The sequence below is a fragment of the Arcanobacterium ihumii genome, from assembly GCF_900604515.1.
Lineage (GTDB): Bacteria > Actinomycetota > Actinomycetes > Actinomycetales > Actinomycetaceae > Arcanobacterium_A > Arcanobacterium_A ihumii.
The window spans coordinates 922,467-980,137 of sequence record NZ_UWOS01000001.1 but is presented as its reverse complement, the minus strand read 5'-3'; the positions used below and the strand labels follow the sequence as shown (position 1 = coordinate 980,137).

The following is a 57,671-nucleotide window of genomic DNA, read 5'->3' as shown; positions in this document are numbered from 1 at the left end:
TGTTAGTACGACGACGTGGCTTCGGTACCGTCGTCGCACCTAAAGCAAGGCATCGACTCCAACCACCATCGTCGCTTTTTAACGATATCCGTCGCGCGGGCGCAGTATCGGGCACGAAGATTTTAACCTACCGCCCCTGCCAGGCGGACGAAGATGTTGCGAAGAAACTCGGGTGTTCATTAAATGCCGATGTACTTGAGTTGAAGAGATTACGCCTCAAAGACGGCGTTCCTGTGGCCATTCTCTACAACTGGCTCCCGTTGCCAATAGCACCGAACCGTGACCAGCTTCTTACGGTTGGGCTGTATCAACACCTCGAACAGCTCGGGGTTACGATTGCCTCTACTCAGCAAACCGTGGGAGCGGAGCGACCACTTCGACCGGTTGCCCGCCTGCTGGGGATTACAACGAAGGATCCGATCCTTACAATTGAGCGCACAGCTTTCGACGGCAAAGGGGAAATTATCGAGTGGGGTCACCACGCTTACCGTGGCGATTTGTATCGCTATGAGTCAACCGTATTTTCCGAACTACCTGCTCAATAGTAGCCTTACTGAAGATGTAAACCCTACTTGGTTGGTATTACCGATACTCATGGCTACTTTCCATTGCCCTTGATTAGCACTGTCTGCTTCAATTTACGGTAGTAGCAAAATCTAAGGTACAAATGCGCTATTTTTGAGGCAGGGAAGTAGGCTTAAGATATGGCTCTTGCAGATATTGCGCGTTCACTAGAGGAAAACATCAACCGTAGAGGAATCGTCAAACGCCGGCGATCTGGATGGTTGCCACAAATCGTACCTTTTAGCGGTTATGGATCAACAACCGCAGTAAAGATCCTTGCTCGTGCCATGATGGCAGATCCTTCCCTCGGGCAACCTCCGTTTGACCTCGACTTTCTGCGAGGGCGGTCATATAAGAGTCCTGCAATCAACGCAGTTCGTGACATCGCCGAACTCGCTTTGGAAACCGGAGTTGAAGCTCAACGTGGGTGGCGCCAATTCTTTACCACCCAAGTGGGCTTCTTACCGGTCACGGTAGTTATAGGAGATCGTCGTATAAAAACGCGTACAGATCGAAACGGTTACGTTGACCTCCTCGTTGAAAACCACGGACTTACCCCTGGATGGCATGAAGTGGAACTGATTCCTGCTGCGGGGAAAGCAGTGAAAGCACCCGTCATGATTGTTTCCCCGAACGCTACCCAAGGTCTAGTTTCCGATATCGACGACACCATCATGGTCACGTGGCTTCCACGAGTTGCACTTGCCGCCTGGAATTCCTTCGTCGTTCATACCAACTCCCGCAAAACCGTCGTGGGAATGTCCGATTTCTATCGAAATATTTTGGAAGACCACCCTGATGCACCGGTGTTCTATCTGTCTACCGGAGCATGGAATACCTATTCAACGCTACAGCGCTTCCTAGACACTTTCCGCTTCCCCATCGGTCCTCTACTCATGACCGACTGGGGGCCAACACCAACCGGTCTGTTTAGGTCGGGTCAAGAACACAAAAAGACTCAACTCCGTAATTTGCTGATCATGTTCCCTAATATCGAATGGATTTTAGTTGGCGACGACGGTCAGCACGATCCGCTCATTTACGACGAGCTTGCCCGTGAACACCCCTCACGAGTCAACTTTATTGCATTGCGCGAGCTAAATCCCGTTGAACAGGTTCTTTCACACGGAACGCTAGATCCCGCAGAGAGTATCCGTGAGGATTCCGATATCGAACGTCACGGCGTTCCGGTGATACGCGGACGCGATGGTCATGAGTTACTTTTGAAGTTCAAGCATCTCTTCTCAAAGAGGCAATAATAAATCTCTAGAAAACTTTAACGGCACCGCTGGAACTTCCACACAGGTATAGAGGTGAGAATTTCAGAGATCACTCCTCTGTGCAAATCTTAGGAGTTTGCATAAATATGTGAGTGTGGGGTGAGTTGTAAGCAACTCACCCCACACCGGCACTAACTACCGAATTCTTCAGCTTGAAGACGGTATTACGGTTGCAAATTAGTTAAGTGGTTCAACCTTAATTTCAGGTTCCACCTCTGTTCCTGACTGCTTATCTTTGAAATCCGCCGTCTTTTCCTTAACCTTCTCTGAAGCGAAATGAACTGCACTCTTCGCTTTTTCAGTAGCTACATCAGTGGCCTGCTGGAAAGTCTGTGACGCCGTTTCGCGAGCTTTTTCACGACCAGACTGCACTGTACCAGAGTTCCAAAGCTTCGACGCTTGCAACTTAATCTGTTCATACCGTTCGCGACCAGCACGTGCACCAAGCACATATCCAATACCAGCAACGGTTACTGTCCTGAGAAATCCCATATTCACTCCTTTAACGGTTATCTCTATAGTAGTAACCTTCACCGAATATTTCGCTTACTGTTGCGCTAAGCGAACAAGAATCCCACGATGATCTGAACCACCAACTTCAACAGTTATGGCTTCCACACCATGATAGGTTTTTCCATCGTGGAGTACACGGTCAATTGGCGCACTTAAAAACGCTGGTAAAGATGCTGGCCACGTACCTTGGGCACCGGCGTCGGCCTCTAAAGCAGCATCGGTACAATGAATACCAAGTGCCTTTTGATGATCGACTGTGGAGTTAAAATCTCCTGCCAAAATAAAGTTCTGCTCAGACTGGCACAAGCCGTAAACGCCCGCGATCTCCTGGCGCCATACCTCCATAAACCGAGGGACCGGTGCAATCGGGTGAGTTGCGATGATCTTCGGACCATGTCCCGATGCCGGAACAGCAGCCACAACCGAGAGCTTATCTGCGCCTGGAATTTGAATGGGAGATTTGGAATATTTCCCAAGGGATTCCGAAATTAACAGAATCGTGGAACTAAATTCACTGTTCCACTTAGGAGTTCCGGTGGTGAATATCTGAAATTTCAACCCCTGTCGCTTCAGCAACTCCTTGAGTTGCTCACCGCGTTTCGACGACGTTTCAGGAAGCGTGACGACGTCTACTCCATTATCGACAATCACCTTCGCAAGTTGTTCGGGGCTGGTAGCGCCACCAAGAGTGTTGTAGGAGAGTATAGTAACGGTGCCGTTTCCCTGTTGGGTTTCGGTGATGCCTGGGTCTTGAGAGAGTTCCGTTTGGTCACCGAGTCCACGCTGGTAGATCGTTCCGGCATGTATAAAACCGATCACGATCAAGACTACGGCGCACAACCTAGTAAACCAAAACCTCCTCAAAAAACCTCGGAAAACCGCAGTTAAGATCAACAAAACAACGCCGAGCAGGACTAAACCAACAGCCAAAAGGGGACGAATTCCAAGAATTTGTGCGAAAGGCTGGGTTAGCATGAGGTCTTGACCATAGGGGAAAAGATCGGGTTTCAGGGTCAGAAGGGCAATCCCCACAAACACCAGCGAAATAATTCCTAGAATAATACCCATACTTCTCCATAACAACGATGCCTAGTAACTCATACTATCGAGTAACCCATCCTACTAACTTTTTCTTGGAAGACCCTTGAAGATGAGCTGGCTTCCACCCTCGATGAACATCGATGTGGCATGTACTATCAAAACCGAATTATTCGCTGGTTACGCGATCCCCTAAAAGCTAGATCATGATGATAGAGATCTTGAATAAAGGGGCCATCTACTAAAACGTCACACAGTTCTAACAGCTCACGTTTATCTTCGGTGTCCTGAAGGAGCTGTTCGTGGGTATACCCCGACCACACCCACATCGTTTTCGTATCTCCAAACTCTTGACGCACACGTCGAGCCAACGGCAACAAAATTGGCGTATTAAGGAATGGCTCCCCACCCAGCAATGACAGTCCTGCAACATATGGTTGAGCTAGGTCAGCCATAATCTGCGCTTCGAGTTCTTCGGTATACGGCTTTCCATACCTGAAACTCTGAGCAGCTTTGTTGTAACAACCAGGGCATTTAAACGGGCAACCGGACACATAGAGCGAACAACGTACACCTTCGCCGTCGACGAAGTTAAACGCCTTATAATCGGCGATATAGCCTTGCGAAAGGGAAGCTGCATCCCATTCGCAAGGCGCCGGTTGCACTACCCCATTCTCATCTTTATATGACATTGGTGTAGATCGTTCTTTCGCACATTAGCTGAGGTGAAAGCAGAAATCGTTGCACGGCTTTACTTAAGAGGTCCATCCATGTGTTTGACGCGAGATGAAATCTCTACATGGCGACCGTGCACCATCGGGCGCTTTTGTGGATTACCGAGATAACCACAAGTGCGCTTAACAACGTCGCAGGTAGCAGGATCTTCATTGCCACAGTCAGGGCACTTGAAACCTTCAGCTGTTGGATGGAATTCACCTTGGAAACCACACTCATAGCAGTGATCGATAGGAGTGTTTGTTCCTAGATATGCGACGCGTGTGTACGCATAATCCCAAACTGCTTCAAGCGCCGAAAGGTTATGCGTGAGCTTCGGATATTCACAGTAGTGAATGAACCCACCCTTGGTGTACTGCGCGTAGTCCTTCTCGAAGTCAATCTTTTCGAACGGCGTCACTTTCTTACGAACGTCGTAATGGAAAGAGTTCGTGTAGTAATCCTTGTCAGTAATATCTGAGATCTTGCCAAACTTTGCCTGGTCAAGACGGCAGAAACGATCCGTCAAGGATTCCGACGGTGTTGAATAGACGGAGAACCAGTATGGATATTCGAGCTTCCACTCATTTGCGTAATCATTGAGCTTACGTACGACGTCGAGCGTGAATTCCTTCGCCTCTGGATTAGTTTCCCATTCTGGACCATAGAAACATGTAGCTGCTTCGTATAGACCGATATAGCCGATAGATACGGTTGCACGGTGATTCTGGAAGAACTCCGACACACTGGTTTCTTCGTCACCAACACGCTTACCGAACGCACCATGCTTGTATAGGATTGGGGCGTTTGCCGGCGTCGCATCCTCACAACGGTTAATACGGAACAAAAGAGCCTGTTTCACAACGTCCATACGCTCGTCAAAAATTTGCCAGAAACGTTCTTTTTCGCCGTGGGCTTCAATCGCAATTCGAGGAATGTTTATAGTGACGACGCCGAGGTTATTACGTCCAGCGTTTACGGCTTCGCCTGTTTCAGGATCAACCCACTTTGGTAAGAACGATCGGCAACCCATCGGAGCTTTGTAGTCACCTTCAAGCTCGGTGATCTTATCGTAAGACAGTACGTCGGGATACATGCGCTTAGTTGAGCACTCAAGCGCAAGTTGTTTGATGTCGTAGTTTGGATCGGCTTTATCAAGATTAACGCCACGGCGAAGACCAAAAACTAACTTCGGGAAAATTGCGGTGTGCTGATCCTTTCCTATTCCCTTGATACGAACTTGAAGGATGGCACGCTGAATCTCTCGCTCAAACTCACTGGTTCCTAATCCAAAACCTAAAGTAACGAACGGGGTTTGGCCATTCGAAGAATAGAGAGTGTTAATTTCGTATTCGAGTGACTGCATGGCATCGTAAATATCTTTACGAGTCTTAGTCCAGGCGTAATCTTGACGGAGCTCAGGTGCCACCCACTGCTCGGCATCACTCATATGCTTAGCAAAATTCATCTCCGCATATGGAGCAAGAACTTCATCGGTGCGATCAACCGATGCACCTCCATACTGGGAAGATGCAACATTCGCGATAATTTGAGCGATCTGCGCGGTTGCGGTGTTGATCGAGCGTGGCGACTCTACCCGAGCATTGCCAATCTGGAAACCGTCTTTTAGCATACCCTTAATATCAATGAGGCAACAGTTAGTCATCGGCTGGAAAGGATTGTAATCCAGATCATGGAAGTGGATTTCACCCTTGATGTGGGCGTTTGCAACTGCGCGAGGAAGCATTGAGCGCAGAGCATAGGCCTTCGCCACCGACCCGGCAGTGAGGTCACGCTGGGTGTTAAATACGGTTGAATCCTTATTCGCGTTTTCGTTGACGACCGTTTTATCGCGCTTGAGGAGCTTGCCAACCGAGTGGGTCACATCCATGTTCTCTTCTCGAGCAATGTCACGATCGTGACGGTACTCGATATATGCGCGAGCGACATCGGGGTACTTGGACGACATAAGGAAGTTCTCGATCGTCGTCTGAATCGTAGCAATATCAAGTTCGCCTGCAGGTAGAGCGGTGATCACTCCACGAACGGCTTCCATCACAAATGGGTGATCGTCGATGCCATGATTGTTCAAAGCTAAATAGACCGCACGGTAGATCTTAGAAGGGTCAAACCGTACTTTTCGTCCGTCTCGCTTAACCACCATAGTATTGGTGGAGGCGATCGAATCTACCAACATATTGTGCTTCCTCTCTTTGTGTACCACTAGATGTAGAGTTTAGAACGTACATCGATCACAAAGCCAGATCCAACACGCCACAAAATCAAGGTTAGAATTTTTCCAATTTTGGACGTACTGGAGAAATAGAAATACATAGTCCTAAAGTCCCAATCTGCACGTGACGTAAAGATCAAATTCGGCACTAACTACCGACACTCGTTCTATGTTTTTCTTTTCGATGGAAAAGTTTGCGGTTGACTAAACAATTTTTCCGTTACGGTCCAAGAGCCTAGCTTAGAAACAAGAATTATCAGGTTGAGCACAGCAACTTTCCACCTGGGACACTACGTCAAACAATGGCTGAGCTCCACCCGGAATAATAGAATAGTGAACCCACTTCCCGATTTTTTCCCGACGAACAAGACCCGCTTCCACTAACTTTTTAGCATGATGAGAAAAAGTTGGTTGGCTAATTCCAAACGTTTCCGGGATACGGCAAGTGCACACCGTCGAGCAACATTCACTTGCTAGATGAGAAAAAATCCGTAACCGAACCGGATCCGCGAGCGCCTTGGCGATCAAAACAGCGCGCGAAACGTCGTCGTCCGAAACACTCATTTCCGAACCTTTGAAACCAGACCCTTAACCTTCTTCATGAGCTGTAGAGCCTTGTAGAAGGCTGTATTGACAGGAACATCACGGTCCGGCGCAACATCAACAACACGATCAATGAATTTGGTTTTAAATTCATTGAGACCGAGGAGTGAAGGCGCGAAGTCACTTCCAATACCCATAAGGTCATAATCAACCAAGCCACATTTTTGCAGGTCAAGAATCTCATGGAAAACCAAAACTTCAGAAACATGGTTTCGCATAACTTCCGTAGCCATGGCGGCATAGTACCGAGTTGCGCGCATGTCGTTAATCGTAACAATCGACCACGACACTACCACGCCGTCAATTCGTGCAGCATACAGGCGGCAATGATTAGGTCCAAGCATCCGCAACATCTGCTCAAAGTCCTTCTGAGGTGCTGGAACGAAGTGGTCACGACGGCCGGTATCCTGCATAACCGGGTAATATTCGTCGAAAGATTGGGACGCTTGCTCTGTTTCATCAGCGCAGATAGCAGGACATTCACGCAAAGCCTTACGAACATCACGGCGACCACGCTTCTTCATTCGAGAGAAAACATCATCTTCTCCCCCAGCGAGATCAATAACCACAGTAGCATCGTATGGACGAGTAGAAAGCACTGGCTGGGTAAGCGAAGATTTGTGTTCGACGGCCATACGCATAAAGACCGCCTTGGGGAATTCCTTCTTAACGAAATCTTTCACAGCGTTCAACACTTCTTTTTCATGCTGTTCGGTACAATCTACAACCCACACCGGAGCATGGGATGCCCGCAAGAAGTGGTAGCCATGGGTTTCATAATCCATGAAGCTAACTAACGCAAGGAGATTGGAACCGTCTTTGATGACGAGATTCTTCCACGCTTCCCTACCAGGAACCGTTGCTTGGTACTTCGCCCAGATCTCAGTCTGTTCGAGCGGGAGACTCACCTGGTGAGCTTTTGCCTCGTTCTCAAACGTTGAAAAATCGACTGCGGAAACAGTAAGCACTGGGAATTCCTCTCGCGGTAGTCCTTGGGGATCCTATCTTCCCATATCCTACCTTCTTCGACTCACCAAAACAGACCAGAAGAACGTAGTGCGCAAGCGCGCCAAGATATAGAATCGCTCATTTCAAAGCCATATAGATAACTGGTGTGATCTTGCATGTTAGTGGACATATATCCAGAAGACGGCGAAAAGACACCAAAAACCAAAGCACTCCCCGTATATTCTGACAAAAATCCCAAAACTCGTTGAATAGGACTTTAGGCTCAACTAGACTCGGCTTATCCAGGACTTCATAGACTGCATAACCAACGGAGGTCAGTATGGCAGTTCACGACAACCATCCAGTCATTGTTGAGCCGAAAAAACCACACCGCGACCGAACACACTGGCTCTACATCATGGTGATTATCGCTGTAATCGCTGGTATCGTCGTTGGTCTAGCAGCACCGTCGTTCGCGGTGAGTATTGAGTGGGTAGGCAAAACCTTTGTAAGCCTTATTAAGATGATGATCTCCCCGGTCATCTTCTGCACGATCGTGCTCGGTATTGGATCGATTCGATCTGCCGCGTCCGTTGGAAAGACGGGGCTTCTTGCCCTGATCTATTTCATCGTCATGTCCACATTCGCTCTTGCGATTGGCCTGTTAGTTGGAAACCTCATTCATCCGGGAGATGGTTTAAACATTCAGCCAGGTGCCGGAGCCGAATACGCTCAAAAAGCCGAAGGCGCTGGAGGGATCGTCAGTTTTATTCAAAGTATCGTTCCTGAAACTCTCTTCAGCTCATTAACTTCAGGATCAGTGCTCCAAACACTCTTCATCTCCTTACTTGTTGGATTTGCTATCCAACGTCTTGGCAAACAAGGCGAACCGATCCTTCGGGCAATCGGCCTAATTCAAAAGCTTGTTTTCAGAATCCTCGTTATGGTTTTGTGGATTGCCCCGGTTGGTGCATTCGGAGCAATTGCCGCCGTCGTAGGAAAAACCGGCGCTAAATCACTTACCCAGCTCGGCTTGGTGATGGTTGCATTCTATGTAACCTGTTTCCTATTTATTGTGCTTATCCTTGGTGGTGTTCTATTTGCCGTTACTCGAATCAACGTCTTCCTCCTTATGAAGTACTTGGCTCGCGAATACCTCCTAATCGTGGCAACGTCGTCGTCGGAATCGGCGCTTCCAAATCTCATGGCGAAAATGGAGCACGCGGGTGTTGCTAAGCCCACCGTCGGAATCGTGGTTCCAACCGGATATTCGTTTAACCTGGACGGAACAGCTATCTATCTGACGATGTCCGCAGTATTTATTTCACATGCCATGGGTAAGCCGATGTCGATGACTGAACAGGTAGGCATGCTCGTATTTATGATCATCGCATCAAAGGGCGCAGCGGGCGTTACCGGTGCTGGTCTTGCTACTCTAGCCGGAGGTTTGCAGGCGTATCGTCCCGATATGATTGACGGAGTTGGAGTAATCGTTGGTATCGACCGCTTTATGTCCGAAGCGCGCGCCTTGACTAATTTCTCTGGAAACGCAGTGGCCACTCTCGTTATCGGAAAATGGACTCACGCCCTTGATGTTAACCGTACACAACGCGTACTTCATGGTAATGACCCATTCGATTACTCCACGATTGGCGTCGATGAACACGATACCAACTACGATCTTCGCCACCCGCCTAAACCTCTCAACCCAGCAGACGGGATGCTCCCAACACCACAGCCTATCTTGCAGGACGAAGTCAAGAACCACGCAGCATACTAATAGGCGTGCGGGATAGTAGTAATGCGTGTTCTATTAGAAACATGTATTTTACAAAGGTAAAGGGGTTGGGCAGACTCGACTAAAATCACCACCCCTTTACCTAGCCGCTTCAACAAGATCCATTGGAATCTCTCCAATATCTCGCTGCCGGCATTGACGTGGCAGAATAAGAGACGTGGGGGAAAACCAAGGTAAAGACATACGGCATAAAAGCAATCAAGGTAATAAACGGCGGCATCGCAAGGGTGGTAGTAATGCTACGCACCCAACCCATAGTGCCAGGCGCCCAACCCGCCTCACCAACGCTGGTCCCAATTACAGCACCGAACAACGTGCTGAGCGCCTAGCAGCTGTGCCTACCATTACCTACCCTGCCGAACTCCCCGTCTCGGCACGCCGCGAAGACATCGCCGAAGCGATTAAAAACAATCAGGTTGTAATTGTTGCTGGAGAAACCGGTTCAGGAAAAACCACCCAGCTCCCGAAGATTTGCCTCGAACTCGGCCGTGGAATCGATGCCATGATCGGTCACACCCAGCCTCGGCGAATTGCTGCACGCTCCGTTGCGGAACGAATTTGTAGCGAGCTTGGAGTTGAGCTTGGAGGTGCAATCGGTTTCCAGGTACGCTTCACCGAAGAGGTTTCATCAACCACCTTGGTCAAGCTCATGACTGATGGCATCTTGCTGGCCGAAATTCAAGCCGACCCTGAGCTACGCAGGTATGACACGATCATCATCGACGAAGCCCACGAACGCTCCCTAAATATTGATTTCTTGCTTGGTTACCTCGCACGATTGCTACCCCGCCGCCCAGATTTGAAACTGATCATCACCTCGGCGACGATCGATTCACAACGATTCGCCGAACATTTTGGCGCTCACATGTACGATGTTGCTGCTCACGCACACAATCAGGGCGACACTACACAAAAGCACGACGCCGCCACTCACGTACACAAGGTGGCACCGATTGTAGAGGTGTCGGGGCGAACCTATCCGGTTGAAATTCGCTATCGTCCACTCGACTACTCACCTGATTCCCACAACTTGAGCACTGAGGTAAACAATACCTCCAGCGAAATCGAAACCGACGCTGATCCACGCGACCAAATCACTGCGATCGTCGATGCCGCTCAGGAGCTTTTCAATGAAGGACCAGGTGACATCCTTGTTTTCCTCTCAGGCGAAGGAGAAATCCACGAAACACAAAAGGCGTTCCGCGATGAGCTAGGTACTCGTTATATCGAGCCGGGAGGCACGTCAAATATTCCGGGAGCAGTAGAGGTATTGCCACTGTTTGCCCGCCTTTCTTCTGGTGAGCAGCATCGAGTCTTTGCTGCTCACAGACATCGCCGAATTATTCTTGCCACCAATATTGCTGAAACTTCGATTACGGTTCCAGGTATTCACTATGTAATTGACCCTGGCACTGCGCGTATCTCACGATACTCGAACAAAACCAAGGTCCAGCGTCTCCCGATTGAACCGATTTCTCAAGCCTCGGCGAACCAGCGGTCAGGTCGATCTGGACGTATCGCGAACGGTGTTGCAATTCGGTTGTATTCCGAAGAGGATTTCGCATCTCGCCCGGAGTTCACCGAACCCGAAATACAACGGACTTCGCTCGCCGCCGTCATCCTTCAGATGACCTCGCTCGGCTTGGGAGATATCAGCCGTTTCCCTTTTATTGACCCACCAGATATGCGCGCCGTTCGATCTGGCTTGCAACTCCTTGAAGAGATCGGTGCAGTCGATATAAGCATCGCGGGTAGGCAACCACGGCTCACGAAAATTGGCCGTCAGCTCGCACGACTCCCCATCGATCCACGACTCGGTCGTATCTTATTAGCCGGCTCAGATAATGGCTGTACCGCAGAAATCCTAGTGCTCGTGGCGGCGATGTCAGTTCAAGACGTGCGCGAACGCCCGGTGGAGTTTAAAGCCCAATCAGACCAGCTCCATGCCCGTTTCGCCGATCCTCAGTCAGATTTCCTCGCTTATCTCAATTTGTGGCGCTACCTACGCACTCAACAACGCGAGCTCTCAGGGTCTGCTTTCCGGAAGATGTGCCGCGCAGAATACCTCAATTGGTTGCGCTTCCGTGAATGGCAAGACGTCGTTTCTCAGCTTCGGCAACTGGCAAAGCCACTCGGCCTCACTCTACGTCCAATTACGATTCCCACTACTCAGCAGCTTAATGAAACAGCCAACGACGGTGGCGATACTTCCCATAACCAAGACGTAGCCCGCGCAGTCAAAGCTGTAGCAGCAACGGCAGACGTACCCGCCGCGGACGCTATTCATCGGTCAATGATAGTCGGTCTGCTTTCCAACTTAGGAAACTGGGACGAAAGAAAACGCGACTATGCCGGTGCTCGTGGAACTCATTTCGTGATTTGGCCTGGTTCTGGCCTTCATAAACGCACGCCCGCGTGGGTAATGGCGGCAGAATTGGTTGAAACTTCGCGACTATTTGCGCGCACTGTTGCCCAAATCGATCCCGCGTGGATTGAACACGTAGCCAAGCACCTGGTTAAGAAGCAGTATTCAGAGCCCTTTTGGTCCACGCGCCAAGGTGCGGCAATGGTTCACGAAAAAGTTACGCTTTATGGACTGACGATCGTTGCTGATAGACAGGTTTTGCTTGCAAAGATCGGCACACCTGATGCTCACGAACTCGCCCGTGAACTCTTCATTCGTCATGGTTTGGTGGAGAACCAGTGGCGTAGTCACCATGCATTCGTCAAGAACAACCGGCAAGAGATGGAAGCAGCCCACGAAGTCGAGGCTCGTACGCGCCAGCATGGTTTAGTTGCCGACGACGCCGCTCTCTTTACCTTTTTCGACGAACGCGTCCCCGATTCGATCGTGTCCGGACGGCACTTCGATACCTGGTGGAAGAAAGCTCAACATGACGCCCCTGAACTGCTGAATTTTACGCAGGATTTCTTACTTGGCGGTACCACAGCCAACGAGGGCGACTTCCCTGAAGAATGGATTCAGGGCGATATCACCTTACCAATCACCTATAGCTTCAGCCCTGGCGCCCATTCGGACGGATTAACCATCGACGTTCCTGTTACGCTACTTCCCCAGCTCAGTGATGAGGGCTTTGACTGGCTTGTACCAGGAATGCTTGAAGAACTCACAGTGGCCACTATCCGGGCACTACCGAAACGAATTCGTAGAAACCTCGTTCCCGCACCTGACGTGGCACGAAGTATTAACACCCTCTTGCCTACATGGGATACGGTTACGCACGGACAAGCTGGTGCTCCAAGTTTCGAGAAAGCCTTCACCGAGGCTGTGCGCACGTTACGAGGTTTTGATATTGACGACGCCGCATGGGATGAAGTCACTTTACCAGCACATTTAACGATTACCTTTAGGATTCGATCAGAGCGCGGTGCTGTACTTGACGAAGGCACCTCACTCACTGCTTTGCAACGTTCCCTAGCTCCTGCAACTCGCAATGCAGTTGAGAACGTTGTGAAGGGAGCTGTTGCGCGCGCATTAGACGAAGCCCGTGATTCTATTTTGGCTGATCAGCAGGTGAAAGATCGGCAGGCAAAGCACGATGCAGCGAAGCGCTCTGAAAAGGAACGTGTAGTTGCAGAAACTAAGTCTCGTGCCGAATTTCTTACTGACTCGGTTGACGATCTACACGGATGGCCCCAACTAAAAGGTGGTGAGCTTCCCGCCGTCGTCGAAACTCAGGGGCCACACGCTATGGTTGTGCGTGGCTATCCAGCATTCATCGCCGATTCAGGCTCGGTGGCTTTGCGTGTACTGGCAGAGCCGGCGGAGCAAGTTCGCGATCACCGAAAAGGAATCATCCAGCTTATTTACAGTGAAACCGCTCTTCCAGAAGCTCGGATCGCCACACGCTGGAACGGAACCGAGTCCCTGACCTTAGCGGGGTCGCCATACAAAAACACCGCAGCATTGGTGGCAGACCTCCAGATCACAGCAGTTCGGAATCTTGCCGATAAATGGGCAAAGCAAAAGAAAACTCCACTTGGGCGGATTCGTAAGCAGGAACAATACTTGGAACTACGCGATTTCGTACGAGGTAAGATCGAAGATGAAACCTATCGCATTGCTCAGATTGTGGTGCGAGTTTTGGCTGCCTGGGGCGAAGTTGAAGCACATATCCGAGCTCAGAATTCGATTGCGTTAATCAACACGGTCCACGATATTCGTGAACAGGTAAATTCACTTATTTACAACGGTTTTGTGTTCGCAACACCCGAAGCCTATCTCACAGATCTACCGCGTTTCTTACAAGCAGCAAGTTACCGCATCACCAAGGCAACGTCTAACCTGGCTGCCGACGATGCCCTCGCGTGGCAGATTGCTGACATCGAGGAACTTGTGGTGAAAGAACAAACAGAATTTGCCCAAGAAGCTTACGACGCCGCTCGCGCAGCTACTTTGGTTCAGGCGCGCTGGTTAGTGGAAGAATTAAGGGTCTCGCTGTTTGCCCAGCAGCTGGGCACCCGGGTAAAAGTATCTCCGCAACGCATTAAGAAGTTGCTTGCCGAGTAATACCAGCCAACATTCAGCATATAGCGCTAGTGATCAGCATCCCGAGCCTAATGACGAATCTTTACCAGTATTTCTTGTGCAACAACGCGCGCATCTCTACGAGCACCCACGGTTGAGGCACTCGATCCATATCCGATTAGGAATACATTTGGATTTTGCCGAGCATGTACGCCTTCCATCGCGATACCACCGTACTCCGATCGGAGTCCAAGCGGGGCAAGATGGCGCAGTTCAGGGCGGAAACCGGTTGCCCAGATTATTGCATCCAATCGGCGGTGCTTATCACCCCACCACGCCCCATGTGCATCGAGCCGGTCAAATAATTTGTGCCGTTTTAAGGCTCCTCGAGCACGCATAGCTTTCACCATAGCGTTTTCAGGCAAACCTGTTTCAGCTACAACTGGTAACGGAAGAAGTCCCTTTTTAACACGTGCCCGCACTCTTTGCTCAACAGCGCGTCCAGCTTCAGGACTTAACTCGTTGGATGACGAAAAGTTTTCGTCCCTCCAGCGTGGAGAGGTTCGAGTTACCCAAACTGTTTTCTTAGCTTCCTGAAATACTTCGTTTAAGTGAGATAGCGCTGAGATGCCACCACCAACGATCATTACGCGTTTACCCCAAAAGTGATCAGCTCCGGGATACGTCTGCGTGTGGAACTGTTGGCCTCGGAAAGTATCCACTCCGGGGTACCAGGGTAAAAACGGCCGCGTCCATGTTCCTGTGCAATTCACGATGTAACGCGCATTCCATATACCCGACGTCGTCTTAACTGTGAATAAATCTTCGGTTTTGTTGTGAGTGACGGAAAATACAGTCACCATATGCAAAATAGGAAGATCAAACTCTGCTTCATAATCTGCAAAATACTGGGATATAAACTTTGATGAAGGCATATTTGGATCGACTTTTCCGACCGGGAATTGTGGAAGGTCAGCAATTTGATTCACGGATCCCATCGTTAGTGTTGGCCACCTGTGTTGCCATGCTCCGCCTGGTCCCGACTCAGCATCGAGCACGATGAATGTGCCACAGTTCCGATCGTGATTGCCAGCGTACCCAATAAAACCACGTTTTTTGAGCTCATAGGCAACGCATAATCCTGCCTGACCAGAGCCAATAATAAGTACATCTACATTGTGCGAGGGCGTTTTATCAACTGAAGTATCATGCAAGATTTCAGTATTTTCCATGCCTTTACCGTACCGCACTGCGCGTCTTTAACCACACCTATTGAGCAGAAAAGAACTTCGCCTAATAAATGTCTAAAATTAGTAAGGTGCAAACAGCAGAAATCGAAATTTTAGCCCGCAATCTCATGGATTCCCACGGGCTAACTACGTGGAAACTTGCATTTGACCATGCTAAACGTCGCGCAGGTATGGCTGTTTATAGCACCCAGACTATTTCCCTTTCACGCGTTTTACTGCCGCTTTACAGCGAACCTCAGGTGCGCGACGTCATTCTTCACGAAATCGCCCACGCACTAGTTGGCCCTAATCACCACCATGACGCCGAATGGGCACTTACCTGCGAAAAGATTGGTGGCACTCCGCGAGCACGTCTCCACCACGAACTTACTGCCGATCCGCTTTGGATTGGAACCTGCCCGGCCGGCCATATCGTTAATCGCTATCGTCGCCCGTCACGACCAGTATCTTGCGCTTCATGTTCGACTCGTTTTTCACCCACACACGCTTTTTCGTGGAAGAATCAGAAAACTGGGGAGGTGTTGCAGATTCATGGTAAAAAATTCCGATCATTTGGCGGAAAATGAGCCAAGGGCACATTTATCCAGAGCGGCCCGGAGCTCAACGGGAGCAACTCAGCATTCAACCGCAGCCTCCAGGCAACAAGTCCGCACCGCTTACACGATGCTCATTCCTTCGTTTATCGGAGTTGGAATCTTCCTAATCGTCCCACTCTTTTTAGTCGTTGCACTTTCCTTCACTAAGTGGAACCTAGTTACTACCCCAGAATGGGTTGGGCTAAGTAACTACACTCAACTTATTTCAGATTCATCTTTCTGGAATTCAATCCTCGTCACAGGTATCTTTTCTCTGATGGCGATACCGCCCTCGATCGTCGTCGCACTCCTGATCGCGCTAGGACTAAACCGGCGACTACCTGGATCTCGCATCCTTCAACTCTGCTTTGTACTTCCATGGATCGCTGCACCTCTTTCACTTGGAATCGTATGGTCATGGCTTCTTCAGCCACGCGGTGGCTTACTCAACGCCTTGCTAGGAACCAACATCGCTTGGATGAGCGATGAACGCACAGCTCTTCCCATGGTAGCTTTCGTCTACGTCTGGCAAAACGTCGGATACATTTCCTTGTTTTTCCTAGCAGCCCTGCAAACTGTTCCAACGTCTCTTTACGAAGCAGCCACCCTTGACGGCGCTGGTCCAGCGCGTAGGCTGTTTTCCATCACCTTACCGCTTATCCGCCCAACCACTTTCTTCGTCTCGATTACCTCGCTCATTGCTTCCTTCCAGATCTACGATCTGGTCTATGGGCTCACCGGAGGAAATCCCGGCTACCCTGGTGGAACAACTGATGTCATCACCGCACGCATTTTCTCGAGTGCCTTCAGCTCTCCACAGATCGGAAAAGCTGCGACTATGGCTGTGTTGCTAACTGTGGTGATCATCGTCGTAACCGTTATTCAGCAACGTTACTTCCGAGACCGCATCACCTATGAACTCGGAGAAGGATAGGAAATGGCTACGTCCAATAAAACCAAGATCTTCTCCGTAATCCTTACGTATCTACTCCTTGCAGGCGGAGCGCTCCTAACCCTAGCACCTTTCGTTTTTTCAATTCTGACCTCATTGAAATCTGAGGAAGAGCTTGTAACTAATGGAGGGCTGGCGCTACCAACCGCACCCACTTTAGATAATTTCACCGCGCTTTTCACAGACCACGCCTTCATCGTGCCACTTGCTATCACCGGTCAAGTAGTTTTAGTGATGGTGGTCTGCCAGATGTTTTCCTCAATTCTGGCTGCATTCGCGTTTTCGCGGTTAACGTTCCCTGGGCGCAACATTATTTTTTGGGCATATATTGCCACCCTGATGATTCCAGCCGTGGTGACGATGATTCCGCTCTTTGGAGCAATGAGTGCATTGGGATTAAGGAATACTTTTGCCGGACTTGTGGTTCCTTTTATGTTCGGATCACCGTACGCAATTTTCCTACTTCGTGAGAATTTCCGTGCTATCCCACAAGAAATCCTCGATGCCGCAATCTTGGATGGGGCCGGATATTGGCGTCAACTGTGGAGCATCGTTATCCCCAATAGCCGCCCGATCCTCGCCACATTGTTCCTTATCACCGTGGTCTCACAGTGGAACAACTTCATGTGGCCAAAAATCATTGCCCCAGCGCCTGCTTGGAACGTGCTTACAGTGGCGACGGCGTCGCTCCAAACTCAATACACCGCTAATTGGACGCTGGTTATGGCTGCAACCACCCTATGTGTGCTTCCACTACTTGTGCTTTTCTTGATTTTCAATAAGCAGATTATTCGTTCGATAGGTATTTCTGGCCTGAAGTAGCTCGTGTGCGGGCTCGGTTTTAGCACCGGCTTAGTTTCAGTGCCGGTTTAGGTTCGCTGCCGACGACGGCGCGGTAGGGTTCGCGTCACGTTCCAGGGAGCCGTGGCTTTGCTCTAGATAGAATATGGCTACGACCAAAACCCTACAAATTTATTAGAGGTTCTTGTGAAACGATCATTAATCAAGGTTTTCGCTCTATGCGCCGCTGCCACCGTTGGCCTAGCGGCTTGTTCACCAGCAGACAGCGGAAAGAAGAGCTCCGGCGACGGCGCTAAAGCTACCGTCACATTCAGGCTGTGGGACAACACCGCTGCTCCTGCTTACGAAAAATCTTTCGCGGAGTTTAAGAAGCAAAATAAGGATATTGACGTCAAGGTCGAAGTCGTTCCGTGGGACTCTTACTGGAAACAACTTCCTTTGGACGTTTCAGCTGGTCAAGCTCCAGATATTTACTGGGTAAATTCCTCGAACTTCGCCTTGTACGCAGACGCTGGGAACATTATGGATATCTCCAAAGAACTTGGAGATAAACATGATCGTTGGCAAGAATCAGTGGTTGACCTCTACACCCGCAATGGAAAGCTATGGGGTGTTCCACAGCTCTGGGATTCGATCGCTTTGTTCTACAACAAGGACTTGGTCAAAGAAGCTAGCGTAGATCCGACTAAATTGACGTGGATGCCTCAGGCGGGTACCGGTGATACCTTGCTTGCAGCTACAAAGAGTCTTACGAAGGATACACAAGGGCGTGATGCAAACGACCCACACTTCGACGCTAATTCCACGAAAGTCTTTGGTTTCAATGCACAAGCAGACCTTCAGGCGATCTGGTTGGATTTCCTTGCGCAAAACGGCGGAAAACTCCAGGATGACGACGATAAACTCAGCATAGCTACCCCACAGGGAGAAGCCGCATTTAGCTACGTCGTAGACATGATCAACAAGCATCACGTTGCCCCTCCGGCGTCGGAGACGAACACCAAGGGAGATGTTACCCGCGACATGTTTGTACGCGGTGAACTTGCTCTTTACCAGTCTGGTCCATACAGCCTCAAAAACATTGCCGAAGCTGCAAAGATCAACTGGGGCTTAGCTCCAATGGTTGCTGGTCCAGAAGGCCGCGTAGGCGTTGTGCATGGCGTTGCAGCGGTTGGAAATGAAAAATCCAAGAACCGAGACGCAACCATAAAGGTCCTTTCCTGGCTCGGTAGCGCGGATGGTCAGCGTGCACTTGGAACTGAGGGTGTTGCTTTCCCTGCTGTTAAGGATGTACAGAAGGAATTCGTCACCTACTGGGATAAGAAGGGCGTAGATGTTTCTACGTTTATCGATGCCGCCTCTGGAAAGACCACCCCTGCACCGCGCGGAGTAGGAATTAACGTTGCATTTGACGCTTTCGTGCCAGCACTCTTAGATGTTTTCAATAGCTCGATTCCTGTAGGCGAAGGTCTTAAGAAAGCACAAGATGCTGGAAATGCTGCGATGAAGTAAGTTTCTAGGGTTACATCTATTGGGGGGGTATTGGTTCGTTTGGTAGTTATCTACTCGAACCAATACCCCCCCAATAAGTTTATGTGCATTAATTTCAATAGTTTGTAACGCTCATTAAAAACTCCAAGTTGGCAAGTGATTGAAATTTTCAATCAGGCGCCTCATGCCTTTGGTCGGACAACGATTACAACGGCGGATTTGCATACAACGAAGACCATGATTCGCCCGTCTATTCGGGAATGAATAACCGAGCATCATCAATCTCCACTAATGGAAGGCAATGTAACACCACATTATTTTTTGACTACACATACGCACCTTCTGGATCCTATATCAGGCTTTATAGCTCCTCATTTCCAAAGTTAGGAAATTCCCGGGATCCAAATCTTAGCAACGGTGCTGGTGGCAGTGCGTACGCTTATGAAAACTGGGACAACCGCATTAGTCGAGTAACCTACGCGGGGTGTTAACTAGACATAGTCATTTTAATGTGAGGATGACGCAATGAGAACAGATACAAATCGAACAACAAGAGTTAAAAGGTTATTTTCTTTATGATTGCCGTCATCCTTACATTAAATGTGGGAGCCTGTAGTTTCGGGAGTCAACATAATCAATCGGCGGAATCTGGTCTTAATCTAAAAGCTGATATCAATAAAGCGAATATAGCTGTAACACTCCCTAGCGATCGCTATATCCATATTCAAATGTTAAGTAGCGAAGAAATAACTCTCCAATCAGCAGATTCTGCAGTTTTTGTAGAATCTGTAAGGAACGAACTACATATCCCGATGATAGCCGTCCCAACCTGGAGACTTGGCGACGGTAAACCGTATACGTTTACTGAGTTTGGTCCATGGAACGTAAAAATTGCAGAAAAATACGGCTTCTCCAACCCTTCTCTTTTTAATGAAGCAATACCTGAAACCAGAATTAAAATTCCAGCAGGAGAAATAGACCCACTTGATTACAACAGTCAGTTCAGCGAACAACAGCAACAAATCGCAAAAGATCAATGCGCCAATGGAGATTCATTAAATCGTTTCAACACTCGCAAGCTAGCTCCTTTCGGCCCTTGGATCAAGGAGCTGAATAACACTCGCAACAAGTTACTTAAAGATGAGCGAGCACAAAAAGTAATTAGCGAATTAGATCAATGTTTCACTCGCAAAGGTCTGAAGATGAATTCAGAAATTCCCGGTTATGTTGAGGGAGTTGACACTTTTGACATTACTCCAGAAAATACTGCTATAGCGGTCAAAGTAGCGCAGTGCCAAGGAGAACTCAACACACCCTAACCTCTTCAAACCAGTCAAATAGAAGCCGTGGCTAACTCGAAATGCACCCCAGAAATTACAGCGAAAATGGAAACATATTCCTTTCCGGCAGAATTTATTGAAGCAAAAGGAAAAGTGAATCTCGCGATACTCAGACCGTAGTTATTTCCGCCACCGAAGGTGGTCAAGCAGTGGTGACTTCAGTAAAAAGAACGTTGGCGAAGTAAACTGGCCGCCGTATTTTGGATGGAAGGCGCACTTACTGATGCTCTTGGCGGCCTGATCGGAAGAGCTTTCTCTGCGTGCATTATGGTGGGTGCTACAGCTACTAGTGACTGGAGCCTATCTGAGTTTTGGCTGGATTGCACTCGGACCTGTTTTAGGAGCAGCAGTTGGAATCATTACCTCCGCCTATCCGGCAGTTCGTGCATCAGCAATTTATCCGGCAATCGCTGTGCGGTCTGACTAGCTTTCAGAGCTACTATTCAAACCACAGCTTTTGTTCTCAGGCAATGCACACTAGGCATTTGGCTAAACCAAGATAATCCCTTTACAGGAGTGGGCGGGAAACTGTTTGGATACAGTTTCCCGCCCACTTAGTTGGCTAATATTTAGATCAACCTAAATACTTACCCAAAAAGCACACTTAGTAGATACCGTCTGCTGGCTTACCGGCATCTGTAGTAGCAACCTCCTTCGACGTCATACGAACGTCGTTGTAGGTTGAAGTGTCACCCTCAACTCGCTTGATCTGCGAAACTTCGATGGTATTAGTGAGTCGACCCAACTTGGTGTTGCCATCGCCGAAGTTGAAGTTTGCAATAAGCTGCTCTTCGCCTGGCTCGATTGGGTTGGATAGCGTCACAAGGAAGCTGCGGGTGGACGTCTTACGGTCAAACCCAAGATCTTCGGTGTATGCGCCATTAAAGTATCCAGGGGTAATGAGACGATCCACACCCTTCGGACCGTCCGCCGTCTTCACCTTCACTAGGTACTGAACGGTTGGGTATTCACCGTAGTATTGTTCCGTTCCTACATTCTTTACACGCAAAGCAACGAGACCAGCGTAGCCTGGAACCTTACCTGCCGCGGAGGTGAGCCGCACAGAAAGGTCTTGAGCCTGCGGCTCAGCTGGTGCCGAACCCTTTTCGATGGTTACGTTTGGCTCAACTACCTGCTGGTATTCGGCTGACTTTGCTTCAACACCAATGTTTGACGTTTCGCTGAAAGCACCTGATGCAAGATCATAGAGCTTTACACGAACTTCGTTCTTAACTGGAGCAGTAGAAACCCACGGTAATGCGTCAGACCATGTTCCATTTGCCTTGCAGAATTGCTGCGTTCCGGTCATAGTGATTGAACGGAATCCATAGGTAGCTTCTCCAGTGTGATTTGCAGGAACCTTGTACGGTCCAATTTGCTGACCAACCTGCCAAGACAGTGAGTAAGAGATATTGAAACCTAGATTCTGTGCCAAGCTGTAGGAAATGCCAAGGCTTCCTTTTCCGTTCTTTCCAGACACATCACCACCGAGGTTTACACCAGCGGTTTCGGTGCGGTCACCTTTGACCGTAATCGAAATTGATTGTGTCTTTGAAAGGTTTTGGGTGAGTGGGATTTCTCCATTTGTACGGTTGGTGGTGGAGATAGTACCCACCGGCATGAAGTTATCGTTTACCTTGTACACAATGGTGCGGTAATCCTCTCCAGAATTACATACCGGACGTGGATTCAAGATGTTCGCTTTGAGGTGGTCTGAACCGCGCTGAGTGTGAACGAGTGGGAGCTGATCACTAATCTTCGAGGTTTCGGGCGTGCTGTTTGTAAATGTTGCTGAAAATGCTGGAACTGCTGTGATTCCGGAAGCAAGCAGTGCAACACTTGCCACTCCGGTAATCTTCTTCGCAATTTTCATGATGTTCCTCCTCGGAAACATATACCTTTTGGTTAATTGAGCCATTTACCCAATTAAGGGCTAAAGCCCTAGTACCACAGGTATCACTTAGGTCCTCAAAGGTTCAATTTTTCCCACTTGTCGCTTAAAGCGTGAGATAGGTAACTCCAAATTGTGATATAGCAACCAAAAATTTACCGATAATTTACATTATTCTGCTATTGCTAAGCCAATTCACAATTCCGTCGGCACCAGATTCTACGATTTCTAAAGTTCGATAGAACCCATCTCTGCCACCATACCAAGGATCCGCAACATCAAGATTTCCATCAGAAGAATAAAAATCTGAATAACGAGAGCGCTTCTGCCCTCCATACAAACCAGAGTTCTTTGCTTTCAAACCCAACGCTCCGTCGTCGGAAAATACACCACCCGGAGCAAACGGTGTGGTTCCATCAAATTCCCGCCACAGGTGAATCTTACTAACCTCACTACCGGCATCCTCAACCATTCGACGCAAGGAGTGAGCGTGACCAACCGTCATCGCGAGGATTAAGTCGGCCTGTTGTAATTCCTCGGGAGTGGCACGGTGTGCGAGGTGTTCTACTTTAACGTCATAACCACGCTCCTCAAGCACCGACCGAGCCCGCGAATCAATATTGTTTCCTGACTCTTCAGAGGATACCCCCGCTGAACTCACCAAGAACTCAGCTGCAGGGCCACCCTCGGCTGCCGAATTAGCAAACTCCCGCGAGATCCGATCACGAAGAACTATCTCACCCATCGGTGATCGGCAAATATTTCCTGTACAAACAACCAAAATACAGTAAGCCATGAAACCTATCCTAACAATTCACAACCGGATAATTATTGCGAATTCTTAGCTCTTACTCGCGAGGCAAACGCTCAGCGAGCCTACTAACCCTGATTTGCACATTCTCGGACACTGGCTCTAAGAAACTTGGAGTGAAGGTCTTCTTTGCTCCCTGCAAAGTCCACAAGCCAATTAATCTCCCACCGGAAACAATTGTCTTTTTAAAAATTCCGTTTCGAGCAGGATCGATCGTGGTTAGGTGCTCAATGCCAGTGGTGTGGGTACGATCTGTGTATCCAAGCATCAGTTCGTCGTATCCAGGCAATAGAAGTAGCGAACGCGCAGTCGTAGCCATCTGCGTCGAATATATTTCTTGCAGATCCGGTGCTACCCAATAGCACTCTCCCACAGCATTTTGCACGGTACCTTTTACGTCCATTAGAGGAGCAATCACACCGGCATCATGTAAATCTGCAAGAGTTTTTCTGATTTCTGTAAGACCCAACGCGCTCCACCATGCGATATCTCTAACGGTTACAGGTCCATGGGATATCACAAACCTCTCAATGAGGTGGCGTAAAAGGTCCTCACGCGAAGCATTTGCCTTACCATTCGATTGAATCCTTGGAAGGTCCTCCGTCAAAACTAAATACTGCTCCTTCGGTGAATATAGGGGTCCGAAAGCAATCAAACCTTCCACAGAAAAGCGGTATAGGTAGTAGTAGGCGTTGTTTGCTCCTTTGATGAGGTCATATTTCTCCAGCTCATAAACAATTTCGCTGCGTCGAAGACGGCGTTCGGGTGCCTGGGCAATAGCGTTCACGACCACATTGCGGGCACGATCAACGTCGGTAGTTAAAAGGTCATGACGGCTTAGTCGTCGCTTTTCTTCCGCTTGGATTTTACGTTGCGCCGTCAGTGATAGATACCAGTGTAGGTCTTCCGTGGGCAGAAAATGCAGAGTTCCTCTCTGCGGCCAAGTTCTGACCAGCTCCCCTTGGTTAAAAGCCTCGTGGACATCCCGTAGAGCCTTTGCATAATTAGCATTCGGTCTACTCAAACGCATTGCAACCGAAAGTAATGCGCCAGGCAGGTCCTGACCCTGTACCGCTTGCATGTATTGCACCACATGCGTAGCTGATTCAAAATTCGGCACGGAATCATTCTTCACAAGACCTTGAGAAAGGAGACGCATTCGCGAGATATCAATTGTTTTCACAATACAGACCTTAAGGGATTGAAGCTTCAGAGGTAATCCTCAGGACGGTAAACGAAGGCTGCTCTTTCATTTTATAATGAAAGAGCAGCCTTGAGATTCGAGATTCTCACGATAACTCTTAGTTATTCAGCAAAACCTCAGAAAACAGCTACTTGCAATCAGACTAGAAATCCCAATCGTCGTCGGTTGTAGCTTCTGCCGTACCAATAACGTAGGACGAACCTGAACCAGAGAAGAAATCATGGTTTTCATCGGCACTTGGAGAAAGCGCAGCGAGGATCGCCGGATTAACCGCCGTCTGATCCGGCCCGAATAATGCTTCATATCCAAGGTTCATAAGAGCCTTATTAGCGTTATAACGAAGGAACATCTTAACGTCCTCGGTCAAGCCCATTTCGTCGTAGAGCGACTCGGTGTAGCTTTCCTCGTTATCGTAGAGGTCAAGCAACAGTTCATAGGTGTAGTCCTTGAGCTCTTGCTGACGCTCAGGCGATGCCTTTTTCACTGCCTGCTGGAACTTGTAGCCAATATAGTAGCCATGAACGGCTTCGTCTCGGATAATCAAGCGAATAAGGTCAGCGGTATTCGTGAGTTTTGCATGAGCTGACCAGTACATCGGAGCATAGAATCCTGAATAGAACAGGAAGGACTCCAGCATAGTGGAAGCAACCTTACGCTTTTCAGGATCATCGCCACGGTAGTATTCAAGAACGATCTGGGCCTTCTTCTGAAGGTACTCGTTCTCTTCGGACCAGCGGAACGTCTCCTCAATCTCTGCCGAGGAAATCAACGTGGAGAAAATCGATGAGTAGGATTTTGCGTGCACGGACTCCATAAATGCGATGTTCGTGTAAACAGCTTCCTCATGGGGAGTGATCGCATCAGGAATCAAAGACACTGCACCAACGGTTCCTTGAACCGTGTCTAGCAGGGTCAATCCCGTAAACACACGAGTGGTCATGCGTTGCTCATGTGGTTTGAGGGTATTCCAAGACTGAATATCGTTGGAGAGCGGAACCTTTTCCGGCAACCAAAAGTTCCCGGTGAGTCGATCCCAAACTTCCTGATCTTTTTCGTCGGTGATCTTGTTCCAGTTGATCGCCTGTACACTATCAACCAGCTTTAACTTTGGTGGATTCATCGGTTCCTCTTCACTGTCTCTCTAACAATATTTGTACGTCAAAACTTGCTCGCATTCTGGCATTAACCAGCATCAGAGCATGCACGAAACACAACCCTCAACTTCGGTTCCATCAAGAGCTGCTTGACGAATTCTCATGTAGTACAGCGTCTTAATTCCCTTACGCCAAGCGTAGATGTAGTTTTTATTAACATCGCGAGTAGTCACGGTATCCGGATAGAACAGCGTGAGCGACAATCCCTGATCGACGTGCTGTGTTGCAACCGCGTAGGTATCGATAATCGCTTCAGGGCCGATTTCGTAGGCATCCTTGTAGTATTCAAGATTGTCGTTGGTCATGTATGCGGCTGGATAGTAGACGCGACCAATCTTACCTTCTTTTCGGATCTCGATTCGTGAAACGATCGGGTGGATCGACGACGTTGAGTTGTTGATGTACGAAATCGAACCAGTCGGCGGAACCGCCTGTAGGTTCTGGTTGTACATTCCGTATTTCTGAACGTCCGCCTTCAATTCCCGCCAATCATCCTGGGTAGGAATATCGATATTCTCGAAAAGTTTAGCCACACGCTGTGTTTGTGGAACCCATTCTTGATCAATGTACTTGTCAAAGAATGTTCCACGAGCGTAGTCAGATTTTTCAAAGTTCTCGAATACTTCACCGCGCTCCTTTGCGATGGACATGGAGCTCTTAATCGCATGGTAGACAACGTTGTAGAAGTACATGTTCGTAAAGTCAAGCGCTTCTTCAGATCCATAGTGAATACGCTCACGACCAAGGTATCCATGTAGGTTCATCTGACCTAATCCAATGGCATGGGACATCCGGTTTCCACGCTCAATTGACGGCACCGAAGAAATATCGGATTGATCAGAAACTGCAGTCAACGCACGAATTGCGGTACAAATCGTCTTTCCAAAGTCCGGCGAATCCATGGTACTCGCAATGTTGAGCGAACCTAGATTACAAGAGATATCCTTACCGACCTTCGCATATGAAAGATCTGCGTTGAACTCCGAAGGCTCCGAGACCTGCAAGATCTCCGAACAAAGGTTTGACATCGTAATACGACCATCAATTGGATTGAGCCTATTAACGGTGTCCTCAAACAAAATGTAGGGATAACCAGATTCGAACTGGAGCTCAGCAAGAGTCTGGAAGAACTGACGGGCATTGATCTTCGACTTGCGAATACGCTTGTCGTTCACCATTTCTTCATACTTCTCAGTCACGGAGATTTCAGTAAACGGAACGCCGTAAACCCTCTCAACATCATACGGTGAGAACAAGTACATATCAGCGTTACGTTTCGCCAGTTCAAAGGTAATATCCGGAACGACGACGCCGAGTGAGAGCGTCTTGATTCGGATCTTTTCGTCTGCGTTTTCACGCTTCGTATCAAGGAAACGCATAATGTCTGGATGATGAGCATGTAGGTAAACAGCACCTGCACCTTGACGAGCTCCAAGCTGGTTGGCATAGGAGAAAGCATCTTCCAGAAGCTTCATAACGGGGTTAACACCCGAAGACTGATTTTGAATCTTCTTGATCGGCGCACCCAGTTCACGCAGATTGGAAAGGTTGAGTGCCACGCCACCTCCACGCTTCGAAAGCTGGAGCGAGGAGTTAACTGCGCGTGAAATGGACTCCATATTGTCCTCAATACGGAGCAAGAAACATGAAACTAGCTCTCCACGCGCAGCTTTACCGGCGTTCAAGAAAGTTGGAGTTGCGGGCTGGAAGCGACCGGTGATGATCTCTTCCATAATTTCCATAGCAAGTTCTTCGCTACCTTCAGCCAAGGTGAGTGCAACCATGCAAACACGATCTTCAAAGCGCTCTAGGTAACGAGTACCATCGAAAGTTTTCAGAGTATAAGAAGTGTAGTACTTAAATGCACCGAGGAAGGTTGGGAATCGGAACTTGTGAGCATAACAAGCTTTGTACAGGCTCTTAATAAAAGCGAAATCGTACTGATCAAGCACATGTTTTTCGTAATAGCCTTCTTCAACCAGGTACTCCATCTTTTCTTCAAGATCATGGAAGTACACGGTGTTCTTATTTACGTGTTGAAGGAAGTATTGGCGTGCCGCCTGCTTATCTGAGTCAAACTGAATCTTTCCTTCTGCGTCATAAAGATTTAGTTGTGCGTTCAGTGCATGATAATCGAGTGCTGGATCGGTGATCTCTTCGCCGGTGTCTGTCAAAGTTGTGTCCAAAATTCTTCCAATCCTTCGCGAACTTTTTGCACATCCAATGGGGTGCCCAGAAGCTCAAATCTATACATGTGCGGGACGTGTGTTTTTGCTGAGATTATGTCTCCAGCTAAACAGTACGCCTTGCCAAAGTTGGTGTTCCCACCCGAGATTACGCCACGGATGAACGACCGGTTCTTTTCGTCATTGAGAAACTTAATCACCTGTTTAGGAACAGCTCCTCGCTCATTTCCACCACCATAGGTAGGGACCACAAGCACATAATCTTCTTCTACATGAAGAAACTCATCACGGGGATGAAGGGGAATTCGTTTCGCGGGAAAACCTAATTTCTCAACAAAACGTTTGGTGTTGTTTGTTGTTGATGAGAAATAGACGATGTTAACCATCTAGATGTGCCCTCCTCCATTAAGATTCCCTAGCATGCTGTTTTGCTTACTCTTTCACAAGGCAATCATTGCCGGAGTGTTGCTTTATGCAACACTCCGGCAATGATGACTAGTGATAGTTAAGCGGTTGCAACCTGCTCAGATACCTTAACCAAGGCTTTGATCTTGTCTGGGCGGAAACCTGCCCAGTGATCACCATCTGCAAACACGACTGGAGCTTGCTGGTAACCGAGTGCCTTAACCGTTGCCAGCGCTTCTTCGTCCTGCGTCAAATCAACTTCGGCATAGTCCAAACCGCTCTTATCAAGGGCGCGCTTGGTTGCATTGCACTGTACGCAGGAGGGCTTTGTGTAAACGGTGATGCTCATGGGGCTCTCCTTCCAAATCTTTTATGAAAACGACTTTCCCACGCCCAGCAATCAAGTTATGACTACTTCGCGGGTACGAACATAGACACTACACCTAGTGGCGAATGTTTTACAGAACCACTAGATGGCGTGCCGTCGCGTTCTATCTCACTGTTTTCTTCGCGAAATACTATTGACTTTTGTGGATTGCCTGAGGATTGTTTTTCAGTTCCTAAAACCTATCCAATAACACTCCACCATAAGCCCACAACACTATCCACCAACACATCATGCAATGCCTGGGCTCATGGAAAACTGATCGATAAAATATGACGTTCTAATCCTCCTACGCAGGTCCTGCCAAAAACGTTTCCCGCCACAAATTCACCCATCTAGGCATCACTAACAGACATAGATAATTACCAGGTTCTCCACTTTTCCACAGGAAACGGAAAAGGATATATCCACTTTCCCCAAAGCAAGACACAGACTTATCCACAGTTGTGGATAAAAAGGTTCAACAAACACGGATCATAATCCAAAAATTACGTGTCTAAAATCGGCGCGTCGAAAATATCGGCGTGTCGCGCAAATTGTTCGTATTACTTCCTTAACCGAATGAGGTATCCAATAAACACTCCACAAACCAGATCAATCACCTGCCAAATACAAAGAACAAAAAGAGTAAAAGGTTGACGGTCACAAAGGTTATGAAATGTTGAATCATTCTAGAAATGTGACAACAATAGACCTTATGAATTCAAAGTTTTCGGAAGCTCTACGCGAGGCAGGGTTGCGCGTCACACGTCCACGCGTCTCTGTCCTTGAGGAGATCTCTCGAAGACCGCACGCGAACGCCGAAAAGATTCGAAATGGTGTTATTGCTCAGCTTGGCTCGGTTTCAACCCAAGCAGTTTACGATGTGCTCCACACACTAACTGCCAAGGGGCTGCTACGAAAGATAGAGCCGGCAGGGTCGGTTCCACTCTATGAATTGGCAAATCACGATAACCACCATCATTTAGTATGCCGTTCGTGCTTCACAGTTATCGATATTCCATGTGTGGTTGGTTCAGCTCCCTGTTTAGAACCCTCAGACGATCATGGTTACGTCATTGATGAAGCGGAAGTAACCTTCTGGGGATACTGCCCCAAGTGTGCCAAAAACCGACAAAAACCCACAATAAACGCCATTAAATAAAAGATGTGTAAAAGTTGGTTTTCATCTTGCAGAATACTAATCAATACACGCTACAATAAGTTTCGACGATCTTAATATAATTGTGGAAATTCTACGATTATTTGCCGGTTTGAGCCCTCGTAACTTATTTGATTGCGACGAACGGTTTAAGAGAGTCACCCAACAGCATCTCACCGACCTTCTATTTCTGGAGATTACAAACAAATGAACGGCGTTAATGCCCTAATCGTTGCAGCTATGCCTGAGGAAATGGCCCCGTTTCGGGCTCTCCTAGACGGCTACACAATTACCACCGTCCCATCCCCTGGAGGTGGTTGCTACCTCGCTAAACGTGGGTCAATCTCTCTTTTGCTAATCGTCAGCAGAATTGGAATGGTATCCGCAGCATCAAAGCTAACTTGGGCCCTTACACACTATGTTCCTCGTTCGATCGTAAACATCGGTTCAGCCGGTGGATTAGCTGCAGATTCGCGCGTAGGTGAAGTCGTTATTGGTAGCGAATACATACATGGTGGTGCCGATGGAACCGCATTTGGTTACGAGCGCGGTCAAGTACCTGGCCAGCCCGTCGTCTTCCCAGGATCGGAAATTCTCCTTTCCTCCGCGTATGACCTTGTTAATGACATCAAACAAGGTGTTATGCCTACCGATTCTGCCGATCTCATCACCGGCGAAACCAGGTTGAGAATTGGACAGATGCTATCTTCCGATTTCTTTATTACGGACGCAAACGTTGGCGATACTCGCGAAGCGTTCCCAAATGCTCTCACGGCGGATATGGAGTCCCAAGCACTAGCGCAAGTGGCTAATGTATGGGGAATTCCTTTTATTTCTATTCGCGGCATTTCCGACCTTTGCGGAACTCCCGACGATCAATCAATTAGTTTCCACGCTGAACTTTCCGAGGTTACAGAGGCTTCCGCATGTACTGCGCTATCGATCCTGCGTCGTGCCGCCCAGCTCGCCATCGATTTTGAGACCAGCAACGTGCAGCAGTTCTTTGACAATACTGCCCTAAAGGCAGCGCTCTACCTTATGTTTGGCGTCAAGAATAAGCTCGACGGCGGTGATCTCAACAAACTTCCCGTCGATTACGTCAAGGTTGTACGCCAACATCTTCACTTCACGTCCCAGGATCAACTTGAGACCGTACTCGAATACATTTCTGCAGCTCGTGAAGTGGTCAAGGACTGTGAAGGTTCCCATTGTGCACTCTCGGCTAAGGATTACGACGCAACTCGCGTTTACATCCAATCCAAGCTTGGAATGTCAAGTAGCCGTGGACAGTACAGTTGGCCACCAACCTCACAGACCCTTATTAAACGTTTTAACGGTTACTGGAACGATGCACTTCAGTCGATTGGTTTAAAGCCGCAACGTGGACGGGCACGCGGTAGCCTCAAGTTTTCCGAGGCCGATTACACCGACGCGCTTATCCGCTACCGCGATTACGCCAAGGAAAAGGATCGCACTACCTCGTTCGCTGGCTACACGGAATGGCTAAAGTCGCTTCCAGGTACTCGGAAATATCCATCGGGAGCCGCGATTCGCCAACGCTATGGTTCCTGGCGATCTGCTTTAGCAACAGTAACTGACTGATGTTCGCAAACGCTTAGATTCCATAGGGTTTAAGCCACCAACGACCGCCAACTGATTCGGGGGAGTTCATTGAAAAATGAACTCCCCCGACTTACTTAGGGCTTACGGTAACTACCATTTTCACCTAATCAGCGATTCCAAGCTGATCGAAAATGAAGGCTAGCTGGTGTGCACGGTCCTCCCAACGCTTATATCTGCCAGATCCTCCGCCATGGCCAGCAACAAGCTCAGTCCTTTGCAAGATCGGGCGTGTAATCTGGTCATTTAATACGGTTTGACGAAGTTCTGCCACCCACTTCGTGGGCTCTACAAAACTCACACGAATATCGTTAAGTGAAGTCGAAGCCAAGATCGCTGGGTATTCCACAGGAACAATGTTTTCATAAGGAGAATAGGACTTCATGTATTGGTAGACCTCAGCAGAGTCCACCGGATTTCCCCACTCTTCCCATTCACCTACTGTCAACGGAAGTTCCGGCTTCAATATTGTGGTCAAAGCATCAACGAAAGGCACTACCGCATGAATCACTCGGAATCGTTCAGGCGCAAGGTTGGCAACCGCTCCCATGAGCAGACCACCAGCAGATCCACCTTCGGCAGCTAAACGATCGCCGTCAACTAGCCCAGATTCCACAAGGTAACGTGCACAATCAATGAAGTCGGTAAAGGTATTGCGCTTATTGAAGAGTTTGCCCTCTTCATACCACTTGCGGCCCATTTCTCCACCACCGCGAACATGTGCCACCGCATAAACAATTCCACGGTCAAAAATGGGTAACCTAGCAGCGTTAAACCAAGGATCCATCGAAATTTCATATGAACCATAGCCATAGAGGAAACCAGGGTTTTGTCCAGTTCGATCCAAATCCGCACGGTGCACGATCGTCAACGGAATCTTCGTGCCGTCTTGTGCAATCGCCCACCGTCGATACTCTACGTAGGCCCCTGCGTCGTAATGGGGAACATTCGTGACTTTCACCGTCTCAACTTCGCCGGAGACGACGTCGAAGCTCTGGTAGGTGAGCGGGCGAATCAATGACTCAACCGTGAACAAAACCGAAGTTACATCCCAGTCGGCGTTAGAGCCAAGTTCGATCGAGGCAAGCTCAGCACCAGGAATAATTTCCGGATTAGACCATCGATCACCTTCACGTTTCATCACTCGGAGTTGTTGCGAACCATCTGAACGCATCTGAATGATCGCGAAATCTTTGAAGGCACTAACGTCGTTAATATGCTCACCGGAACCAGCAGCAAAAACACTACTCCATTGGCTTGGGTCAGAGCTTCCGATCGGCGCGCGCGATACTTCAAAGTCTACATTATTCGCATTGTGAGTAATGAGGAGCTGATCGCCAGCTGGTTCAGCACTGTATTCGAGATTCTCGGTGCGTGGGCAAATGAGAATAGGTTCGGAGAAAACATCACCTAAAGAAAGCAAGCGTTGCTCAGATTGCGTAGTCGACGCCGTCGCGATAATGAGCCACCTACCGTCACGCGAGCGTCCAATTCCGGTGTAGAACTTTTCATCGTCTTCCTGATAGATAAGCTCGTCTCGGGCCGAGTCGGTTCCCAACTCGTGGCGCCACACTTGGAAGGGACGCCACGCATCATTGGCTCGGGTATAGAAAACATGGCGCGAATCAGCACTCCACACCAGTCCATATGCGATGTTGGTTAAGGTATCAGCAAGCACCTGACCGGTTTCAATATTGTGTACGCGCAGGTTAAAGGATTCGTCACCAGATTCATCAACCGCGAGCGCCACATATTTACCTTCAGGAGAGACCGTAGCGCCTCCGATAGAGAAAAACTCTTTGCCTTCAGCAAGCATGTTCGCGTCATACACCAAGGTTGGATTGGCTACTTCAAGCGGTTCTGGTCGTGAATTAGGATCGACGACGTTGGTACGATACACGCCTGGATAACTCTTTCCTTCCCAGGTTCGAGTCCAGTACCAGTAATCGCCTTGCCGAATAGCTGGCGTGACATCGTCCTCCTGGGTGTGCCGTGCAATCTCAGCCACAATCGCTTCGCGTTGTTTTCCAAGATGGGCGGTGCGAACGTCATACCAAGCGTTCTCCGCATTAATATGGGATGTTACATCCGGGTTAGTTTCATCACGGAACCACTCATAGTGGTCCACGAACTCATCACCATGAAAAACACGACGTTCAGGCTTACGAGCTGGAATAGGATAGCTTTCATTTTGCGTCATAACACCAGTGTACAAAATCGAGTCAAGCTGAAAAGACGCACTTTTTGCCCTAGTTAGATATGCTTTCAGCACTATGGTTACCAATATGGATCACGAGATAGTCATTCACGCCTGGGCCGACATCGCTTGCCCGTGGTGCTGGATTGGAAAGAAACGCCTCGATGAGGGAATCGAACTGTCTGGCAAAAAGGTGGCGGTGGAATACCACTCCTACCAGCTCCGACCCGACGCACCGTCGTCGTCCCACGAATCTTTGACTCATCACCTCGCCGATGCCTATTCGAACACGATTGCCGACGTCGAAGAACAGCTTGCAAACCTAACGCGCTTGGGTACAGACCTAGGAATCTCCTTTGACTGGAACGGAGTTCAGTCAGTAAACACCTTCCTTGCTCACCAACTCGTTTATGCAGCTAAAGAATCAGCATCCACTCCAGAAGAGCGGGCGGTCCGTGGGATCGAGATGTTCGAACGGCTTTGGGAAGCATATTTCATGCGCGGCTTGAACGTTGCTGATTCAGATACTTTGATTGACATTGCCTCCGAAGCAGATCTTGACACCGATTTAATTAACACCGAACTCCAGTGCGGCGACCACGCCGATGCAGTTCGCTCTGACATCCGCGATGCCAAAATGCTTGAAATTACCGGAGTTCCATTTTACGTAGTGGGTGGGAAATTCGGTATTTCTGGAGCTCAACCACCAGAAATTTTTTCTGAAGCCATCACGAAAGCTGTGAGTGAGATGCAGGCGACCGTCTGCTAGGCTCGGCTCGCGTATTTTTGGGTCTGCGCAACCGCAGCACGGTCAACAAATTCGTTTGCGGCGTCGCCACTGTGCCCACGCACCCACTCAACCTCGGTAAAACCAGTGCGAGATTCATAAAGTTCCAAGAGTCGCTCGATCAATTCTCGATTGAGAACCGGCTTGCCGTCTGATTTCCGCCAGCCTTTTGCACGCCAGCCTTTTGCCCACTTGGTCATTGAGTTAATTACGTACGACGAATCTGCGCGGATCAGCAGGCTGCCTTCCGGACCGACGAATTCAAGCGCCTTAATCATCGCCGTGAGCTCCATAATGTTGTTCGTGGTCTGGACCGCGCCTCCTGATTCGCTTTGACCCGAAATCTGCTCGACCCAAGCCCAACCGCCCGGCCCTGGGTTACCTGAACAAGAGCCATCCGTTGCAATGACGAAGTCGAAGCCTGGGCGTGGCTGACCAATTGGTGCTTGTGTTGGCATATTCTCTCTTTTCGTTTGCACGTTCAGGACGTGCGGATCGACGGCGGCGCGTGCCATTTTATCGCGAAAAGCACGTTCTTTGTATTTCGGTTGCGTGTATTCTTCGCTAATCTAGTAAGTAGAACTGAGAAAGGGCAACAATGCTGAAACTTTCCGAATATCGCGACCTTGTCAATCTTGATAGCGAATTCCCGGATCCTAAAAAAGACAAACGATCGAATTACGACCTCCTTATGACCGCACTTGGAGGATTGCGTAATAAGCACTTCACCGGTACTTCGTCGATGGCACATCTTTCGACCGACGACGGCCTGTTCCGTTGGCTTCAAGCAGAACTTTCTTTGCGCAACCCTAGTCCAATCGACCCAATCACCGCCCGCGCAATTAATACCCTTCTTTACCGTGAAACAGGTAAGCGTGGTCGAGTAGAAGCATCCCACCTACGCCGCGTTTCGGAAATGATCCCGGAGTGCGACTACCTCGATGCAAACCAAGTTGTTCTTTACCGCGGCGATATCCGCCAACTCGTTGTAGATGCCGTTGTAAACCCTGCGTTACCAGAACTTATCGGCTGCCCGATTCCACTCCACGGCTGCCTTGATTCAGAAATCCACGCTCAGGCGGGCCCTTGGCTACGCAATGATTGTGCGAAAATCATTAATCTCCAAGGTGAGAATGAAAATCCTGGCGATGTTGCAATGACTCGCGGCTACCGTATGCCTACGAAGTACATTATTCATGCTCTTGGTCCGAAGGTTAAGGATCACAAAGCAGCCGACGCCGATCGCCTCGCTTTGCGTGACTGCTACTGGAATGCTTTGGATTTGGCTGTTGAAAAGGGTGACATTCACTCAATCGCATTCCCTGCTATTGCAACCGGTTTGAACGGTTTCCCTGTGCGCGAAGCTGCCGAAATTGCTTTGAAGGCGGTGGAGGAGTGGATGAAGAACCGAACTTCAGAAATGGATCTTGTAGTTTTCTCTGTGCATTCGGATGAAGACGCTGAAGTTTATATGGACATCCTCAGTCGCTGGGTCGCTGACTAGGTAACCAACCGTGACTCCAGAGGACCTCTTTCGACTAGTCGATGTTACTGGCGTAATTGCCAACGGGCTGATCGGTGCGGCTCTTGCACGTAAGCACGGTTATGACCTGATTGGATTTCTTGTACTCGGAGCCGCCTCCGCGCTCGGTGGAGGTTTGGTTCGAGACATGATGCTCGGGATTGGATTCCCTGTTGCGCTTACCGATCCTTGGTACCTAGGCGGAGCATTCGCCGCAGCAACCTTCGCCTACTTCATCCCACTCGAAAGTAAGTGGTCGATTCGAGCACTGAATTTTGGAGACGTCTTGGCTCTTGGATGCTGGTCCGCAACCGGAGCATCGAAAGGACTTTCCGCTGGGCTCGGCGTCGTATCGTCAATTTTCTTAGGAGTCGTTACCGCTATTTGTGGCGGAATGATTCGCGACGTCTTAGTTAACCAGACCCCCTCCGTCTTCGGAGGGAACCCACTCTATGCAACTTTTTCGGTGCTTGCCGCTGCTCAAATGGTATTTTTTCAGAGTCGCCACCAATATGCACTTGGGATGGGACTCGCCATCGTCATGTGCACGATTTTCGGTGCACTCGCTCGGCGCTACCGCTGGATGTTCCCCAAAGCCTACGATCTTCGGGTCTCACCATCCCGGATGCGAAACCGCAGAATTCAGCAACAACCTTCAGCACAGCAACCCTCGGCAAAAGAAGGACGAAGGAATCTCCGCTTTTTGCGCCGTCAGCACGAGGAACAGGCACCTTCTAATAAATAGGATCATTGTTTCTTCGATAAAAGCACAGGTAAACACTATACTCTCCACATACTGGACACGTATTCCTATATGTGAAACACAGTAGTAGCTTGTAAATCCGGAAATAATTCACGGAGGATTTAATGGTTGCTGCAGAAAAACAAGGCCAGAAACATCACGGGCATCGGGAAGAATGGTCTGGTCAATTTGGATTTATCATGTCTGCGATCGGTTCAGCGGTCGGTCTTGGTAACATTTGGCGCTTCCCCGGTGTCGCATACACCAACGGTGGAGGCGCTTTCCTAGTTCCATATATCGTTGCTCTTCTAACTGCAGGAATTCCTATTCTCCTCCTCGACTACGCACTCGGGCACCGCTACCACGGATCTTCACCAACGGTATTCCGTCGCCTTGGTAAGAAGTGGGAATCAATCGGCTGGTTCCACGTCATGATCTGTATTGTGATCACCTCTTACTACGCCGTCATTCTGGCATGGGCAGTTCGCTACGTAATGTTTTCCGCAAACCTCGAATGGGGTAAGGACACCACATCTTTCTTCCTTAAAGACTTCCTGCAAGTAGGTGAACCTGGTGTAAATGCCGACGTCGTTATCGGAATTTTTATTCCACTCACCTTGGTCTGGATCGCCGCTTTCGTGGTCATGGCACTTGGTGTTACACGTGGCATTGAGCGCCTCAACCGATTCTTTATCCCGTTCCTGGTGCTTATTTTCGGCGCCCTTGTTGTACGCGCACTCTTCCTCGAAGGTGCAATTGATGGTCTCAACGCATTCTTCACACCAAATTGGTCCGCACTTGCTGATCCAGGTGTTTGGATCGCCGCCTATTCACAGATCTTCTTCTCACTTTCCGTGGGCTTCGGAATCATGCTCACCTACTCGAGCTACCTGCGCGCTAAGTCAAATATCATTCCTACCGGCTTAGTAACTGGCTTCGCTAACTCATCCTTCGAAATCCTTGCTGGAATCGGCGTCTTCGCCACTCTCGGCTTCATGGCATCTCAGCAAGGCATTCAAATCAACGAACTCGAAGGTCTCACCGGACCAATCCTCTCCTTCGTCACGTTCCCAGCAGTCATTTCAATGATGCCGGGTGGACCAATCTTCGGTGTTATTTTCTTCCTCTCCCTCACAATCGCAGGATTCACCTCACTCGTTTCACTTCTCCAAGTGACATCAGCGGCTTTCCAAGAGAAATTCGGCATTTCACGACGCCGAGCAACCATGTGGGTAACGGGAGTTTCCGGCGTCGCCTCTGTATTTATCTTCTCCACCACGGACGGACTCAATGCACTCGACGTGGTTGACAAGTACATCAACGAACTCGGAATCATTTCCTCAGCAATCTTCGCGTGCGTCGTCGTTTCCTTCGTGCTGCGTCGTCTTCCACTTCTGCGTGCGCACCTCAACTACCACTCAATGCTCAACCTTGGTAAATGGTGGTACGCAATGGTTGCCGTCCTAGTGCCAGCGGTGCTTACCGTCATCTTGACCGCAACGATCATCGACCTCATTAAAGAGCCATACGGCGGATACCCTGCGATTTTCAATTTTGAGTTCGGCTGGGCGATGATTATTGCAACCCTGATCGCCTCCATTGGATTCAGCCTTCTGCGATGGAAAACTCCGGTGGACGACTTTAATCCGATGGTATTCCATGGTTCGCAAAGCGCGGGTGGCTATGACGATACCCCTGCATACTTCGCAAACAAGGAGTCGAGTACCGCACGTGAACTTGCACCGGAACCCGAGCTTGTAGCGTCATCTGCAACACACTCAACTAAGGAGAACTGACATGGGAACATCCGCAATCATCATGATGGTCATTGCCATCGGAACCGTGTGGGGTGGATTAATCGGTTCGGTCATCTACTTAACCTCCCATCCCATGACCGAAGACGACTAAACTCCCAGGAATAGCCACCTTGGAACGTCTGTTCCAGACTTGAGGAAACCTCCAAAGTTACGTTTCAAACCTAATTGCGTAGCTGGACCTAATAAAGTAGATTCAGCACTGTTGAAACCATAACTTCGGAGGTTTTCTTATGGCAGGTGGACTTGCCGCCCTTCTTGACGACGTAGCCGCCATCGCGAAGCTTGCCGCCGCGAGTGTTGACGACGTTGCCGCTGCCGCCGGTAAAGCATCGGTAAAAGCAGCTGGAGTCGTGGTGGACGATGCCGCCGTCACACCTCAGTACGTCAAAGGTCTCTCTCCGAAGCGCGAGCTCCCTATTATCTGGAAGATTTCGCAGGGCTCAATTGTCAACAAGGTCATTATTATTTGTTTAGCTTTGGCAATGAATCAATGGGCACCGTGGCTTCTCACACCATTACTTATGCTCGGTGGTACCTATTTGTGCTTCGAAGGCGCCGAAAAAGTGATCGAACGCTTCTCCAGGCACGAAGCAACCGAAGAGCCGGCGGTAGATCAAGGAGCCGACGCCGAAAAAACAGTTATTCGAGGGGCAATCCGTACCGATTTCATTCTTTCCGCCGAAATCATCGTGATTGCCCTTAACGAAGTTAAAGACCAGTCTTTCGGCTTATTGGTCGGGGCACTGCTAGTTACCGCTGTTGTGATCACAGCAGGAGTCTATGGAGCAGTAGGAATCCTCGTTAAAATGGATGACCTTGGCGTAAGGCTCATGACCCGATCGGGAGCAAGCGCCGTCGGAAAGAAAATCGGTGCGGGCCTTGTTAATGCCATGCCTTCGGTGATGACTACGATTTCCGTCGTCGGAACACTCGCCATGATGTGGGTTGGCGGGCACCTCTTCGTCCAAGGTTTAGCCGACTTAGGCTGGTCTCCGATTCATGATGCTATCCACCACGCATCTCACGCGGCTGGCACAGTTCCAAGTATTGGTGGAGTACTGGGTTGGACTACCAACACTGCGCTTTCGATGCTCTTCGGTTTCATCTGGGGATCAGCTTTCGTAGGTGTGGCTGCGCTTTTCCATAAGAAATAAACTTACTTCCACCAGGTTTCAGCAGGTGTAACCGGAGTTGTACGCTTGTGGCGAGTACGTAAGAACATTCCTTCAATTCGCTCTGCGACACTGGAATCAACGTCGCGACCTTCAAGATAATCATCGATATCTGTATAAGAAATACCCAACTCGTCTTCATCGGTACGCCCAGGGTTTTTGTCGAGCAAGTCTGCCGTAGGCACCTTCATGGCCACGGACTCTTCTCCACCCAAGAAAGAAACAAGGGAACGAACTTGGCGCTTATTCAGACCAGATAACGGCGTAAGGTCCGCTCCGCCATCTCCAAACTTCGTATAGAAACCTGTAATCGCTTCCGCAGCATGATCGGTACCAATAACCAACATCTGTTCATCGCCGGCAATCGCGTATTGGGCAACCATTCGCAGGCGAGCCTTAGTGTTTCCCTTCGTGAAGTCCGTCATCGATGAGTCGGTGGAAACTAAGAATTCAGATTCAAAGGCATCAACCGCAACACCAATATTGAAAGTGACCACACGATCAGGATTAATAAAACGAAGAGCTGCTTGAGCGTCGTCTTCATCTGCTTGGACTCGATAAGGAAGACGCACTGCAACGAAGGTAGCTTCGTAACCTTCGCTACGAAGTTGCTCTGCAGCAAGCTGAGCTAGGCGACCACCTAAGCTGGAATCAACTCCGCCAGAGATGCCTAAAACAAAGCCTTTGGTCTTGGTACTAATACAATAATCAACGAGGAATTGGACGCGTTTTTCCACTTCTAGCGCCGTATCAATAGAGGGAAGAACACCTAATTCGGCGATGATTTTTTGCTGTAGTTCACGCATAACCTAAGCCTACTCTGCTTATTAAGAGACTAGAAAATGCTCTAGCCAACTGTGCTTCCAAACTGGCTTGATGAGCTCAAAAGCTATGCAGGATCAATAAACATAAGGTAATTCTGTTCACAGCAAATTTTCTGCCGTACTATAGACGTTAAACGAGTTATATGCAACACTGGTTTCGTTATCGAATTTTGGGGTATTTAAGGTTTTTGTTCACACCATAAAGGGAATAGAAAGCTTCACATTTAACGTAAAAGTTTTCTCAGGCGAACTGTACTTAAATCTTAAACCATTAGGGGGGTTCAAGTGCGAACATATCGTCGATTTTTAGCTGTGGTCACAACCGCCAGCTTATTAACAATACCTGGACATTTAAGTGCCGTTGCCGCTGACGCAACTGTTGCAACTACCGCAACAACGCAACCGCAAAACTTTGATCCTCCGCAGGTTAATCCACCTTCGGTGAAAGACCTAGGCGGTTTTGAAAACACAAATAAGGAATCAGTCAAAGTTGTTGTAATTCTTAAGCAACAACCTGCAACACCGTCCACTTCTACGGAGCAGGCAAACCTAGCCACACAAGGATCACTTCTACCGAACTGGCAAAGCAAATATGGTCTTTCCTTAGATAGACAGTTCGGTTTTTTGGTAAATGGGTTCTCTGCCTCAATTCCAGCAGCTAATATCTCCAAGCTAGCCATGGATCCCGCAGTTCAATCAGTCAAGCTTGAGCGTATTTATCAGCCAACTGAAACCAATGCTCGCGAACTTCACGGTACCTCAGCAGCATTCAAAGCCACCCACGTTGACGGCACCGGAATGGTTGTTTCAGTTATTGACACTGGTATAGATACCACCCACCAAGATATTCGCCTTGACGACGGTAAATGCACCGCCGCAAAGATTCAAACCTTTGACGCTTCTAAGGGGTTTACCTGCAAAGTCCCGGCCGGATACAACTACGCCGATGAAAACTACACCATCATTGACACAACCGGTTCCCAGCACGGTCAGCACGTTGCGGGAATCGTTGCCGCAAATGGTGGCACTGGCGATACTCCCGCCCCTCCTGGGCGTATCGACGGCATTGCACCAAATGCCCAGCTCTTAGCAATGAAAGTCTTTTCCAACAACGGTGGAGGTGCATCTGATTCGGACATCATCGCAGCTATCGAAGACTCCGTGAAACTAAAAGCCGACGTTATCAATATGTCTCTTGGAGCACCGAATGGCGCGAACAACACCTCCGACGGAACATATCGCGCGATTGCCGCTGCTAGGAATGCCGGCGTCGTAACGCTCGTAGCCGCTGGTAACGAAGGACTTAACTTCTCCCCTACGGGGCAAACCTCTGACCAGATCGGCTACTTCGACGATGGAACGCTTGGTTCTCCTGCTGTTTACGATGGCGCCTTTGCCGTGGCATCCATCGATAACAAAAATAGCGTCAACTACAACGCCTACTGGAACAATGGTGGAACTGATTCGAAGATCAATTACATCCAAGCAACTAAATCCCCAGATGGTCTTAGCCACCCATTAGTCGATGTTGGTTTAGGACAGGCATCTGATTACACGGGAGAAAAGGCAGATCTCACTGGAAAATATGCCTTAGTTGAGCGTGGAACCTCCACTTTTGCCGATAAGTACACTTAAGCAATCAACCACAAAGCCGAAGGCATTGTAATCTTTAATTCAGCTACCTACGGCGAAGATTTCGTGTACATGTCCGGCATAAGCAACTTTACAATTCCGGGAGCTTCAATCCATCGCGCGGATGGACTTGCGATGCGTTCTGATCTACAAGCTGGAAAAACAGTGAGCGTTAAATTCACCAGCGAATTTCAAGCCAGCCCAACTACCTCGCTTCAACCGTCGTCGTTCAGCTCGTGGGGACCAACTCCGAACCTTGAGTTTTCTCCACATATTTCAGGAATTGGTGGCGGCGTAAACTCCACCCTGAACAACAATAAATACGACTACAAGTCCGGCACATCAATGGCTACTCCAAATGTAGCCGGCGTGATGGCACTTTTGCTTCAGACTTTCAATCAGCGTTTCTCGGGACTCTCAGCTACCCAGAAAGTGGACGAAGCCAAAACGCTTCTTATGAATACCGCCCAAATTCCGGTTGACCCAAGTGGTAAGCCGTATGCGCCACGCCAAGTTGGTGCTGGTTTAGCACGTATTGACTTGGCGATGCAAGGAAATGTTTTTGCTGAAGTAGATGGCAAGCCATACGTATCTCTACATGAAGTCACAGGTGCTCGTTCATTCACCATCACACTAACAAACCGAGGTACCGCTCCAGTTTCCTACTCGATACCGGCCCAGAAGGTTCTAAACGAATCAAACACCGTCAATCAAACCACTCAGACGGTTATTTCCGCTGAGACCCTTTCCGCGAATACTCAAGCAGTAACGGTTCAACCAGGTTCAACTGCAACGGTATCATTCACTTTGACACCGAATACATCGTCGTCCCACTACATTGAAGGCTGGGCTCAGCTCAACTCCACCACCACTGGTGCTCCAAGCATCGCTGTTCCTTACCTCGGTTTCGTAGGTAATTGGAACTCCGAAGCAATAGTCGACGACGGCTCCAAACTTGGCTACGCAAGCACACTCGGACTTGCCTATAACGGTAGCTTCGTCCCCGCGGGTGCGACGCCGTCACGCCCTTATGACCTCTGGCTTTCTCCAAATAATGATGGAAACCTAGACAGTGCGGTGCCTCTTCTCAGCTTGCTCCGAAACGGAACCGAAGCTCGCTACGAAGTTTGGGATTCAACCGGAACACGGTTCATCACCACGATGGGTGAAGAAGTAGGTTTACGTCGCAACCTTATTTCCGATACGCAGAAATACGGTGAGTCCTCTCGATATGCCGCATATGCAGGTCTTTTCGATGGAAATACCTGGGATCCACAAGCGGCTGCATACAAGAATCTTCCAGATGGGCGTTACACCTACCGCGTTAAAATCAAGGTTGGTCAGAATTTTGACTGGCAGACCAAGAACTTTTCATTCGGAATTGACACTACCCGTCCAACAATTACTTTTGGATCGGTAGTTAATAACCAGGTTGGGGTCACGCTTGCCGATACGGGATCAGGAATCCTCCAAGCCCCGATTGCACGTTCATCAAATGGCACAGACCTTACCGTGACCCAGACCGGCACAAACACCTACTCAATTGCTTTGCCAACAGATGGATCTTCCCAGATCTATACCTATGCTTGGGATCGCGGACTGAACAACGCAATCGCAGCAAAGAATGTTTCTGGCACACCAATCATGGTTGCAAATACAGATCTTCTTACCTCGTCCATCATCGGACCATCAACCCCACTCGTTCACGACGGTGCCGTGACTATCAGCGGTATTGTTGCCGACGACGTAACCAAAGTTGTGGTAAATGATCAGGAAGTTACACCCTCGAACGGTTCATTCTCAACCTCCGTCAAGTTGGTTGAAGGTAGCAACCCGATCTCTATCAGCGCCTACGTTGGAAAAAATCAAGTAGGCGATACCGTGGAGCTCAATCCACTATACGATCCAACAGCTCCAACTATGTCGTTTGATAAGAGTGCGCTGAACTCTGATGGAAAGCTTGCCGTGGCCGACGACGGTTCGATAACAATTACTGGAAAGGTCTCTGACACCCGTTCAGGAGCAAAGCTCTCGCTCAACGTCAACGGAACCAAGGTTGATGTGGCTGAAGACGGAAGCTTTACCTATAAGGTAGCTGATGCAACCTCTCTGGATGCGTTAACGATCATAGGATCGGACCAAGTCAACACCACGAAGGCAACCTTGGCTATCCAGCCGCAGGATAGCACCTCGACTCTCGCTGTAGAGCCAACTTTCACCAATATCAGTTGCTATGGACTAGTCCAGTGCATGGTTAATCCAAAGTCTACCGATACCACCAAGCAAGGCTTCACACTTCGTGGAACAATGGGTGACGCTTCGAAGATTAGCTTCACCCCTGGACAACGAGCTCTGACGACCGGCACCTACACAACGAACGCTCCAATTGATGTAACCGTCGCCGCAGACAAAACCTTCCAAATCCCACTGAGCTTGACTACCGGATTTAACGATTTCCGGGTACAGATCTACGACTCAACAGGAACGGTCGTGAAGGACTTTGCATCCTCATTCCTCTTTGACGTAACTCCACCAACTGTAGCCTTCACTAACCCGAAGCTTTACGGTGGAACGTTGATTACAAACCAGGATTCCGTCAATTTCCAAGGAACAGCTTCCGATGACGGTTGGGGATACCAACTCTCGTTGAACGACATCTCAGCAAAACGAGTATTTGAATACGCTGGGCTCGGTCCACAGTCTAATCAACGTACCTTCAATCAGACAGTTCCCGTTCAGCAAGGCGACCAACTCTTGGTTGCATTTACGGATGAAATGCAAAATACCCTTTCGAGCCTGATCCCAGTAGTTGTAGATAAGACCGCACCAACCGTGAATTTGTCTGGGATTGCAAACGGTTCGGTGATCAACGCTGATACGCCATTCATAGCCACTGTCCAAGATTCCTACCTTGCCAATATGAAGGTACTCATTGACGGCACGGAAGTAGGGGCCGGAACTACCGCCTTTTCACAAACCACAGGAACAGTTGAAAGTACCCTTTTAGCAGGACCAATAGCAACCACAAAACCTGCGGTAACGTCGTCTGAAACCACGATGCAGAAATCCTTCACTGCGCCTGGAACTAAGGCAGGAAAGCACACGATCCGCGTAATCGGAACTGACGTTGCCGGAAACACCGTCACTAAAGATTTTGTTTACTCGGTGAACTTAGGTTACGTTCTACTCGGACCGGATACCCTTTCATTGACGGTTCCACTGAGCCAGCTTTCAAACCAAGCGAGCATCTACTCGATGATCACTTCGAATTACAAGGCGTCGTTGACGTCAAATACTGCTGATATCGATCCAGCAGCAACAATCAAGGCAACTTCGGTTTCACCACTTACTAATGGCACGCAAACCGTGATTATCTCGGTAATGAACAAGTTCGGCGTTGAAACTACCCGATCAGTACAGGTTACGCTAAATCTTGATGATTCAGCCCTGAAGGCAACCACGCTGTCCTTGCTCTGGCAGCAACGCGCTACTGATATGGCCGTTGGCGTGGCACCATCCCCATCAACAGACCTACTCGAATACAGATTCCTAGCCTACGACGTAGCAGCCGGAAAATGGTCAGTCATCCAAGACTGGAACAAGGCAAACTGGGCAGGCTGGAAAACAACAACCGGAACCTACTGGCTCCACGTCGAAGCTAGAGAAGCATCAACCCAAAAGCACATCAGCGATAAAACCATAGCCTTCGCGTATCCGAATCTATAACAAGAGCTAATCAAAAGGGCTGGGGTGCGCGATGAACTTAGTGTTCATTGCACCCCAGCCCTTTAGTCTAGCCCGAAGAACCTAGCAATCAGCTTGCTTTTTCAACTGGCTTGTCCTTGAGTTTCGAATACTTAAGACGGTACACAGCATTCATCAGCACTCCGTCAAAGAATGAAATTGGCTTGGAGGCAAAGCTCCGACCCATCGTAGCCGCGAGCGCATTCTTATGAACCACCATTCGCACTGCTTCGGCATCAGAGGAGTCTTTACCTAGGTAGTAAACGGCATCTCTTCCGAACACCGCATTAGCAAAAGGTGTATTGGTCATCCTCAACCCCACCAGCTGTGCAAAATCGTCTAGATACGGAACCAGCTTATTCTTGAAATTCAAAACAACCGGATCTTCGTCTGCATAGATAGATTCAATATCTTCACGTTTTGCAAATATAGCAGCCACCTCGGCAGGCGCACTGGCATCCGCACGATGCCACGCCTTCGGCATCTGTGGTTCGGCGGGGATCACAGATGCGCGGCGTTCAAACTCCGCTCGGCAAAACTGCTCGATTTCCAGCGCAAGATCCAGAGCTTCCTCCGCACTACCAGCAAAAATAATCGCTCCGTGTGCCTTCATGAGAATGGCGTGTGAACCAGTCTCACGCAATGCTTCCATAATCGAGTTATGGAGCTTCTTTTGCCCTGGTAGACCGTAGTTTGCAATTGGTAAAGAATGCGATCCGATTTTCTTAGCAAGGTCAGCAGGAACCGGGTAAGGCTTATTTCCAAGAGACATCGCCGAAGCATAAGGCTGATGGGTATGAATGATGAACTGCGCATCGGGCCGTTCCGAATAAACTAGGGCGTGAAGTGAGCGTTCGGTGGTTGGTTTGACGTCGCCGTCGTAACGTCCATCTAATCTTACCTTCACCATCTCTTCGGGAATCAACGCATTATAGTCACGCCCAGAGGGGGTGCAGTAGAACGTTGAGGAATCAATTCGTTGAGAAAGGTTGCCCCACGTGCGCGCCACAAGGTTCTTTTCGAGAAGCACCTGCGACGTAGCAATAATGTTGTTTTGAATTTCGAAAGTCATGAAAGCACCTCAACATGTGAGAATACGCGATCAAACCGAGTCAGAGCCTCGTCAATCATTTCTTTGGTATAAGCTGCCGAGGTATAGAGACGCGAACCAGCCAAGGTAACCAGTCCTTCAGCCATGTAAGCGGCACCCATATGTTCCATCTCACGTTTACGCTTTGAGGTTTCCTTCAAGACGTTCGGGATCGTCCAAGGCTTGCTCCAGTTGATCGAGAAGTGCATCGTTCCAACGGTTTCGAGGTGGCACACCGATTCTTGGTTAAAAGCAACAAAAGGAAGATCGTGCTTAGCAATAAGATCTCGCAGCCCCTGCGTAAGGCGGTCTCCCATTGCCGCCGCCTTTTGGCATGCACCAGTTTCAGCGATTTCCTTTAAGGTGTAGTAACCAGCCAGCGAAGAAATAGGCGTTGCAGCCATCGTTCCACCAATGAGCGCTTTCTTCACCTTATCGCCAGTCTGGATACCTGCAGCCAAGTACTTCATGTACTCCTTCTTACCGCCAAGTCCGCCTGCACCCGGGTAGCCACCAGCGATCACCTTTCCAAACACGGTCAGATCAGGTTCGACGCCGAAGTAGCCCTGAGCTCCATGCTCAGAGATTCGGAACGCTGTTACCACTTCGTCAAAGATTAATAGTGCACCGTATCGGTGAGCTAATTCTTGAGCTCCAAGCAAGAATTCTTTATCGATCGGACGAGTTCCAGACTCTGGTCCGATCGGTTCAATCAGCACAGCTGCTGTACCTCCGCGGAATTTCTTAGCTTTGAGTTTGCGTTCTAGATCCTCAAGGGATCCTGGGAAGAATTCATCTGTATAGCGGAAATAGGTGAGCGGAACGCCATGTGCCTGGGTGAACTTCGAACCTGGGATACGAATACCGTAAGCAAGGGAATCAGACCAACCATGGTAGGCACCACCCATCTTCAAGACGTGCTTATTTCCAGTGGCAAGACGAGCAACTCGGATCGCAGCCATATCCGCTTCGGTACCTGAGCCGAGCATACGGAACATATCGACCGTTGGAATTAACTCACTAATGAGGCGCGCGAGTTTTGCTTCGTACTCGTGGAACAAACCCGTTGAGGGACCACAGGTATTAAGGAGTTCAATAACCTTAGAACGTACACTCTCTGGGTTGGATCCCAGTACGGTTGGACCACCCGCTTGGAGGAAGTCAAAATATTCGTTTCCATCAACGTCACGAAGCATTGCTCCGGAAGCTTTGTCAAAAGCTAGTGGGAACGGATGGTTGAATGCAAGGTTATGCTGAACGCCACCAGGAATAACCTCTCGGGCAGCATCAATCATTTCCTTACTTTTTGAACACTTTTGACCGAAGTACTCGTCTTCGTATTTCTTGAGGGCATCCGGATTAATTGAATAGATCGGCTGAGCAATTAAATTGTCTAATTGGTCCACGATGCTGCGTACGCTGGGCTGATTCATCGACATAGCTACTCCTCATTGAGCAAGTTCGAAAGATCTTCTCCATTATGTTACCGCAAACATATTTTTAGCGATACCCTAAGTCGTAGATAGCTACATTATTTTATTCTTTAACAACGACGTTAGGGAGTGCAATGCATCTTCTTTCATATGACATCGGCACAAGTGGCGTTAAAACTTGCCTTTACCATCTCATTGATAACAAACTGGTGACGATCGGTAGTTCTCTGCGCGAATACGACCTTCATATTTTCCCTGACGGCGGAGCCGAACAAGACCCCGACCAATGGTGGGAAGCCCTGTGTGAATCAACAAACGAACTCAAAGAGGACTACCCTGACCAGCTCTCGAAAGTTGAAGGGATTAGCTTCTGCTCTCAAATGCAGTCTCTCGTCCTTGTCAATCACGAAGGAAAAGCACTTCGGCCTTCAATGAGCTACATGGATCAGCGCGCCGAAAAACAACGAAAAGAAGGCATCGCGCACGGAATTCAAGTTTCCGGTCTAAACGCAAAAAAGTTGCTCCTGAGCCTAAAACATACAGGTGCCGTAGCTGCTTCGGTCAAAGATCCTGTGTGGAAATACCATTGGGTTCGGGAAAACGAACCTGAGATCTTTGAAAAAGTTCATCGTTGGCTGGACGTCAAAGAATACCTAATTGGTAGGATGACCGGTCAGTACATCATGAGCGAGGATTCCGCATTCGCCACGCTTTTACTCGACGTTCGCTCCCCTGAACCCCGGTGGTCGACCACTATTTGCAAGTTACTCAACGTCAACATGGAACACCTACCCGAGATCGTGGCGAGCACCTCCGTCGTCGGCACTTTACGCAAACAACAAGCCCAGGAACTTGGCCTTCACGCGGGTATTAAGGTAATTGCCGGTGGTGGAGATGCCTCCCTTATCGGCGTCGGAGCCGGTGCAACGAACCTGCATGACACCCACATTTACTGGGGAACTTCTGGCTGGGTTGGAACCGTAACCGATAAGCAAACCGTCGATCTCACGGCAATGGTAGCTTCCGTCGTCGGTGCCCAACACGGTTTCTATAACTACTTTGCAGAACTTGAAACCGCAGGGAAATGTTTTCAGTGGGTGCGCGACCATCTAGCTCTCGACGAAATCAACATTTACCTCAATAAAAAGCCGATCACTGACGATCCTGAGGCAAAGAACGCCTCGCTCTACGCATACATGACCGAAGTGATCGAAAAGTCACCGCCGGGAAGCAACGGAGTTATATTCACTCCCTGGCTTCATGGAAATCGCTGCCCCTTCGAAGACCCTCACGCACGCGCAATGTTCTTCAACCTCGGAATTGAAACTGGGAAACGTGACATGCTACGTGCCGTTATCGAGGGTGTCTGTTACCACTTGCGTTGGTTCCTTGAAACACAAGAAAAGAAGGTGACGACGTCGAACACAATACGTTTCGTTGGTGGCGGAGCACTTTCCACAACAACTTGCCAAATTTTGGCAGATATCCTTGGACGCACAATTGAGACTACAGGGGATCCCCAAAACGTCGGCTCAGTCGGAGCGGCCATCATCACCGCATGCGGTTTAGGGAAATTCAGAACCGTTGCCGAAGCAACAACCCTTATTAAACCTCAGCGCAGATTCACACCAAACCCAGACAACCGTGCGGTTTACCAAACTAGATACGATGCATTTATCTCACTGTACAAAAATAATAAAAAGACTTTCCATAAGCTCAATGGAGGCAGAAGATGAATTCCACGGGAAAGCAAGCCGTACTTTTTACACTTCTCTCGATCACCGCGGGACTAGTTGAGGCAATTAGCTACACAATTTTCATCGAGCTCACACCTATGAGCCCTGGCTGGGCTCAGGCAATTTCACTCACTCTTTCAGTGGTATATAACTTCACTGTCAATAGAAAGTTCACGTTTAAATCAACAAATAATATCCCGATTGCAATGCTCAAGGTAGCTGCGTTCTACCTAGTATTTATCCCTGCCTCAGCATGGTGGGTCGAAGCATTAACCAATGCTGGCTGGCACGAGTATTTAGTCAAGTTATTGACCATGCTCATCAACTTTATCGGTGAGTTCCTTTGGTGGAAATACGTAGTATTCCGCGAGCCAAAAGGCCACAGCAGAAACCGTAGTCGAAACTACTGAGCTTTAGAATTAAGCATTTCTAACCGATAGGGGGAGATAAGCGATGCTGCTTATCTCCCCCCTATAACTATCGACTTTCGCGTCGTCCATCCTTACTGCTGGGCAAACGAACTACAATCGTCAAACATAGTTTTTACCTCAGGACTAGACATTAAGCTTCTTTGGCTTAACAGCAATGCCACCAATAACAAGAAGCGCACCAACAATAATGAGGGCGATTCCCGCATAGAGTGCAATGGTGCCTACTAGGTACCATCCATAAGCATTCAAGAGCATTCCACGAAGTGAGTTGCCATTGAGGAAGGTGTTCATGCGAAGGTCCGTAAGCTTAGCAATCTTCTGAGCAGTTTCGTTGGTCGAAGCTTTGTTGGCAATTTCCTTGTTTACAAGAGCGTCGATTGCCTTATCGTCAACGGTTGGGTTTGCTGACTTGATCTCCTTGGCAAGCTTTGCCTTCTCTTCGTTAACGAGTTCACCAATTCCTTCGAAGGTTGCCTTATCATCTGCAACCTTGGCTCCCTTTGCAGCAGCCCTCATATGAGCAGCGATGTAGTGATCAGCAAACGCTTGAGCCTGTGGACCAGTGGTCATCTTTTCACCAACAAATCCTGAAAGAGCATCAACATCTTCCTGAGTAAGACGTCCACCCTTAAGCTGTCCATCAAGTGCTTCCTTGTCCGGCATTGAGATTTCTTGTGCGCCAAGCTGATCATTAACGAATGAGTGTGCGTACTTTCCACCGAAGCTTGCACCAGCACCAATAACAATAAGCACTACTCCGAAAATGATAGCGAGCGTTTTATAAATTTTGGCAGCCATAATATTTTTCCTATCACGATTATTTCGTTGCTACGGGCGTGATATCGACTCCGCTTTCCGGTCTTTTCTCCGCTCTATGCGTTAGCCCTTATCAAACCCACTGTAGAATTGTTGAATTATCAACTTTTACGTTTATAGAATATTCAACAACACAGCCAGTAAACAAACGCTGGTAAGTTTTGATAAATATGAAAAATATTCTCAGTAAGACGTTTCCGCAGTTCAGGAAGCTTTTGATAAAAAAGGAAGAAAAACCTCCATAAAATTCGGGACTTATCTCCCAAGAACTGCACGTATCATAAAATCTGGTGCTCGAGGGGGGAGTTGAACCCCCACGCCCTTGCGGGCACACGGACCTGAACCGTGCGCGTCTGCCTATTCCGCCACTCGAGCGAGTGTTGAACTGACAAAAATCATCAGTACAGCAACGATCAGCTTACACTCCCTCATATACCTTGTCCAAGTAGATAAATAGAACAAAGTGGTGATTCTCCGCACCAGAATGCATAAACAGCAGAGCATGAGATACCACAGAGCCTAAAAACAAAGTAATCTTTGAGTATCTATGCTTTTCAGATACGCAGGATAAGATATGGCATAGGGGTAGTAAAGATAGGAGCTATGAATGGGTGCATTCGATAAAATCGAACGTAGCGTTGAGAACGCCGTCGACAATATGTTTTCACGCGCCTTTCATTCGGATCTAAAACCCGTTGAACTCGCATCGGGAATCAAAAAGTCAATGGACGATCGAGTTGCCTCGATTACACGTGACCGCACCGTAGTTCCAAATGATTTCCTTATCAGCCTGTCACCTGCCGATTTTTCAAAAATTTCCGAGTGGGGCGAAGACGAACTCATCGGAGAGCTCGTCGAAGTAGCTAAGCAACACGCACAAGAACAGCGCTACACTTTCCTTGGTCCAATCACCATTAATTTTACTAAGAATCCGAACCTCACTCGCGGAAAAATTTCAGTTCGTGGAACATCAAAACGAGGAGCTGTTGCTCCCGCTACAGCTTCAGATGCTTCAGCCCAAAACCCAATCCTTGAGATCGGCGACGACCGCTACGTCCTGACCGGCGCACTGACGACGATTGGCCGCGGATCCTCCTGCGATATCACAGTTAACGATTCGGGAGTCTCACGCAAACATCTCGAGCTACGGATCACCCCTGGCGGCGTGATCGCAAAAGACCTTGGAACTACGAACGGTTCCTTCGTCGAAGGTCATCGCATCAGTGCTGCAACACTTGTTGACGGAAACACCATAACGATCGGACGAACAAAGATTATGTTCTGGACGTCGCCGGAGGGTCAATGAGCACTCTCTTCATCACTCTCCTTCGCTTTGGTTTTCTCTTACTCCTGTGGCTCTTCATCCTGTTCTTACTGATTACAATTCGTAACGACGTCTTCGGTACCACCGTGACCGACCGTCGTCTGGCTAGGAAGAAAACGAACCGGGCCAAAAACACCACCCCTTCTCCTCAAGGACGTACCCTCGGAGAGGAAAAACCGGCAGCACCTCAACTCAAACTTGTTGTTACCCAAGGTCCACTGACAGGTACGGCGTTACCACTCGGAACAGGAACTTTGCTGATTGGGCGTTCACCTGACTCAGCCCTGGTTCTTGACGATGGTTACGCATCGTCCCGCCACGCTCGCATTTACTACGACTCGGGTTATTACTACGTCGAGGATCTCAACTCGACGAACGGAACATGGGTTGGTCAAGAACGAATTCACCACCCAGCGCTCCTCAACCTTGGAACGCCCATCACCATTGGTAAAACTGTAATGGAGCTTCACTCATGACGATCCAGCTACGTTATACCGCCTTTTCTAATACCGGATTAGTTCGCAAAAACAACCAAGATTCGGGCTATGCTTCACCAAATCTTTTGGTTTTGGCAGACGGAATGGGCGGTGCAGCTGCGGGTGACGTAGCCTCGTCGGTCACAGTCGCACATCTTTCAGAGATCGACGACGTTCATCCGGTAGACGATCTACTCCCCACCTTGCGAAATGCACTTGCTGCCGCTCATGACGAATTGATTCAGCGCGCCGTCGATAACCCCAACCTCGCAGGGCTTGGAACCACCTGTATTAGCCTTCTACGCTCGAACAACAAGCTGGCGATGGTCCACATCGGTGATTCACGCGCCTATCTGTTACGCGAAGGCGTTCTTACCCAGGTCACTAGGGACCACACCCTCGTCCAATACCTCGTAGATCACGGGGAAATCACCCCGGAAGAAGCGGAGAATCACCCCAAGCGCAACGTGATTATGCGGGCGTTGGGAGATAACCCGGGCGATCTTGAATTCGATGAATCGATTCGTGAAGCTGTACCAGGCGACCGCTGGTTACTATGTTCGGACGGCCTATTCGGGGTCGTCTCTAAAGACACGATTACCCAAACTTTGATCGAACACAGCGATATTGATGAATGCGCCCAGCACCTGATTGATCTTTCGCTCGCTGGTGGCGCCCCCGACAACGTCACCGTAGTGATTGCGGACGTCTTCGCCACTGTTGAGGTTGATAACCTACGTGATTTTGACCGTGGGGCAATCGTCGTTGGTGCAGCGGCACAAAAACAAGTTGAACAACCGGCGGCAGGAACGTCTTCGGCAGAACAGGCAGCACAGCTTGTACCTTCAGCTGATTCTCCTGAAGAAGTCGAAGAAGAACCTCGGCGACGTAAGCCGGTAGCACGAATTGCCGCGTTGATCGGAATCCTGGCCGCACTAGGTATCGGCACAACGGCTGCTTACGCTTGGACTCAGACCCAGTACTTCGTTGCTCCTGCCGGAGAAAATATTGGGATTTACAAGGGGATTCCACAAAACATCGGTCCACTGACTTTGAATTCACTTGAAGAGCGAACCAACGTTCGAATCAACGACCTCACCGAAGTTGTGCAACAGCGTTTGAAGACGCCTATCACACGATCTTCGCTTAGATCGGCGCGTGACCTGGTGGAAAACCTCAGTGAACAGCGTGCAAAAACCGCGGATATTCACCCCAACGATTCGACACAGCCAAGTACTACACCCCCAACTGTGCAGCCAACTCCTGGAACACAACCTGCTCCACAGCCTCCCAGCACAGGGGGTAATTAATGAGCGTCATTAGCCAGCATCCAGCACGAACAGGTCGACTCCAAGAGTTCGGCTTACTCCTTATAGCCTTTGCGCTTCCGCTTCTTGCTTGGATTTTGGTGACCATCGGCGTCTCACCTTCGAAAGATATTCAGGTTATCCCTGATAGTTTCTTTTTCCTCACCGTACTTTTGGGCACAATCGTACTCGCAACTCATTTTACAATTCGAAAGTTAGCGCCCTGGGCAGATCCAGTGCTCTTTCCGGTTGCCGTTGCTCTAAACGGTCTAGGTTTAGTGATGATTCACCGCATCGATACAACCTTAGTGAAATCAACAGGAAGTACCGAGGTAGAAAGCCAACTTATCCTTTCTATCGTCGGTGTTCTGCTGATGCTCGGAGCGGTGGTTCTTGTTCGTGACCATAGAAAATTACGTAAATACACCTACACTTCGTTACTTGCCGGAATTACCCTGCTACTCCTTCCACTGTTTCCCGTTATCGGCAAACAGATCAACGGAGCTCGACTGTGGATTCGGATCGCCGGATTTTCTTTCCAGCCTGCAGAATTAGCCAAAATCGCCTTCGTAATATTCTTCGCAGGATACCTGATTTCTCAACGCGATAACCTTGCCCTCGCAGGAAGGAAAGTACTGGGAATTCAGCTTCCTCAACTGCGCCATTTTGCACCGATCTTAGTTGCCTGGGCTGCTAGTTTAGCAATTCTTGCCCTTGAAAAAGATTTCGGAACCGCCCTGCTCTTCTTCGGACTCTTTGTGGCAATGCTCTACGTAGCAACCGAACGAGTTTCTTGGCTGATCATCGGCGGTCTACTCTCAACCGTGGGCATCTATGTAATAGTCCAGCTCATGCCACATATTCAGGCACGTTTCACAGTTTGGCTTCACGCACTTGATGCCGAGGTCTACGACCAAACCTACGGTTCATACCAGCTGGTACAAGGACTTTTCGGGATGGCTTCCGGCGGGCTTTTTGGCACTGGCTGGGGTCGTGGCTTCCCGACCAAGTCCTACGCTTCTAACTCCGACTTCATTATCCCTTCGTTCGGCGAAGAACTCGGAATGATCGGCCTCTTGGCCTTACTCTCGCTCTATTTAATCCTCGTTTTCCGAGCCTTCAGCACCGGAATTCATCTACGCGACGGTTTCGGCAAACTCCTTGCAGCGGGCTTCGGCTTTGCCGTCTCTCTCCAGTGTTTCGTAGTAGTTGGCGGCGTCACCCGCGTCATTCCGCTCACCGGTCTAGCAATGCCCTTCTTGGCTCTCGGTGGATCTGCACTTCTTGCTAACTGGATCATCATCGGCATCCTGATCAGAATGTCCGACGATGCACGCCGTCCCGTTGCTACGGTTTCGACGCCTCTCTCCGCAATAGACACCGCTGACCTACGCGAACTTTTGGACGACGACGCCGATACCGATTCGCACGTACACGCAGCAGCATCATCCCACGGCTCTTTCACGAAGAACGATTCTGACCCTGACGACGACTCCCAGCTAACCGAGGTGGTAAAGCTATGAATCCACCTCTACGGAAACTTTCGACCGTCGTCGCGATTATGTTCGTTACGCTCATGCTAGCCGTGACGTACATTCAGTTCTTTAAGGCGCCCGAGCTCAACGCGGATTCACGAAATGTACGCACCCTCTATCGTGAGTATGGAACTAACCGTGGTCCGGTCATCGTCGCTGGTCAACCTATTGCGCAGTCTGAACCTATTGACGATGCCTACCAATTCCTTCGGAAGTATCCGAACGGTGATCTCTACGCTCACATCACCGGTTTTTTCTCGATCGCTCACAATTCAATGACTGGTATCGAGCGCTCCGAAAACCCTGTACTTGGTGGTTCTGATTCATCCTTGGCCGCATCGCGAATCCAAGACCTCTTCACCGGCCGGCAACCTCAAGGCGGGGGCGTTTCGCTCACCATCAACCCAGTAGCTCAAAAAGCAGCCTCAGATGGTCTGGGAAATCGACGTGGCGCAGTGGTGGCCATTGAACCCAGCACTGGAAAGATCTTGGCACTGGTTTCCAAGCCTTCTTTCGATCCTAATTTGATCGCAACTCACAATCGTGAGCAGGCAAAGAATGCATGGACCAGCCTCCAAGAAGCAGAAAATAAGCCGTTTCTTAACCGTGCACTCGGTGGCGATCTCTACTCGCCAGGATCGGTGTTTAAGGTTGTTACGGCAGCAGCGATGATCGAAAACGGAATGAACCCGGATTCGGTTGTTGATTCTCCAACCACCTGGACTCCACCCGGAACTTCGTCTGAAATCCGTAATAACGAAGGAAACTGTGGCGATGGTTCTGGTAAGAGCTCTTTACGCACCGCTTTCGTAGAATCGTGCAACACCACATTCGCCATCGCAGGGGTGAACCTTGGGGCTGAAAAACTTACGCAGACTGCCGAGAGCTTCGGATTCCACAAGGACCTTTCTATTCCTTTATTCGTGCGACCATCCGTTTTGCCGATTGCTAAGGACAAACCAACCCTCGCAATGGACGCTTTTGGCCAGCGCGATGTTTTGGCTAGCCCTATTCAGATGGCAATGGTGGCTGCCACGGTTGCGAATCACGGAATCGAGATGAAGCCTTATTTAGTCGATCAGATTCTTTCGCCTGACCTTGAGACGATTTCTGAAACTAAGCCGGAAGAATTCGGCAACCCTATTTCGAAGGAAACCGCTAGTCACCTCGCATCGATGATGGTCGACGTCGTTGAAAAAGGCACGGGAACCAGCGCACGAATCAACGGTGTCTCGGTTGCCGGAAAGACCGGGACCGCACAGGTCGGTGGCGGACGCGATGCTCATTCGTGGTTCATCGGATTTGATGCCAACAATTCGTCGAAAGTGGCCGTGGCTGTTTTCGTCGAAAACGGGGGCTACGGAAACTCTGCGGCGGCTCCGGTTGCTCGCGACGTTATTAAGGCGGTTATAGGGAAATGACCAGCATAAATATTTTTTGTAATGGAATTGCAACCATTCCTAGCTACCCTTTTGCTTATTCAACAAGCAGTATTAACAAAGATAGTTATCTAGACGCATACAGGAGCGCGAAACAATGACGGATATTCCACGCATCCTCGGTGGACGATATGAAGTGGGTGACCTCATCGGTCGCGGCGGTATGGCACAAGTGCATATCGGATATGACACTCGCCTGTCACGAACCGTCGCTATCAAGGTCCTTCGTGCTGACCTCGCAGCTGATCCCACCTTTCTCGC

Annotated in this window: 48 protein-coding genes, 1 tRNA gene and 1 pseudogene (2 of these 50 cut by a window edge); 29 read left to right on the top strand and 21 right to left on the bottom strand. The window is 49.1% G+C overall.

Annotated elements, in window-relative coordinates; all coding sequences use genetic code 11:
* On the top strand, positions 1–545 hold the 3' portion of the coding sequence (locus tag EIH22_RS04345) for a GntR family transcriptional regulator (protein WP_124054544.1). The gene continues 226 nt to the left of window position 1, outside the view; the window shows 545 of its 771 coding nt (coding positions 227–771); its start codon lies beyond the left edge, outside the window; its stop codon occupies positions 543–545.
* Positions 546–704: 159 nt separating this feature from the next.
* Entirely contained in the window at positions 705–1,823 is a 1,119-nt protein-coding gene (locus EIH22_RS04340) for an App1 family protein (protein ID WP_124054543.1), read from the top strand.
* 198 nt (positions 1,824–2,021) lie between these two features.
* Here the strand turns inward: EIH22_RS04340 and EIH22_RS08965 are convergent, their stop codons facing one another.
* From EIH22_RS08965 to EIH22_RS04310, 6 genes are all read right to left on the bottom strand, one after another.
* A complete protein-coding gene (locus EIH22_RS08965) occupies positions 2,022–2,336 on the bottom strand; it encodes a hypothetical protein (protein WP_200829189.1) in 315 nt (104 codons plus the stop codon).
* Positions 2,337–2,390: 54 nt separating this feature from the next.
* Positions 2,391–3,425 (bottom strand): endonuclease/exonuclease/phosphatase family protein, encoded by a 1,035-nt coding sequence (locus tag EIH22_RS04330; RefSeq protein WP_124054542.1) that lies wholly within the window; start codon positions 3,423–3,425, stop codon positions 2,391–2,393.
* A 128-nt stretch (positions 3,426–3,553) separates the two neighbouring features.
* A complete protein-coding gene (gene nrdG, locus EIH22_RS04325; protein WP_235001769.1) occupies positions 3,554–4,060 on the bottom strand; it encodes an anaerobic ribonucleoside-triphosphate reductase activating protein in 507 nt (168 codons plus the stop codon).
* Between the two features lie 86 nt (positions 4,061–4,146).
* Positions 4,147–6,306, bottom strand: a complete 2,160-nt coding sequence (gene nrdD / locus EIH22_RS04320; protein ID WP_124054540.1) for an anaerobic ribonucleoside-triphosphate reductase — start codon at positions 6,304–6,306, stop codon at positions 4,147–4,149.
* Between the two features lie 276 nt (positions 6,307–6,582).
* Positions 6,583–6,906, bottom strand: a complete 324-nt coding sequence (locus tag EIH22_RS04315; RefSeq protein WP_124054539.1) for an ArsR/SmtB family transcription factor — start codon at positions 6,904–6,906, stop codon at positions 6,583–6,585.
* On the bottom strand, positions 6,903–7,913 hold the full coding sequence (locus tag EIH22_RS04310; protein ID WP_124054538.1) for a lipid II:glycine glycyltransferase FemX: 1,011 nt from the start codon (positions 7,911–7,913) through the stop codon (positions 6,903–6,905). The genes EIH22_RS04315 and EIH22_RS04310 overlap by 4 nt, the downstream gene beginning before the upstream one ends.
* Before the next feature lie 320 nt (positions 7,914–8,233).
* On the opposite strand from EIH22_RS04310, the gene EIH22_RS04305 reads away from it, so the two are divergent.
* Together EIH22_RS04305 and hrpA are read left to right on the top strand one after the other, a co-directional pair.
* Positions 8,234–9,673, top strand: coding sequence for a cation:dicarboxylate symporter family transporter (locus EIH22_RS04305; RefSeq protein ID WP_124054537.1), 1,440 nt, complete (start codon positions 8,234–8,236; stop codon positions 9,671–9,673).
* Between the two features lie 175 nt (positions 9,674–9,848).
* Positions 9,849–14,222: an ATP-dependent RNA helicase HrpA gene (gene hrpA, locus EIH22_RS04300; RefSeq protein ID WP_235001768.1), complete on the top strand. Its 4,374-nt coding sequence runs from the start codon at positions 9,849–9,851 to the stop codon at positions 14,220–14,222.
* A gap of 47 nt (positions 14,223–14,269) precedes the next feature.
* On the opposite strand, the gene EIH22_RS04295 is transcribed toward hrpA, so the two are convergent.
* Positions 14,270–15,412 carry an NAD(P)-binding domain-containing protein gene (locus EIH22_RS04295; protein WP_124054536.1) on the bottom strand — a complete coding sequence of 381 codons (1,143 nt, stop codon included), beginning with the start codon at positions 15,410–15,412 and terminating at the stop codon, positions 14,270–14,272.
* 86 nt (positions 15,413–15,498) lie between these two features.
* Between EIH22_RS04295 and EIH22_RS04290 the strand changes: the two genes are divergently transcribed.
* The 7 genes and pseudogenes from EIH22_RS04290 to EIH22_RS08915 all read left to right on the top strand — a co-directional run bounded on the left by EIH22_RS04290 (position 15,499) and on the right by EIH22_RS08915 (position 21,016).
* A complete protein-coding gene (locus EIH22_RS04290; protein ID WP_200829164.1) occupies positions 15,499–15,996 on the top strand; it encodes a SprT-like domain-containing protein in 498 nt (165 codons plus the stop codon).
* On the top strand, positions 15,962–16,939 hold the full coding sequence (locus tag EIH22_RS04285) for a carbohydrate ABC transporter permease (RefSeq protein ID WP_124054534.1): 978 nt from the start codon (positions 15,962–15,964) through the stop codon (positions 16,937–16,939). The genes EIH22_RS04290 and EIH22_RS04285 overlap by 35 nt, the downstream gene beginning before the upstream one ends.
* A gap of 3 nt (positions 16,940–16,942) precedes the next feature.
* Complete coding sequence (locus tag EIH22_RS04280) at positions 16,943–17,779, top strand: carbohydrate ABC transporter permease (RefSeq protein ID WP_124054533.1); 837 nt, start codon at positions 16,943–16,945, stop codon at positions 17,777–17,779.
* A gap of 165 nt (positions 17,780–17,944) precedes the next feature.
* Positions 17,945–19,270, top strand: coding sequence for an ABC transporter substrate-binding protein (locus EIH22_RS04275; RefSeq protein ID WP_124054532.1), 1,326 nt, complete (start codon positions 17,945–17,947; stop codon positions 19,268–19,270).
* A gap of 164 nt (positions 19,271–19,434) precedes the next feature.
* Positions 19,435–19,740, top strand: a pseudogene (locus EIH22_RS09150) (peptidase inhibitor family I36 protein); the annotation flags it as partial.
* Between the two features lie 84 nt (positions 19,741–19,824).
* On the top strand, positions 19,825–20,568 hold the full coding sequence (locus EIH22_RS04265) for a hypothetical protein (protein WP_124054531.1): 744 nt from the start codon (positions 19,825–19,827) through the stop codon (positions 20,566–20,568).
* Positions 20,569–20,878: 310 nt separating this feature from the next.
* Positions 20,879–21,016 carry a hypothetical protein gene (locus EIH22_RS08915; protein WP_160149019.1) on the top strand — a complete coding sequence of 46 codons (138 nt, stop codon included), beginning with the start codon at positions 20,879–20,881 and terminating at the stop codon, positions 21,014–21,016.
* Positions 21,017–21,193: 177 nt separating this feature from the next.
* On the opposite strand, the gene EIH22_RS04260 is transcribed toward EIH22_RS08915, so the two are convergent.
* From EIH22_RS04260 to nrdH, 7 genes are all read right to left on the bottom strand, one after another.
* Complete coding sequence (locus tag EIH22_RS04260) at positions 21,194–22,462, bottom strand: hypothetical protein (RefSeq protein WP_124054530.1); 1,269 nt, start codon at positions 22,460–22,462, stop codon at positions 21,194–21,196.
* Positions 22,463–22,646: 184 nt separating this feature from the next.
* Positions 22,647–23,276 carry a low molecular weight protein-tyrosine-phosphatase gene (locus EIH22_RS04255; protein ID WP_124054529.1) on the bottom strand — a complete coding sequence of 210 codons (630 nt, stop codon included), beginning with the start codon at positions 23,274–23,276 and terminating at the stop codon, positions 22,647–22,649.
* A gap of 52 nt (positions 23,277–23,328) precedes the next feature.
* A complete protein-coding gene (locus tag EIH22_RS04250) occupies positions 23,329–24,474 on the bottom strand; it encodes a winged helix DNA-binding domain-containing protein (protein WP_124054528.1) in 1,146 nt (381 codons plus the stop codon).
* A 163-nt stretch (positions 24,475–24,637) separates the two neighbouring features.
* Positions 24,638–25,615, bottom strand: coding sequence for a class 1b ribonucleoside-diphosphate reductase subunit beta (gene nrdF, locus EIH22_RS04245; protein WP_124054527.1), 978 nt, complete (start codon positions 25,613–25,615; stop codon positions 24,638–24,640).
* A gap of 72 nt (positions 25,616–25,687) precedes the next feature.
* Entirely contained in the window at positions 25,688–27,835 is a 2,148-nt protein-coding gene (gene nrdE / locus EIH22_RS04240) for a class 1b ribonucleoside-diphosphate reductase subunit alpha (protein ID WP_200829163.1), read from the bottom strand.
* Positions 27,820–28,221, bottom strand: coding sequence for a class Ib ribonucleoside-diphosphate reductase assembly flavoprotein NrdI (gene nrdI, locus EIH22_RS04235; protein ID WP_124054525.1), 402 nt, complete (start codon positions 28,219–28,221; stop codon positions 27,820–27,822). The genes nrdE and nrdI overlap by 16 nt, the downstream gene beginning before the upstream one ends.
* Before the next feature lie 119 nt (positions 28,222–28,340).
* Positions 28,341–28,589 (bottom strand): glutaredoxin-like protein NrdH, encoded by a 249-nt coding sequence (gene nrdH, locus EIH22_RS04230; RefSeq protein ID WP_124054524.1) that lies wholly within the window; start codon positions 28,587–28,589, stop codon positions 28,341–28,343.
* Between the two features lie 733 nt (positions 28,590–29,322).
* Here nrdH and EIH22_RS04225 point away from each other — a divergent pair.
* The gene (locus EIH22_RS04225) at positions 29,323–29,769 is read left to right on the top strand and encodes a Fur family transcriptional regulator (RefSeq protein ID WP_124054523.1); all 447 of its coding nucleotides are present in this window, start codon (positions 29,323–29,325) and stop codon (positions 29,767–29,769) included.
* Positions 29,770–29,973: 204 nt separating this feature from the next.
* Complete coding sequence (gene mtnN, locus EIH22_RS04220) at positions 29,974–31,368, top strand: 5'-methylthioadenosine/S-adenosylhomocysteine nucleosidase (protein ID WP_124054522.1); 1,395 nt, start codon at positions 29,974–29,976, stop codon at positions 31,366–31,368.
* 124 nt (positions 31,369–31,492) lie between these two features.
* On the opposite strand, the gene EIH22_RS04215 is transcribed toward mtnN, so the two are convergent.
* On the bottom strand, positions 31,493–33,586 hold the full coding sequence (locus EIH22_RS04215; protein WP_124054521.1) for a S9 family peptidase: 2,094 nt from the start codon (positions 33,584–33,586) through the stop codon (positions 31,493–31,495).
* A gap of 85 nt (positions 33,587–33,671) precedes the next feature.
* On the opposite strand from EIH22_RS04215, the gene EIH22_RS04210 reads away from it, so the two are divergent.
* Entirely contained in the window at positions 33,672–34,352 is a 681-nt protein-coding gene (locus EIH22_RS04210; protein WP_160149018.1) for a DsbA family oxidoreductase, read from the top strand.
* On the opposite strand, the gene EIH22_RS04205 is transcribed toward EIH22_RS04210, so the two are convergent.
* A complete protein-coding gene (locus tag EIH22_RS04205; RefSeq protein WP_235001767.1) occupies positions 34,349–34,828 on the bottom strand; it encodes a ribonuclease H family protein in 480 nt (159 codons plus the stop codon). The genes EIH22_RS04210 and EIH22_RS04205 overlap by 4 nt on opposite strands.
* Positions 34,829–34,968: 140 nt before the next feature.
* Between EIH22_RS04205 and EIH22_RS04200 the strand changes: the two genes are divergently transcribed.
* From EIH22_RS04200 to EIH22_RS04180, 5 genes are all read left to right on the top strand, one after another.
* Complete coding sequence (locus tag EIH22_RS04200; RefSeq protein WP_124054518.1) at positions 34,969–35,874, top strand: macro domain-containing protein; 906 nt, start codon at positions 34,969–34,971, stop codon at positions 35,872–35,874.
* A gap of 10 nt (positions 35,875–35,884) precedes the next feature.
* Positions 35,885–36,637, top strand: coding sequence for a trimeric intracellular cation channel family protein (locus tag EIH22_RS04195; protein WP_124054517.1), 753 nt, complete (start codon positions 35,885–35,887; stop codon positions 36,635–36,637).
* A gap of 122 nt (positions 36,638–36,759) precedes the next feature.
* Positions 36,760–38,430, top strand: coding sequence for a sodium-dependent transporter (locus tag EIH22_RS04190; RefSeq protein WP_124054516.1), 1,671 nt, complete (start codon positions 36,760–36,762; stop codon positions 38,428–38,430).
* A 1-nt stretch (position 38,431) separates the two neighbouring features.
* A complete protein-coding gene (locus EIH22_RS04185) occupies positions 38,432–38,542 on the top strand; it encodes a methionine/alanine import family NSS transporter small subunit (protein ID WP_124054515.1) in 111 nt (36 codons plus the stop codon).
* Between the two features lie 139 nt (positions 38,543–38,681).
* Positions 38,682–39,605: a DUF808 domain-containing protein gene (locus tag EIH22_RS04180; RefSeq protein ID WP_124054514.1), complete on the top strand. Its 924-nt coding sequence runs from the start codon at positions 38,682–38,684 to the stop codon at positions 39,603–39,605.
* 2 nt (positions 39,606–39,607) lie between these two features.
* Here EIH22_RS04180 and nadE read toward each other — a convergent pair whose 3' ends face one another.
* On the bottom strand, positions 39,608–40,429 hold the full coding sequence (gene nadE / locus EIH22_RS04175) for an ammonia-dependent NAD(+) synthetase (RefSeq protein ID WP_124054513.1): 822 nt from the start codon (positions 40,427–40,429) through the stop codon (positions 39,608–39,610).
* A gap of 303 nt (positions 40,430–40,732) precedes the next feature.
* On the opposite strand from nadE, the gene EIH22_RS04170 reads away from it, so the two are divergent.
* Positions 40,733–42,082 (top strand): S8 family serine peptidase, encoded by a 1,350-nt coding sequence (locus tag EIH22_RS04170; protein ID WP_124054512.1) that lies wholly within the window; start codon positions 40,733–40,735, stop codon positions 42,080–42,082.
* Between the two features lie 69 nt (positions 42,083–42,151).
* On the top strand, positions 42,152–45,805 hold the full coding sequence (locus EIH22_RS04165; protein ID WP_124054511.1) for a S8 family serine peptidase: 3,654 nt from the start codon (positions 42,152–42,154) through the stop codon (positions 45,803–45,805).
* A gap of 88 nt (positions 45,806–45,893) precedes the next feature.
* On the opposite strand, the gene EIH22_RS04160 is transcribed toward EIH22_RS04165, so the two are convergent.
* Together EIH22_RS04160 and EIH22_RS04155 are read right to left on the bottom strand one after the other, a co-directional pair.
* Positions 45,894–46,895 carry a class II aldolase/adducin family protein gene (locus tag EIH22_RS04160; RefSeq protein WP_124054510.1) on the bottom strand — a complete coding sequence of 334 codons (1,002 nt, stop codon included), beginning with the start codon at positions 46,893–46,895 and terminating at the stop codon, positions 45,894–45,896.
* Entirely contained in the window at positions 46,892–48,352 is a 1,461-nt protein-coding gene (locus EIH22_RS04155) for an aspartate aminotransferase family protein (protein ID WP_124054509.1), read from the bottom strand. The genes EIH22_RS04160 and EIH22_RS04155 overlap by 4 nt, the downstream gene beginning before the upstream one ends.
* A 128-nt stretch (positions 48,353–48,480) precedes the next feature.
* Here EIH22_RS04155 and EIH22_RS04150 point away from each other — a divergent pair, with 128 nt between their 5' ends.
* Both EIH22_RS04150 and EIH22_RS04145 read left to right on the top strand, forming a co-directional pair.
* The gene (locus EIH22_RS04150; protein ID WP_124054508.1) at positions 48,481–50,082 is read left to right on the top strand and encodes a xylulokinase; all 1,602 of its coding nucleotides are present in this window, start codon (positions 48,481–48,483) and stop codon (positions 50,080–50,082) included.
* Positions 50,079–50,492: a GtrA family protein gene (locus tag EIH22_RS04145; RefSeq protein WP_124054507.1), complete on the top strand. Its 414-nt coding sequence runs from the start codon at positions 50,079–50,081 to the stop codon at positions 50,490–50,492. Before EIH22_RS04150 ends, EIH22_RS04145 begins: the two co-directional genes overlap by 4 nt.
* A gap of 144 nt (positions 50,493–50,636) precedes the next feature.
* On the opposite strand, the gene EIH22_RS04140 is transcribed toward EIH22_RS04145, so the two are convergent.
* The gene (locus EIH22_RS04140; RefSeq protein WP_124054506.1) at positions 50,637–51,311 is read right to left on the bottom strand and encodes a hypothetical protein; all 675 of its coding nucleotides are present in this window, start codon (positions 51,309–51,311) and stop codon (positions 50,637–50,639) included.
* A gap of 306 nt (positions 51,312–51,617) precedes the next feature.
* Positions 51,618–51,704, bottom strand: a tRNA-Leu gene (locus tag EIH22_RS04135).
* A 232-nt stretch (positions 51,705–51,936) separates the two neighbouring features.
* On the opposite strand from EIH22_RS04135, the gene EIH22_RS04130 reads away from it, so the two are divergent.
* From EIH22_RS04130 to pknB, 6 genes are all read left to right on the top strand, one after another.
* The gene (locus tag EIH22_RS04130) at positions 51,937–52,635 is read left to right on the top strand and encodes an FhaA domain-containing protein (RefSeq protein ID WP_124054505.1); all 699 of its coding nucleotides are present in this window, start codon (positions 51,937–51,939) and stop codon (positions 52,633–52,635) included.
* Entirely contained in the window at positions 52,632–53,129 is a 498-nt protein-coding gene (locus EIH22_RS04125; protein ID WP_124054504.1) for an FHA domain-containing protein FhaB/FipA, read from the top strand. The genes EIH22_RS04130 and EIH22_RS04125 overlap by 4 nt, the downstream gene beginning before the upstream one ends.
* Complete coding sequence (locus EIH22_RS04120) at positions 53,126–54,439, top strand: PP2C family protein-serine/threonine phosphatase (RefSeq protein ID WP_124054503.1); 1,314 nt, start codon at positions 53,126–53,128, stop codon at positions 54,437–54,439. Before EIH22_RS04125 ends, EIH22_RS04120 begins: the two co-directional genes overlap by 4 nt.
* A complete protein-coding gene (locus EIH22_RS04115) occupies positions 54,439–55,959 on the top strand; it encodes an FtsW/RodA/SpoVE family cell cycle protein (protein WP_124054502.1) in 1,521 nt (506 codons plus the stop codon). The genes EIH22_RS04120 and EIH22_RS04115 overlap by 1 nt, the downstream gene beginning before the upstream one ends.
* On the top strand, positions 55,956–57,392 hold the full coding sequence (locus EIH22_RS04110) for a peptidoglycan D,D-transpeptidase FtsI family protein (protein ID WP_124054501.1): 1,437 nt from the start codon (positions 55,956–55,958) through the stop codon (positions 57,390–57,392). Before EIH22_RS04115 ends, EIH22_RS04110 begins: the two co-directional genes overlap by 4 nt.
* Positions 57,393–57,507: 115 nt before the next feature.
* Positions 57,508–57,671 carry the 5' portion of a Stk1 family PASTA domain-containing Ser/Thr kinase gene (gene pknB, locus EIH22_RS04105; protein ID WP_124054500.1) on the top strand. It continues 1,693 nt past the right edge of the window, so only the first 164 of its 1,857 coding nucleotides appear in the window; the start codon lies at positions 57,508–57,510; its stop codon lies off the right edge, out of view.

Bases quoted from the DNA above. Each gene is read 5' to 3' on its own strand.
- EIH22_RS04125 (WP_124054504.1), top strand. From the start codon at position 52,632: ATGAGCACTCTCTTCATCACTCTCCTTCGCTTTGGTTTTCTCTTACTC.
- nrdH (WP_124054524.1), bottom strand. From the start codon at position 28,589: ATGAGCATCACCGTTTACACAAAGCCCTCCTGCGTACAGTGCAATGCA.
- mtnN (WP_124054522.1), top strand. From the start codon at position 29,974: ATGAACGGCGTTAATGCCCTAATCGTTGCAGCTATGCCTGAGGAAATG.
- nadE (WP_124054513.1), bottom strand. From the start codon at position 40,429: ATGCGTGAACTACAGCAAAAAATCATCGCCGAATTAGGTGTTCTTCCC.
- nrdI (WP_124054525.1), bottom strand. From the start codon at position 28,221: ATGGTTAACATCGTCTATTTCTCATCAACAACAAACAACACCAAACGT.
- EIH22_RS04330 (WP_124054542.1), bottom strand. From the start codon at position 3,425: ATGGGTATTATTCTAGGAATTATTTCGCTGGTGTTTGTGGGGATTGCC.
- nrdF (WP_124054527.1), bottom strand. From the start codon at position 25,615: ATGAATCCACCAAAGTTAAAGCTGGTTGATAGTGTACAGGCGATCAAC.
- EIH22_RS04280 (WP_124054533.1), top strand. From the start codon at position 16,943: ATGGCTACGTCCAATAAAACCAAGATCTTCTCCGTAATCCTTACGTAT.
- EIH22_RS04190 (WP_124054516.1), top strand. From the start codon at position 36,760: ATGGTTGCTGCAGAAAAACAAGGCCAGAAACATCACGGGCATCGGGAA.
- EIH22_RS04180 (WP_124054514.1), top strand. From the start codon at position 38,682: ATGGCAGGTGGACTTGCCGCCCTTCTTGACGACGTAGCCGCCATCGCG.
- nrdD (WP_124054540.1), bottom strand. From the start codon at position 6,306: ATGTTGGTAGATTCGATCGCCTCCACCAATACTATGGTGGTTAAGCGA.
- EIH22_RS04200 (WP_124054518.1), top strand. From the start codon at position 34,969: ATGCTGAAACTTTCCGAATATCGCGACCTTGTCAATCTTGATAGCGAA.
- EIH22_RS04340 (WP_124054543.1), top strand. From the start codon at position 705: ATGGCTCTTGCAGATATTGCGCGTTCACTAGAGGAAAACATCAACCGT.
- EIH22_RS04285 (WP_124054534.1), top strand. From the start codon at position 15,962: ATGGTAAAAAATTCCGATCATTTGGCGGAAAATGAGCCAAGGGCACAT.
- EIH22_RS04145 (WP_124054507.1), top strand. From the start codon at position 50,079: ATGAATTCCACGGGAAAGCAAGCCGTACTTTTTACACTTCTCTCGATC.
- EIH22_RS04295 (WP_124054536.1), bottom strand. From the start codon at position 15,412: ATGGAAAATACTGAAATCTTGCATGATACTTCAGTTGATAAAACGCCC.
- EIH22_RS04205 (WP_235001767.1), bottom strand. From the start codon at position 34,828: ATGCCAACACAAGCACCAATTGGTCAGCCACGCCCAGGCTTCGACTTC.
- EIH22_RS04315 (WP_124054539.1), bottom strand. From the start codon at position 6,906: ATGAGTGTTTCGGACGACGACGTTTCGCGCGCTGTTTTGATCGCCAAG.
- EIH22_RS04265 (WP_124054531.1), top strand. From the start codon at position 19,825: ATGATTGCCGTCATCCTTACATTAAATGTGGGAGCCTGTAGTTTCGGG.
- EIH22_RS04260 (WP_124054530.1), bottom strand. From the start codon at position 22,462: ATGAAAATTGCGAAGAAGATTACCGGAGTGGCAAGTGTTGCACTGCTT.
- EIH22_RS04115 (WP_124054502.1), top strand. From the start codon at position 54,439: ATGAGCGTCATTAGCCAGCATCCAGCACGAACAGGTCGACTCCAAGAG.
- EIH22_RS04140 (WP_124054506.1), bottom strand. From the start codon at position 51,311: ATGGCTGCCAAAATTTATAAAACGCTCGCTATCATTTTCGGAGTAGTG.
- EIH22_RS04305 (WP_124054537.1), top strand. From the start codon at position 8,234: ATGGCAGTTCACGACAACCATCCAGTCATTGTTGAGCCGAAAAAACCA.
- EIH22_RS04160 (WP_124054510.1), bottom strand. From the start codon at position 46,895: ATGACTTTCGAAATTCAAAACAACATTATTGCTACGTCGCAGGTGCTT.
- EIH22_RS04130 (WP_124054505.1), top strand. From the start codon at position 51,937: ATGGGTGCATTCGATAAAATCGAACGTAGCGTTGAGAACGCCGTCGAC.
- EIH22_RS08965 (WP_200829189.1), bottom strand. From the start codon at position 2,336: ATGGGATTTCTCAGGACAGTAACCGTTGCTGGTATTGGATATGTGCTT.
- EIH22_RS04215 (WP_124054521.1), bottom strand. From the start codon at position 33,586: ATGACGCAAAATGAAAGCTATCCTATTCCAGCTCGTAAGCCTGAACGT.
- EIH22_RS04110 (WP_124054501.1), top strand. From the start codon at position 55,956: ATGAATCCACCTCTACGGAAACTTTCGACCGTCGTCGCGATTATGTTC.
- EIH22_RS04150 (WP_124054508.1), top strand. From the start codon at position 48,481: ATGCATCTTCTTTCATATGACATCGGCACAAGTGGCGTTAAAACTTGC.
- EIH22_RS04155 (WP_124054509.1), bottom strand. From the start codon at position 48,352: ATGTCGATGAATCAGCCCAGCGTACGCAGCATCGTGGACCAATTAGAC.
- EIH22_RS04120 (WP_124054503.1), top strand. From the start codon at position 53,126: ATGACGATCCAGCTACGTTATACCGCCTTTTCTAATACCGGATTAGTT.
- EIH22_RS04210 (WP_160149018.1), top strand. From the start codon at position 33,672: ATGGATCACGAGATAGTCATTCACGCCTGGGCCGACATCGCTTGCCCG.
- EIH22_RS04225 (WP_124054523.1), top strand. From the start codon at position 29,323: ATGAATTCAAAGTTTTCGGAAGCTCTACGCGAGGCAGGGTTGCGCGTC.
- EIH22_RS04185 (WP_124054515.1), top strand. From the start codon at position 38,432: ATGGGAACATCCGCAATCATCATGATGGTCATTGCCATCGGAACCGTG.
- EIH22_RS04165 (WP_124054511.1), top strand. From the start codon at position 42,152: ATGTCCGGCATAAGCAACTTTACAATTCCGGGAGCTTCAATCCATCGC.
- EIH22_RS04255 (WP_124054529.1), bottom strand. From the start codon at position 23,276: ATGGCTTACTGTATTTTGGTTGTTTGTACAGGAAATATTTGCCGATCA.